General features: G+C 38.4%; 52 protein-coding genes and 1 riboswitch. Of the genes, 34 read left to right on the forward strand and 18 right to left on the reverse strand.

What is annotated here, in order from left to right:
* Positions 1-307 precede the first annotated feature (307 nt).
* Entirely contained in the window at positions 308-1,096 is a 789-nt protein-coding gene (locus AC106K_RS16940; protein WP_482446645.1) for a C-type lectin domain-containing protein, read from the forward strand.
* 10 nt (positions 1,097-1,106) lie between these two features.
* Positions 1,107-1,901 (forward strand): C-type lectin domain-containing protein, encoded by a 795-nt coding sequence (locus AC106K_RS16945; RefSeq protein WP_482446646.1) that lies wholly within the window; start codon positions 1,107-1,109, stop codon positions 1,899-1,901.
* Positions 1,902-1,970: 69 nt separating this feature from the next.
* Here AC106K_RS16945 and AC106K_RS16950 read toward each other — a convergent pair whose 3' ends face one another.
* The 4 genes from AC106K_RS16950 to AC106K_RS16965 all read right to left on the reverse strand — a co-directional run bounded on the left by AC106K_RS16950 (position 1,971) and on the right by AC106K_RS16965 (position 5,408).
* Entirely contained in the window at positions 1,971-3,032 is a 1,062-nt protein-coding gene (locus tag AC106K_RS16950; RefSeq protein ID WP_482446647.1) for an NAD(P)H-dependent flavin oxidoreductase, read from the reverse strand.
* A 149-nt stretch (positions 3,033-3,181) separates the two neighbouring features.
* Positions 3,182-3,670, reverse strand: a complete 489-nt coding sequence (locus tag AC106K_RS16955; protein ID WP_482446648.1) for a hypothetical protein — start codon at positions 3,668-3,670, stop codon at positions 3,182-3,184.
* 6 nt (positions 3,671-3,676) lie between these two features.
* Positions 3,677-4,552, reverse strand: coding sequence for an aldo/keto reductase (locus AC106K_RS16960; RefSeq protein WP_482446649.1), 876 nt, complete (start codon positions 4,550-4,552; stop codon positions 3,677-3,679).
* Positions 4,553-5,027: 475 nt separating this feature from the next.
* Positions 5,028-5,408, reverse strand: a complete 381-nt coding sequence (locus AC106K_RS16965) for a winged helix-turn-helix transcriptional regulator (protein ID WP_047098504.1) — start codon at positions 5,406-5,408, stop codon at positions 5,028-5,030.
* Between the two features lie 171 nt (positions 5,409-5,579).
* On the opposite strand from AC106K_RS16965, the gene AC106K_RS16970 reads away from it, so the two are divergent.
* Positions 5,580-6,569 (forward strand): quinone oxidoreductase family protein, encoded by a 990-nt coding sequence (locus AC106K_RS16970; RefSeq protein WP_482446650.1) that lies wholly within the window; start codon positions 5,580-5,582, stop codon positions 6,567-6,569.
* A gap of 3 nt (positions 6,570-6,572) precedes the next feature.
* Positions 6,573-7,043: a cupin domain-containing protein gene (locus tag AC106K_RS16975; RefSeq protein ID WP_482446651.1), complete on the forward strand. Its 471-nt coding sequence runs from the start codon at positions 6,573-6,575 to the stop codon at positions 7,041-7,043.
* A gap of 225 nt (positions 7,044-7,268) precedes the next feature.
* Here AC106K_RS16975 and AC106K_RS16980 read toward each other — a convergent pair whose 3' ends face one another.
* Both AC106K_RS16980 and AC106K_RS16985 read right to left on the reverse strand, forming a co-directional pair.
* Positions 7,269-7,730, reverse strand: coding sequence for a thioredoxin family protein (locus AC106K_RS16980; protein WP_482446652.1), 462 nt, complete (start codon positions 7,728-7,730; stop codon positions 7,269-7,271).
* Entirely contained in the window at positions 7,727-9,796 is a 2,070-nt protein-coding gene (locus AC106K_RS16985; protein WP_482446653.1) for a TonB-dependent receptor plug domain-containing protein, read from the reverse strand. The genes AC106K_RS16980 and AC106K_RS16985 overlap by 4 nt, the downstream gene beginning before the upstream one ends.
* Positions 9,797-9,917: 121 nt before the next feature.
* Between AC106K_RS16985 and AC106K_RS16990 the strand changes: the two genes are divergently transcribed.
* From AC106K_RS16990 to AC106K_RS17025, 8 genes are all read left to right on the forward strand, one after another.
* Positions 9,918-11,069 (forward strand): homogentisate 1,2-dioxygenase, encoded by a 1,152-nt coding sequence (locus AC106K_RS16990; protein ID WP_047098482.1) that lies wholly within the window; start codon positions 9,918-9,920, stop codon positions 11,067-11,069.
* 303 nt (positions 11,070-11,372) lie between these two features.
* Positions 11,373-12,884: a succinate CoA transferase gene (locus AC106K_RS16995; protein WP_482446654.1), complete on the forward strand. Its 1,512-nt coding sequence runs from the start codon at positions 11,373-11,375 to the stop codon at positions 12,882-12,884.
* Positions 12,885-13,098: 214 nt separating this feature from the next.
* Complete coding sequence (locus AC106K_RS17000; RefSeq protein ID WP_482446655.1) at positions 13,099-14,373, forward strand: acetyl-CoA hydrolase/transferase family protein; 1,275 nt, start codon at positions 13,099-13,101, stop codon at positions 14,371-14,373.
* Positions 14,374-14,513: 140 nt separating this feature from the next.
* On the forward strand, positions 14,514-15,308 hold the full coding sequence (locus tag AC106K_RS17005) for a hypothetical protein (RefSeq protein ID WP_482446656.1): 795 nt from the start codon (positions 14,514-14,516) through the stop codon (positions 15,306-15,308).
* 235 nt (positions 15,309-15,543) lie between these two features.
* A complete protein-coding gene (gene hppD / locus AC106K_RS17010; protein ID WP_482446657.1) occupies positions 15,544-16,674 on the forward strand; it encodes a 4-hydroxyphenylpyruvate dioxygenase in 1,131 nt (376 codons plus the stop codon).
* A 73-nt stretch (positions 16,675-16,747) separates the two neighbouring features.
* Positions 16,748-17,209, forward strand: a complete 462-nt coding sequence (locus tag AC106K_RS17015; RefSeq protein ID WP_047098477.1) for a hypothetical protein — start codon at positions 16,748-16,750, stop codon at positions 17,207-17,209.
* Between the two features lie 56 nt (positions 17,210-17,265).
* On the forward strand, positions 17,266-18,513 hold the full coding sequence (gene fahA, locus AC106K_RS17020) for a fumarylacetoacetase (RefSeq protein ID WP_482446658.1): 1,248 nt from the start codon (positions 17,266-17,268) through the stop codon (positions 18,511-18,513).
* A gap of 166 nt (positions 18,514-18,679) precedes the next feature.
* The gene (locus tag AC106K_RS17025) at positions 18,680-19,504 is read left to right on the forward strand and encodes a flavin reductase family protein (RefSeq protein WP_482446659.1); all 825 of its coding nucleotides are present in this window, start codon (positions 18,680-18,682) and stop codon (positions 19,502-19,504) included.
* A 123-nt stretch (positions 19,505-19,627) separates the two neighbouring features.
* Here the strand turns inward: AC106K_RS17025 and AC106K_RS17030 are convergent, their stop codons facing one another.
* Both AC106K_RS17030 and AC106K_RS17035 read right to left on the reverse strand, forming a co-directional pair.
* Positions 19,628-20,140: a hypothetical protein gene (locus AC106K_RS17030; protein ID WP_482446660.1), complete on the reverse strand. Its 513-nt coding sequence runs from the start codon at positions 20,138-20,140 to the stop codon at positions 19,628-19,630.
* 49 nt (positions 20,141-20,189) lie between these two features.
* Positions 20,190-21,032 (reverse strand): alpha/beta hydrolase family protein, encoded by an 843-nt coding sequence (locus tag AC106K_RS17035; RefSeq protein WP_482446661.1) that lies wholly within the window; start codon positions 21,030-21,032, stop codon positions 20,190-20,192.
* Between the two features lie 61 nt (positions 21,033-21,093).
* On the opposite strand from AC106K_RS17035, the gene AC106K_RS17040 reads away from it, so the two are divergent.
* The 9 genes from AC106K_RS17040 (at position 21,094) to tenA (ending at position 29,718) form a co-directional block, all read left to right on the forward strand.
* Positions 21,094-22,347: a PKD domain-containing protein gene (locus AC106K_RS17040; RefSeq protein ID WP_482446662.1), complete on the forward strand. Its 1,254-nt coding sequence runs from the start codon at positions 21,094-21,096 to the stop codon at positions 22,345-22,347.
* Positions 22,348-22,362: 15 nt separating this feature from the next.
* Positions 22,363-23,136, forward strand: a complete 774-nt coding sequence (locus tag AC106K_RS17045; protein ID WP_482446663.1) for a HipA family kinase — start codon at positions 22,363-22,365, stop codon at positions 23,134-23,136.
* A complete protein-coding gene (locus tag AC106K_RS17050) occupies positions 23,123-23,506 on the forward strand; it encodes a DUF3037 domain-containing protein (RefSeq protein ID WP_047098470.1) in 384 nt (127 codons plus the stop codon). Before AC106K_RS17045 ends, AC106K_RS17050 begins: the two co-directional genes overlap by 14 nt.
* Positions 23,507-23,529: 23 nt before the next feature.
* The gene (locus AC106K_RS17055; RefSeq protein ID WP_482446664.1) at positions 23,530-24,564 is read left to right on the forward strand and encodes an alpha/beta hydrolase fold domain-containing protein; all 1,035 of its coding nucleotides are present in this window, start codon (positions 23,530-23,532) and stop codon (positions 24,562-24,564) included.
* 201 nt (positions 24,565-24,765) lie between these two features.
* A complete protein-coding gene (locus tag AC106K_RS17060; protein WP_185289306.1) occupies positions 24,766-26,607 on the forward strand; it encodes a carbon starvation CstA family protein in 1,842 nt (613 codons plus the stop codon).
* A gap of 59 nt (positions 26,608-26,666) precedes the next feature.
* Positions 26,667-26,759: riboswitch (TPP riboswitch) on the forward strand.
* Between the two features lie 62 nt (positions 26,760-26,821).
* Positions 26,822-27,619 carry a hydroxyethylthiazole kinase gene (gene thiM, locus AC106K_RS17065; protein ID WP_482446665.1) on the forward strand — a complete coding sequence of 266 codons (798 nt, stop codon included), beginning with the start codon at positions 26,822-26,824 and terminating at the stop codon, positions 27,617-27,619.
* Positions 27,616-28,251, forward strand: coding sequence for a thiamine phosphate synthase (thiE, locus tag AC106K_RS17070; RefSeq protein ID WP_482446666.1), 636 nt, complete (start codon positions 27,616-27,618; stop codon positions 28,249-28,251). Before thiM ends, thiE begins: the two co-directional genes overlap by 4 nt.
* A complete protein-coding gene (thiD, locus tag AC106K_RS17075; protein WP_482446667.1) occupies positions 28,248-29,081 on the forward strand; it encodes a bifunctional hydroxymethylpyrimidine kinase/phosphomethylpyrimidine kinase in 834 nt (277 codons plus the stop codon). The genes thiE and thiD overlap by 4 nt, the downstream gene beginning before the upstream one ends.
* A complete protein-coding gene (gene tenA, locus AC106K_RS17080) occupies positions 29,068-29,718 on the forward strand; it encodes a thiaminase II (RefSeq protein WP_482446668.1) in 651 nt (216 codons plus the stop codon). The genes thiD and tenA overlap by 14 nt, the downstream gene beginning before the upstream one ends.
* A gap of 93 nt (positions 29,719-29,811) precedes the next feature.
* On the opposite strand, the gene AC106K_RS17085 is transcribed toward tenA, so the two are convergent.
* Both AC106K_RS17085 and AC106K_RS17090 read right to left on the reverse strand, forming a co-directional pair.
* Positions 29,812-32,598 (reverse strand): TonB-dependent receptor plug domain-containing protein, encoded by a 2,787-nt coding sequence (locus AC106K_RS17085; protein ID WP_482446669.1) that lies wholly within the window; start codon positions 32,596-32,598, stop codon positions 29,812-29,814.
* Between the two features lie 255 nt (positions 32,599-32,853).
* The gene (locus AC106K_RS17090) at positions 32,854-35,184 is read right to left on the reverse strand and encodes an ATP-dependent helicase (RefSeq protein WP_482446670.1); all 2,331 of its coding nucleotides are present in this window, start codon (positions 35,182-35,184) and stop codon (positions 32,854-32,856) included.
* 268 nt (positions 35,185-35,452) lie between these two features.
* Between AC106K_RS17090 and AC106K_RS17095 the strand changes: the two genes are divergently transcribed.
* The 3 genes from AC106K_RS17095 (at position 35,453) to secG (ending at position 39,384) form a co-directional block, all read left to right on the forward strand.
* The gene (locus AC106K_RS17095; RefSeq protein WP_047098461.1) at positions 35,453-36,766 is read left to right on the forward strand and encodes a M16 family metallopeptidase; all 1,314 of its coding nucleotides are present in this window, start codon (positions 35,453-35,455) and stop codon (positions 36,764-36,766) included.
* 7 nt (positions 36,767-36,773) lie between these two features.
* Entirely contained in the window at positions 36,774-38,804 is a 2,031-nt protein-coding gene (locus tag AC106K_RS17100; protein WP_482446671.1) for a M16 family metallopeptidase, read from the forward strand.
* Positions 38,805-39,030: 226 nt separating this feature from the next.
* Positions 39,031-39,384, forward strand: a complete 354-nt coding sequence (gene secG / locus AC106K_RS17105) for a preprotein translocase subunit SecG (protein WP_185289298.1) — start codon at positions 39,031-39,033, stop codon at positions 39,382-39,384.
* 51 nt (positions 39,385-39,435) lie between these two features.
* On the opposite strand, the gene AC106K_RS17110 is transcribed toward secG, so the two are convergent.
* Together AC106K_RS17110 and recR are read right to left on the reverse strand one after the other, a co-directional pair.
* Positions 39,436-40,275: a glycosyltransferase family 2 protein gene (locus AC106K_RS17110; protein ID WP_482446972.1), complete on the reverse strand. Its 840-nt coding sequence runs from the start codon at positions 40,273-40,275 to the stop codon at positions 39,436-39,438.
* A complete protein-coding gene (recR, locus tag AC106K_RS17115) occupies positions 40,271-40,882 on the reverse strand; it encodes a recombination mediator RecR (RefSeq protein ID WP_185289297.1) in 612 nt (203 codons plus the stop codon). The genes AC106K_RS17110 and recR overlap by 5 nt, the downstream gene beginning before the upstream one ends.
* Positions 40,883-41,254: 372 nt before the next feature.
* Between recR and AC106K_RS17120 the strand changes: the two genes are divergently transcribed.
* The 5 genes from AC106K_RS17120 to AC106K_RS17140 all read left to right on the forward strand — a co-directional run bounded on the left by AC106K_RS17120 (position 41,255) and on the right by AC106K_RS17140 (position 45,157).
* Complete coding sequence (locus AC106K_RS17120; RefSeq protein WP_482446672.1) at positions 41,255-41,860, forward strand: LURP-one-related family protein; 606 nt, start codon at positions 41,255-41,257, stop codon at positions 41,858-41,860.
* A gap of 22 nt (positions 41,861-41,882) precedes the next feature.
* Positions 41,883-42,374, forward strand: a complete 492-nt coding sequence (locus tag AC106K_RS17125) for a hypothetical protein (protein ID WP_482446673.1) — start codon at positions 41,883-41,885, stop codon at positions 42,372-42,374.
* A 171-nt stretch (positions 42,375-42,545) separates the two neighbouring features.
* Positions 42,546-43,988, forward strand: a complete 1,443-nt coding sequence (locus AC106K_RS17130) for an aminoacyl-histidine dipeptidase (protein WP_482446674.1) — start codon at positions 42,546-42,548, stop codon at positions 43,986-43,988.
* A 203-nt stretch (positions 43,989-44,191) separates the two neighbouring features.
* Entirely contained in the window at positions 44,192-44,773 is a 582-nt protein-coding gene (locus AC106K_RS17135) for an LOG family protein (RefSeq protein WP_482446675.1), read from the forward strand.
* An 18-nt stretch (positions 44,774-44,791) separates the two neighbouring features.
* Complete coding sequence (locus tag AC106K_RS17140) at positions 44,792-45,157, forward strand: hypothetical protein (protein WP_482446676.1); 366 nt, start codon at positions 44,792-44,794, stop codon at positions 45,155-45,157.
* A 72-nt stretch (positions 45,158-45,229) separates the two neighbouring features.
* Here AC106K_RS17140 and AC106K_RS17145 read toward each other — a convergent pair whose 3' ends face one another.
* Positions 45,230-45,559, reverse strand: coding sequence for a 2Fe-2S iron-sulfur cluster-binding family protein (locus AC106K_RS17145; RefSeq protein ID WP_185289292.1), 330 nt, complete (start codon positions 45,557-45,559; stop codon positions 45,230-45,232).
* A gap of 12 nt (positions 45,560-45,571) precedes the next feature.
* Positions 45,572-46,627, reverse strand: a complete 1,056-nt coding sequence (locus AC106K_RS17150; RefSeq protein WP_482446677.1) for an NAD(P)/FAD-dependent oxidoreductase — start codon at positions 46,625-46,627, stop codon at positions 45,572-45,574.
* A gap of 151 nt (positions 46,628-46,778) precedes the next feature.
* Between AC106K_RS17150 and AC106K_RS17155 the strand changes: the two genes are divergently transcribed.
* Positions 46,779-47,549: a DUF3108 domain-containing protein gene (locus AC106K_RS17155; RefSeq protein WP_482446678.1), complete on the forward strand. Its 771-nt coding sequence runs from the start codon at positions 46,779-46,781 to the stop codon at positions 47,547-47,549.
* A 281-nt stretch (positions 47,550-47,830) separates the two neighbouring features.
* On the opposite strand, the gene pheS is transcribed toward AC106K_RS17155, so the two are convergent.
* Together pheS and AC106K_RS17165 are read right to left on the reverse strand one after the other, a co-directional pair.
* On the reverse strand, positions 47,831-48,841 hold the full coding sequence (pheS, locus tag AC106K_RS17160; protein WP_482446679.1) for a phenylalanine--tRNA ligase subunit alpha: 1,011 nt from the start codon (positions 48,839-48,841) through the stop codon (positions 47,831-47,833).
* Positions 48,842-48,970: 129 nt separating this feature from the next.
* Positions 48,971-49,630, reverse strand: coding sequence for a YceI family protein (locus AC106K_RS17165; protein ID WP_482446680.1), 660 nt, complete (start codon positions 49,628-49,630; stop codon positions 48,971-48,973).
* A gap of 75 nt (positions 49,631-49,705) precedes the next feature.
* Between AC106K_RS17165 and AC106K_RS17170 the strand changes: the two genes are divergently transcribed.
* A complete protein-coding gene (locus AC106K_RS17170; protein WP_482446681.1) occupies positions 49,706-50,641 on the forward strand; it encodes a sulfate/molybdate ABC transporter ATP-binding protein in 936 nt (311 codons plus the stop codon).
* Positions 50,642-50,865: 224 nt separating this feature from the next.
* On the opposite strand, the gene AC106K_RS17175 is transcribed toward AC106K_RS17170, so the two are convergent.
* Both AC106K_RS17175 and AC106K_RS17180 read right to left on the reverse strand, forming a co-directional pair.
* Positions 50,866-51,042 (reverse strand): hypothetical protein, encoded by a 177-nt coding sequence (locus tag AC106K_RS17175; protein WP_482446682.1) that lies wholly within the window; start codon positions 51,040-51,042, stop codon positions 50,866-50,868.
* Between the two features lie 260 nt (positions 51,043-51,302).
* Entirely contained in the window at positions 51,303-51,647 is a 345-nt protein-coding gene (locus AC106K_RS17180; protein ID WP_482446683.1) for a zinc ribbon domain-containing protein YjdM, read from the reverse strand.
* Between the two features lie 663 nt (positions 51,648-52,310).
* Here AC106K_RS17180 and AC106K_RS17185 point away from each other — a divergent pair.
* The 3 genes from AC106K_RS17185 (at position 52,311) to asnB (ending at position 57,442) form a co-directional block, all read left to right on the forward strand.
* Positions 52,311-53,516 carry an RsmB/NOP family class I SAM-dependent RNA methyltransferase gene (locus tag AC106K_RS17185; protein WP_482446684.1) on the forward strand — a complete coding sequence of 402 codons (1,206 nt, stop codon included), beginning with the start codon at positions 52,311-52,313 and terminating at the stop codon, positions 53,514-53,516.
* A 270-nt stretch (positions 53,517-53,786) separates the two neighbouring features.
* Positions 53,787-55,454 carry a GLPGLI family protein gene (locus AC106K_RS17190; protein ID WP_482446685.1) on the forward strand — a complete coding sequence of 556 codons (1,668 nt, stop codon included), beginning with the start codon at positions 53,787-53,789 and terminating at the stop codon, positions 55,452-55,454.
* A gap of 320 nt (positions 55,455-55,774) precedes the next feature.
* Complete coding sequence (gene asnB, locus AC106K_RS17195; RefSeq protein ID WP_482446686.1) at positions 55,775-57,442, forward strand: asparagine synthase B; 1,668 nt, start codon at positions 55,775-55,777, stop codon at positions 57,440-57,442.
* Positions 57,443-57,671 lie beyond the last annotated feature (229 nt).

Genomic DNA, 57,671 nt, shown 5'->3' on the forward strand with positions numbered 1-57,671 from the left:
GATATTGCAAATGGACTGATTTAATAAATTTTCAAAATCAAGTCCGGAAAAATTCCTGATAAAACAGAAACTCCTTTCGATTGAAAGGAGTTTTTTATTTTTTCAACAAATATTTCTGTTATACATAATCCGAATATATTTTATTTATATCACAATAAAACACTTATGTATAAAAAATATTTACAAATAAATAAATATAGATATTTTTTAATTCTAAAAACAAGACTTCAAAATACTGTAAATCAATTAATTAACATATATCCGATACATATTTTTAATATATTTGATCCAACAAACAAAACATGAAATGAAAAAAGCTATTTTATTCATTATTTTACCTTATGCTTTAAATGCACAGGTTGGCATTAATACAACCACTCCTACAAAATCACTTGACATCAATGGAGAATTACGAATCCGTACCTTACCTGCGGGAGTTGCTGCTGATGACATTCTCTCTACTGATGCGAATGGAAATGTCAGAAAGGTTTCCAGAAGTGATCTTAGTGGTGGCACATCATCGGGGTTTAATAACACTATATTAGGCTATGATCCCAAACCGGTAGCGACCAGACCTCAGCCGCCCGGCTCCGCACCGGGAGGAGGAACTGCAAATGAGTTGGGCTGCAAAAAATGGGCAGGAAATAATCACACGTACTGTGCTTATCAGATTTCACAGCCTATTAATTGGTTTAATGCTTTCAGTTTCGGAAAACAAATGGGGGGCTATCTGGTAACGATGACCAATGATGCTGAAAGAGCGTGGGTGAATACCAATATCGTCAATTCAGGAACAGGATACAATCTGGCTAATAACGTATGGATTGGTTTCAATAAAATAAAGAGACCTGGAAACCCGGATCAACTTCAATGGATTACCGGAGAAGAGTTCAAAATCAACTGGTCTACCAACCCGGCGACCACCGAAAACTGGTTTAATTCCGGCGAGCCTAATAACTCCGGAGGGGTTGAAGGAGCTACTCACATATTTGCAAGCTCCACCAATGCAGAAAGAAGATGGAATGATCTTGACGGCACTCTGACCTCCAATTCCAACGTTTCCATGAATCAGCTTATTATTGAATTTAATGAATAAAAAGAAACTCATGAAGAAATCAATTTTAGCATTCATTATCTTACCTTATTTCATCATTGCCCAGCAGGTGGGTATCAATACTCAGGCTCCGACAAAATCTCTTGACGTCAACGGAGAACTGAGGATCCGTACGCTACCTGTAGGGGCAGCGGCTGATGACATTCTCTCTGCGGATGCGAACGGGAATGTGAGAAAGATCTCCAGAACTGACCTTAATAGCGGATCATCCTCAGGATTCAATAATTCGATACTGGGCTATGATCCCAAACCGGTAGCAACAAGGCCTCAGCCACCCGGTGCAGTGCCGGGAGGAGGAACTGCGAATGAGCTGGGCTGCAAGAAATGGACAGGAAATAATCATACTTATTGTGCTTATCAGCTTTCACAGGGTATTAACTGGTTCAATGCATTCACTTTCGGGAAGCAAATGGGAGGTTATCTGGTAACCATGCCCAATGATGCTGAAAGACTTTGGGTGGCTACCAATATCGTAGCCTCAGGAACGGGCTATAATCTGGGGAATAATATCTGGATCGGTTTTAATAAGATTCAAAGGCCCGGCAACCCGGACAGGCTGCAATGGATCACCGGAGAAGAATTTAGAATGAACTGGTCTACCAATCCTGCGACCACAGAAAACTGGTTTGCAACGGGAGAACCTAATAACTCCGGAGGAAACGAAGGCTCCACCCATATCTATAGTACAAATGGAAATGCAGAGAGAAGATGGAATGATTTAAGTGGGTCTACCACAGTTTTTAACAGTTCAGACATGAATCAGCTTATTATTGAATTCAACGAATAAATACCTCAATAAAAAACTCCTTTCGGTTTGAAAAGGAGTTTTTTGTTTTCTCAGTTCTGTTGATTGGTCCTAAAAACGTTCTGTATCTCCAATCAGGTTTTTCAGAATATCTGTTGTGGAAAGTTCGCTATACTCATGAATAGACTGCCCTACCCAAAGACCTACAAAATCCGGATTCTGTACTGACTTTGCAGCCGCCCGTAATGCATTGGTCAGTTTATTCTGATAAGGGTATGGCAAAATATACCCGGAATTCTCAACAGCGTCAATATATTTATTCCTGATCCCTCTGGCATATCGTCCTGAAAAGCTTCTCGTCAGCATAATCTCTTCTTCTTTTACTTTTTTCAGTCTTTCCTTTTCAAAAGGTTTCAATGCACTTTCCCTGGATGCCAGCAATAAACTTCCCATCTGAAAACCTTGTGCTCCAAGATCTTTTGCAGCATGTATTGTCTTAGCATTGTAAATGCCTCCTGCATAGATCAGCGGAACCTTTACGTGATCATATACCTGTGACAATAAAGATAAACCTCCGATCTGCGGAACATGATCTGCATTGAATGCTCCCCTATGCCCGCCTGCTTCAATTCCCTGTACACAAATCATATCTACCCCAGACTGTTCCAGAATCAAAGCCTCTTCTACTGAAGTACAGGTTCCGATTAAAGTTATTCCATTGGCTTTTAATTTCTGAATACTCTGATCATCCAGGCTTCCGAATATAAAGCTTAAGATTTTACAGTTTTCATCAATGATAGGGTCAATAAGATCATGATAGCTTTTCACTTTAATGGCATCAAGATCCGGAAGTTTTACATCTATATTATTTTCTTTTGCCAACTGCTCTATAAACTGTTTGGTCCTGATAAATTTTTCCCGCAAAGCATCTGTTATCTCAGGAATGCGATGGGCAAAAATATTCACGGCAAAAGGCTGATCTGTAAGTTTCCTGGTTTCTCTGATAAGTTCAACAGACTGATCTGCAGAAAGATCTGCCAGAGCCAATGATCCCAGGCAGCCTGCTTTTCCAGCTGCAGCAACCATTTCCGGTGTACTCATTCCAAACATAGGAGCCTGAACAACAGGATATTTTATTCCTAATTTTTTACTGATGGTATCTGGCCAAAACATAGAATTTATTTTAATTAAAAAGGTACAAAAAATAAGAACATCTCATTTTCAACAAGATATGACATTACTCATTCCTGAGCAGAAAATAAGATTCCCACAGATATTATATGATCTGTGGGAATTTTATTTATAATTAAACTGATACTGCTTTATAGAATCCAGGTCTGGTATTTCTCTTCCATCCAGTTTTTCAGATATTCATTAAAGTCATACAAAAACATTTCAACATCTGTTGTGAAATAATAGTCCAAAGGAAGACCATCATCGATACTAATCTCAATACCATCATACAGATTAATAAGAAACCGTTGTGACCCAATGTCTGAAATATCAAAATTACTGTAACTATATCTTCGCTTTAAACTTTTAAGATCCGCATCCAACAGTATTTCAAGATAATCAAATATTTTTTCGGGCAACTTCCCTTTTTCCTGAAACATTTTGGGAAAATCCTTTGTCTTATTTTCATGCTCAAAAACACTCATCTGAAGAATGTAGTTGAAGTCATTGTCAATTAATAACTCAGTATATAACAGTTTATAGCTAAATCCCTCATATGTTGAAAATGAAAAAGCATACTCATTGTTCAAAATGATTTTTCCTTCCTTCTTATCAAATCTTGCAGAATGAGTCCACATTTGCAATTAAATATCTGCTACAGATTTCAGCATTTTCTGTTCCCATTCAGGATCTTTCGGATCAAAGAATAATCTGATTCCTGTATCTAGAGAACGAACAGTATTCATTTCATCTTCTGTCAGTTCAAAGTCAAATACGTTAAAGTTTTCTTCAATTCTTGAAGGGGTTACAGATTTTGGAATCACTACAAAGCCTTCCTGTAAATGCCATCTTAAAATAACCTGAGCAACCGTTTTACCATATTTTTCAGCAATAGCTTTCAGATCTGCATTATTCAGAAGATTTGCATTTCCGTTACCAAGCGGGCTCCAAGGCTGTGTTACAATATTATTTTCTCTGTCGTAAACCTGCAATTCTTTCTGCTGAAATACCGGATGCAGCTCAATCTGATTGATTACCGGAAGAGTACTTGAATGAGCCTTTAATTCCTCCAGTTTTTCAATGGTAAAATTACATACTCCTATTGCTTTGATCTTTCCTTCCTGATAAAGCTCCTCCAAAGCCTTCCATGTCCCAAGGAAATCACCATATGGCCAGTGAATAAGGTACATATCCAGATAATCCATCTGCAATCTGTCTAATGTTCTCTGGAAAGCACTCTTCGCCTTTTCATACCCATGATCCTGAACCCATACTTTGGAAGTAATGAATAAGTCATCTCTATTCACACCACTGTTTTTCACAGCAGCTCCTACTGCCGTTTCATTCTGATAAATCGCTGCAGTATCAATCATTCTGTATCCTGTCTGGATTGCCTTGATCACAGCACTTTCACATTCTTTCAGATCTTCCATCTGCCATACTCCAAATCCTAATGCCGGAATGTCTACTTCGTTATTTAAAGTTACTACAGGTTGACCTGCATAAATTTTCTTTTGCATAAATCTTTATTTTAATTATTAATATAAAGTGATTAAACAAATTTGCGACAAAAAATTGGGATTCTGGCTTACCAATTTTACTGTTTTTATTAAAAAATTGTTATTTAATGACTGTTTGGAAACAGATTGAAAAACTCATGGATGCAAAAGGTTTCATATTATGAAGAGTAAGAATTTTATTGGGGTAAACTAAATCATTTTCATCTTTATAGAGCTGTTTGTTGGAAGACGCAAAGACGCAAATTTTATACTTCCAATACGTTGATAAGGCGCAAGGATTTTATCTGCGATAAAATTGAATCCCGTTTTTTTCTTGCTACGAATGCACGAATAAAAATACACTAATAAAAGGATTCGTGTATTCCTGGCAAGAAAAACAGCTGAAAATTTTTGATTTTCCTACACTCAAAGAATTTTAGCATCATCATAATATTTACAACTTTCTGTTTTTTACACAAAGGAATCATTGGATTCCTTAGAAATTCATTGACTGTTTAATTTTCTCCCTATGCAGCAATCCCCAGTTCACAAGCGTTTCTGTTACCGGGAACACAGATTTTCCGTATTCAGTAACCGCATAGGTTACTGTAATTGGCTTCGTGTCCTGAATCGTTCTTGTGATCAGAAGATTGGTTTCCAATTCCTTCAGCTCCTTACTCAGCATTTTTGCAGAAATCCCTTCAATCCCACGTTCCAGCTTTTTAAAATGAATAGTCTGATCCGGCCTGTTAGTCAGGTATCTCAGGATCATCAGTTTCCATTTTCCACCCAGAACATCCAGGCTGTCACGCATTGCGAACAGTTCTTCCGTGCAGGTGGCTTCTCTTTCTATCCCGTTTTCAATGATTTTTGCCATAATAGTTTCATTAAGGTAACTAGTTACCATTAGTTAACTAGTAGCAAATATAAACTATTCTGTCTCTACATTTGTGTATCAAACTGACAATATGAAAGCTCTTTCGTTTTCCAAATACAATGTTGATAAAGAGAATACAATTATATATGACCTTCGAAAAAATATATCCTTATGAAAACAGTCATTTTAAATAAAGATTTTCAACTTGAAGATGGCATAGTAGAAAAACCAGTGCCCAAGACTAATGAGGTATTAATCCACATTAAAGCCAGCGGCTTCAACCCTATCGATTACCAAATGCTGGAAAATGAGCTGGAACGAAAACTGATCAGCTCTCCCATATTGGGCCGTGAATTATCAGGAGTTATTATAGAAAAAGGATGCGACGTTACTCAATTCAGTATTGGAGACGAGGTTTTCTGTGGAAGTGGCTCCATGGGAAGCAATGGGACTTATGCAGAATATATTTCCGTTCCCGAGAACATTGTAGCACTCAAACCGAAAAATATTTCTTTTGAGGAAGCAGCAGCCATTCCATCGGCAGGGCTCACAGCGCTTCAGATCTTTAATCGGTTAAAATTACAGCCCGGGCAGACCATTCTCATAACAGGAGCTGCAGGAGGTGTAGGATCTTTTTTAGTTAAAATCTTACTGGCCCATCATATTCAGCATTTCACCGTAACGGTAGGAAGTGAAGAAAACAAACAGATGCTTATTAATTTACGAGTAGAAGCGCATCAGATCGTCAACTACAGAGAGGAAAATCTCATTGACAATCTTTTAAAGGCCAACAGTGATCAGCCGTTTGATATAGGAGTTGATCTGGTGGGCAATACAATGGCTGAAGTCACTGCTGAAGTTTTAAAAATCAACGGAACTTATGTGGATGTAACAGCCTTACTGACCAAAAATGCCCGTGAAGTGCTCTTCAACAAAGGAAGTCTCATCATGAATATATCCAATTATGCGTACAGTATGACCGGAAAACATGACTATTATCAAAACAGCCTGATTGCCATCAAAACATTGCTGGAAACCGAAGCTATTGCTCCACCTCAGCATAAAGTTATAGGCGATCTCTCACTAGCGACCGTACTACAGGCACACTCCATTTTAAAAAACAACCAGACTCAAGGTCACAAACTCGTTATGAAACATTAATCTATGAATAAAATCCCAAGACGTATTGTAACAGGAATTAAAGACGGAAAATCAACCATTGTAGAAGACCAACAGGTAGAAAATGCTGTGGAACACTTTCCGGGACTTATTATTTCGGATATATGGAATACCCAAAAGACTCCTGCAAGCTTAGATTTCGAAACCATGATTCCTAATACCGGATTTCCACAGACACCCCAGAACGGAACTTATTTCCGGTATGTAGTTGTACCGCCTGATAAAGATCTCGGTATTGAGTTCAAAAAAGGAGAACCTCATCCAATGATGCATGAGACATCAACATTGGATTATATCATTATTCTCTCAGGTGAGCTGCATCTGATCATGGAAGAAGGAGAAACCCTCCTCAAACCGGGAGACATTGTGATCCAGAGAGGAACCAATCATGCCTGGAGCAACCGTTCTGATGAACCATGTATACAGCTGGCAGTTTTAATTGGTGCGGAAACCTAGGACCAAAGGATTTTAGAAATTGAAAGTTGTAGTGTTGGAAAACGCAAATATGATTATGACACCGAAGTTTTTAAGGTGCAAGAAAATCAAAGATTTTTAGCTATTTTTTTTGCCACGAATACAAGAATCCTTTCATTAGTGTATTCGTGGCAAAAAATCAACAGTATTCAATTTTATTGCAGATAAAATTTTGCGTCCTTACGTGTTCCAACAAAACTATAAAATTCACAAAGCAGAAACTTCCTTCAATTTCTGTTTCATTTTCTCAGCAGTAAACTGCCCTTCATGATAGTAAACTAAATTCTGATTCTTATCCAGAATAATCCATACCGGATAAACAGGCTGGCTTTTATTCTTCGAAAGTGCCAGCGCCAGTTCATGAATTCCCGTACTTCCGTTAGACAGATAACCGAATTCCCGGTTTTGAAAACGAATTTTTTCTTTCGTCTTCTCAGCCTCAAAATTGATCAGATAAAAATGATCATTTATAGTCTTTACCAACTCTTTATCCTTATTCAACTGATAAGACTCAATTTTACAGACTGCACACCAATCTGTATACAGGTGGATAACTACCGGCTTTGTGTTTTCTCTTTGCAAGGCCTCTATTTCAGAAAAAGTGCCTGTCTTCATCTGAGACAGATAAAAACAAGGCACTAACATTAAAAATAAAGCTATTTTTTTCATTTTAAAGTATATTTTACTCCCAGAAACCCTCTGATACGCTGCATGGGGGCATAGCCGTAAGCTGTATCGAAAGTATAATGGTTAGGATTGCTGACAGGATCATCAGCATGTTTATCAAATGGATCAAACGGCCTCATCAGAGGATCTTTGGGCGTAAAATTGAATAAATTTTTCACCCCGCAATACACTTCAAACCCGGATTTGAAACTCTTTGAAACCTGAATATTGGCCAGAGAATAAAACGGAGAATATTCCGGACGGTAATCGTTGGGCAAAACAGGAAGCCTCATCGGGCCATAAAACTGCCCGGTAAAATCTATGGTCAGATTATTCGGAAATTTATAGGTCAGATTATAAGTTCCACTCCATTTGGGGGCATGCAGCTGCTGTGTCTTTTGATTTTCATCATCATATTTCTGATAAACATCAAGATAAGTCACTCCCAGATTGACACTCAAAGGAAACTGAAACGTAAAATCTACATTCAGGGAAGCTCCTCTCGAAATTCCGTATCCGTGAAGGTTGTCATAGATGATCTTATTGGGATCAGAATCAAAGTCACCTACAATTTTATTACTGAAATAGGTGTAAAATGCGGAGGCATCCAGGCTTAGCATTCGGGTTCCCACAGGAATTTTCCAGATATAATTCAAATTACCATTCACTGATCTTTCCGGCTGGAGATCTGATTTCACCACCACTTCTCTTGATCCGGTCAAAGCAGCATGATCTTCTGTAAACAGGTTGACCACTCTGAATCCTGTTCCAAAGTTGAAGCGTAAAGTATGATAAGGATTGGGAGAAAACTTCCACGCCAGTCTTGGAGAATGTACCGAGTGATGAACTTTATCATAGTCATATCTGTACCCCAGTAATAAAGTATTTTTATCATTGATCCCCCATTGATCCTGGATAAAGACTCCCCAGATCGGAGATTTCATCGGTGCATTGGTGATCCCGTCAGAGGCTAGAGTTCCCGGGGTATTGTCATCATAAAAAGTTCTTTTAAAAGTAAGCCCTGCTGTAATATCATGTTTCCCGAAACTTCTGTCCCAATAGGTCTGTACAAAAGCAACTTTCTGAAGGGCATTGAACGGGTTTGCTCCGTAAAAAGAATTCTGATCATGGTAATTATAAGAAAACTGAGTAACGATATGCTCTTTCATAGGCCATTCATACAATCCGAAAACTTCCGCTCTGTTGGTATAAATGCTTTCGCCATATACTTCATCACTTCCCCGGAAAGATTTATTCCATTGCATTTCTCCTCCAAAACGGTCTTCGTACAGGTATCTCATAGCAAAACTTGCCTGCCTGTTTTCCTTTCTTTTAAAATTCCATTTGTTGAAAACAGAAATTCTGCTCTGTAAAGTAGTATCTGTGAAATTATCTCTATTCTGGTCTATTCGTTCTTTAAAACTGAAATAATTTAAGCTCAATAATGAAGCGGCATTCTTTCCAAGATTAAATTTTGTAGAAAGATCCAGGTTGTTTTCGCTCCATGTGCTGGTCATCATATCGACACTTAGTTTAGGAGCAGTTAGCGCATTTTTTGTGATAATATTGATCACTCCTCCCATTGCTTCCGAACCATAGATAGAAGAAGCCGGTCCCTTTACCACTTCTATTCTGTCTACCAGACTGTTGGGAATCCCACTCAATCCGTATACTGTAGAAAGTGAACTTACAATCGGCATTCCGTCGATCAGGATCATGGTATAAGGCCCCTCAAGCCCATTGATGTGAATATCTCCGGTGTTACAAACTGAACAGTTCAGCTGAGGTTTCACTCCATTCACCATGGCGATGGCTTCAAAAATACTCGGTGTGGGATTTTTCTGAAAAAATTTCTGACTATAGATCTCAACAGCTACAGGGCTTTTCGATCTGCTCATCGGTTTTATGGTTCCGGTAACCACTACATCCTCTATATTACTCGTCTTGATTTCTCTTTTGGTAATGTTGGCAGAATCCAGTTTTTTGTTGGTCTGCAGACTTAAACTGTCTGTTTCCTGCGCAAAACAGTATGATGATAAAAAAGTAATAGAAAATAATATTCGCTTCATGAAATTAAAATTGTTAGACAAATCTAACAATAATTTTTCAAATACAAAACATCAAGAAAAATATAGGTAGAGTCAATTCATGAAAAATGATTAAATTTGAGAAACTACATATGAAAGTAAAATGAGATATCATCTAGCGGGAAATATCCCACAAAAAAGACACACTATCTTTAAGTCTCCTGAAGATAAATTTTACTATGAACAGCTTTTCGGAACAGAAGGTTTTCATGGTATTTCTTCACTGCTCTACCATATCCACCGTCCTACACAGATCAAATCGATCGGTGAGCCTAAGGATGTAACCCCTAAAATTGCGGTTGAAAAAAATGTTGCTCCAAGAATGTTCAAAGGAATGAATGTCACTCCTGAAGATGATTTTATGGACAGCAGAAAGATTCTTTTGATGAATAATGACCTGAAAATGGGATTGGCCAAGCCAAGAAAATCGATGGATTATTTTTACAAAAATGCAGAATGTGACGAACTTCTGTACGTTCACCAAGGGAACGGAATCTTAAAAACCTTTGTAGGAGACCTGGAATTTGTGACCGGTGACTATCTTATTATTCCAAGAGGTACCATCTATCAGGTAGAACTGAAATCTGATGATACCGTATTTTTTGTATTGGAAAGCCACTCTCCTATCTACACTCCCAAAAGATACAGAAATGAATTCGGACAGCTTTTGGAACATTCTCCTTTCTGCGAAAGAGATATGATTGCTCCTACTTTCAAAGAACCTGTAGATGAAAAGGGAGAATTCCTGATCAAAGTAAAAAAGGAAAATCAGATTACAGATTTCATCTATGCTACCCATCCGTTTGATGTCGTAGGCTGGGATGGCTATTTCTATCCTTATAAATTCAATATCAAAAATTTTGAACCGATCACGGGAAGAATTCACCAACCGCCACCGGTTCACCAAAACTTTGAAGGGCACAACTTTGTGGTATGTTCGTTCTGTGCAAGAATGTATGATTACCATCCATTGGCAATTCCGGCCCCGTATAATCATTCCAATATCGATTCTGATGAAGTTCTTTTCTACACGGAAGGTGACTTTATGAGCCGTAACCACATCGACCTGATGGATTTTACACTTCATCCGGGAGGAATCGTACACGGACCTCACCCTGGTGCTATGGAAAGAAGTATCGGTAAGAAATTCACTGAAGAATATGCCGTAATGGTAGACCCTTTCCGTCCGTTGAAAATTACGGAAGAAGCTTTAAAAGTGGAAGATCCGTCCTACAAAACTTCATGGCTGGAATAATTTCTTTTAAAACTGAAACAGTGATAGTTTAAATCTGAACACTTAAGTTCTACAAACTGCTGAGCTAAAGTGGTTAAAATAAAAGCTTTTGTGGTTAAAAACATAGTAGATTTATTTAAAACTAAAGGGTTTACACAGTTTGATCCAAAACTGTTACTGAATACATACAAAAGACGCTTTAAATCCTTTATTTAAAGCGTCTTTTTTCGTAAATTTGTGAGGCATGGTTAGCTCCATTTTAACCATCATTATTTTTCATGACGCATCCTAAGTAATGGTGGTTTAATACAAAATCAATATTACATGTTAGAAAGAATCAGATTAGAAAGCTTACATCAAAAAGTAACAACGGCTGAAAATGCTGTGAAAATCATTAAAGACGGCATGACCATAGGGTCCAGCGGCTTTACAAAAGCGGGTGACAGCAAAGCCATTTTGCCGGCATTAGCAGAAAGAGGAAAAACAGAAAACCTTAAAGTCACTTTAATGACCGGAGCTTCACTGGGGCACGGTACCGACGGAAAATTGGCAGAAGCTGATGTGATTAAAAAAAGGATGCCGTTTCAGGTAGATCCTATTTTAAGAAACAGGATCAATAAAGGTGAAATTCTGTTCATCGATCAGCATTTAAGTGAAAGTGCAGAGCTTCTTCACACTAAAAACCTTCAGAGCATTGACGTGGCAGTTATCGAGGCTGCTTATATTGAAAGAGACGGAAGTATTGTTCCTACTACCTCTGTTGGGAACTCAGTAACTTTTGCTGCTTTGGCTAAAAAGATCATTATTGAGATCAATACGGAAGTTCCTGAAGAAGTATATGGAATTCACGATATATACCAGGCTGAAGATTACCCTTACAGAAACGTTATTCCTATTGTCGCTCCCTGGAACAAAATCGGAAGAAAAAGTATTCCGGTTGATCCTGAAAAAATAGAAGCCATTGTTTTTACCAACCTTAAAGACAGCCCTGCTGATATTGCAGAGCCGGACGAAAAGACAACAGCCATTGCCGGACATCTTCTCGATTTCTTTGAAAATGAAGTTCGTTTAGGACGTCTTACAGACAGGCTTCTTCCCCTTCAGGCCGGTATCGGTAAAGTAGCCAATGCTGTTCTTACAGGATTTAAGGATAGTAATTTCTATGACCTTACCATGTTTTCCGAAGTGCTTCAGGACAGTACTTTTGATTTGATAGATTCAGGTAAACTGAGCTTTGCATCAGCATCATCCATTACCGTTTCTAAAGAATGCTATGAAAGAGTTTTAGGAAACCTCTCCAAATACAAAGAAAAATTTGTTTTAAGACCTCAGAATATTTCCAATACACCTGGTCTGATCAGAAGATTGGGAGTGATTGCCATCAATACAGCAATTGAATTTGATATTTACGGAAATGTAAATTCTACCCATATTGGAGGGACAAAGATCATGAACGGAATAGGAGGTTCCGGTGACTTTGCAAGAAATGCCTACTTAAGTATTTTCGTAACCCAGGCCGCATCCAAAGGAAACAATATTTCACACGTTCTTCCAATGGTTTCTCATACAGACCATACGGAACATGATGTGGATATTCTGGTGACCGATATAGGACTGGCTGACCTTAGAGGTCTGGCACCGAGAGAAAGAGCGCAAAAAATCATCGATAACTGTGTTCACCCTGACTATAAAGAAGAATTACAATCTTATTTTGACAGAGCCTGTGAAAGAGGCGGACATACTCCTCACCTGCTGGAAGAAGCTTTTAGCTGGCATTTAAGATTTTCTGAAACAGGAAGTATGAAACAGACTACAGAAACGCAGGTTTCTAATTAAAAAAAAACTTCTGAATATAATACTAAAAGGCTGAATGCATTGCATTTGGCCTTTTATTTTTCAGCACTTGTAATGCTATCCTCAATATGATAAAAGTCCTTTTCAATATCATTAAAATAATTAGAAAAAGTAAAAATATAAGACTATCTTTGAAAGAAGAGAGGTAATTTTATGAGGTGAGAACACGATTAACACCCTATTAAAAAAATAAAATATGCATAATTACATAAGCGCAGAAGAGGCAATATATACGGTAAAAAGTGGCAACCGTGTATTTTTTCACGGGAGTGCATGTACTCCGAACTACCTGATTGATGAACTGGCAAGACAGGCACACCGGTTGGATCATGTAGAGATGGTTTCTATTACCCAACAGGGAAATATAGAAATTGCCAAACCTGAATATAAAGATAAATTCTTCATCAATTCATTATTCGTATCCACACCGGTTCGTGATGCCGTCAACTCAGACAGAGGTGATTTTGTTCCTGTATTTTTAAGTGAAATTCCTATTCTGTTCAGAAAAAATATACTTCCGCTGGATGTAGCTCTGGTAACAGTTTCTCCGCCGGATAAACATGGTTTCTGTACTTTAGGAACTTCAGTGGACATAGCAAGATCAGCGGTAGATACTGCTAAAACCATTGTTGCTATTGTCAACCCAAGAATGCCAAGAACCCATGGTGACGGAATGATCCATATCAGCAGAATCCATAAACTGGTTTGGCATGAAGAAGAGCTTCATACGGTAGATTATGGTTCGAAAGTAGGTCCTGAAGAAATGCTTGTAGGAAAAAACGTAGCAGAACTGATTGAAGACAGATCTACCCTTCAGATGGGAATCGGGACTATTCCGGATGCCGTTTTAAAATGTCTGAACAATCATAAAGACCTTGGAATTCACACAGAAATGCTGAGTGACGGAGTAATCGACCTTATCCAGAATGATGTGATCAACAATAAATACAAAGGCTACAACGAAAATAAAACCATTACCAGCTTCTGTTTTGGGACCAGAAAGCTCTATGATTATGTGGATGACAATACGGTCTTTGCCTTCAGAGATGTAAGTGAAGTCAATTTCCCGATCAACATTATGAAAAACAAAAAGATGGTAGCCATTAACTCCGCTATTGAAATAGACCTTACCGGACAGGTATGTGCCGATTCTATCGGAACTCTGCAATACAGCGGCATCGGAGGGCAAATGGACTTCATGCGTGGGGCTGCGTTGGGTGAAGATGGGAAACCTATCATTGCCATCACCTCAAGAACGAAAAAAGGGATCTCCAGGATCGTACCTTATCTTAAACAGGGCGCCGGTGTGGTGACGACAAGGGGACATATTCATTATGTCGTTACCGAATACGGAACAGCCTATCTGTATGGGAAAAACCTTCGCCAGAGGGCCCAGGAGCTGATCAGCATTGCTCATCCTGATGACAGGGAAATGTTGGAAAGAGCGGCATTCGAAAGATTTAAACACTGATAATCAGCAGATAAAAACTTTTTAATGTTTATTTTTTAATAAGACTTTATCAATATATTTTTATTACTGCCATATAAACTATAAAAAAGCTTAAAACCTTTGGCAGTATTTTTGATAAAATTCTTTCAAAAACAAGGAAATTGAAGACTATATATAATTCGATACGAGAAGAAGTTGTAGAACATTCTAAAGTAAGGAATTCTGTTTTGGGGAATGTGAATGAATGGAAAAGAAGCCATTATATTATTCTTTCCGAAATTATCAAAGATGAACTCTCTGAAGCAGAAGAACTGAAAGGAGGAAAAAAATTCGAAATCGGGAGCACCATCTCCCACGTTACGCTACAGCGTTTTTTTGAAAACGATTACCAGGACAAAACCCACAGTGATTTAAGATTCTTAAAAACACTTGATAAAATATGCATTTTTCTGGGGTATAAAGACCTTAATGATTATATCCTTTCTATGAGGCATAAAAAGAAAGACCAGAACGAAGCGGATGACGCGTCTTTTATGTCCAGGTTGGTATATGACTATTGTGCAAAAGCTTTTGAATTCTGCAAACAGTTTCCCAAGCATAATACCGAGCTTTTCAAGGAGTTGGTATTCGATGATTCTCCGTTTTTAGAAAGAATTTCACAGTTCAGTAAAGAACTTTGTGACAAAGACTTTCAGCTGGTAACCAAAAACAACCGTTCCAACTATGAAGTTTTTGACATCCATGTAGTGACAGATGACCCGGAAAAGAAAATACTGGAAACCCAGGAATTCTGGAACCTGCTATTCAAAGTAGGGGAAACCGGAGAAGAGCATTTTGTCAACCAGTTGAGTACACAAATCTATTTCTTCAAAAAAATAGATAATACCTGGAAGATCTGGGACAATTACAATCCGGATGCAGGAATGCTCAACAGAAAAATAGAAACTACCCCATAAAATAAGAAAGCCGCAGAGAATCTCTGTGGCTTTCATGTACGAAATATTTTTTTCTCACTTGTTTTTTGTATTACAAATGTAAGCGGTTGATTTCAAACAAATGGAACTTAAATATACTTAAATAAACTTTTCTTTAACGTTATGTTAAATAAATTCAAGGATTAGTAGGGAATATTTTTCCTATATCCAAGTTTTTTGTAATTTGCATACCAATAAAATAAAAGTAAAAAAGAATATGTCAACACTTACATTTGCCGAGAAAATTGCTCAAGCAGAAAATTTCTTACCAATCAACGGTACAGATTATATTGAGTTTTATGTAGGAAATGCAAAACAGGCTGCCCATTATTACAAAACCGCTTTCGGTTTTCAGTCTGTAGCTTATGCGGGTCCTGAAACAGGAGTAAGAGACCGTGCATCTTATGTGCTTCAACAGGGAAAGATCAGATTGGTATTAACTACCGGATTGAAGTCTGATTCTCCTATCAGCGAACATGTAAAAAAACACGGTGACGGAGTAAAGATTTTGGCACTTTGGGTAGATGACGCTTATGCAGCTTTCGAAGAAACTACCAAAAGAGGTGGAAAACCATATTTAGAGCCCGTAACTTTAACTGATGAGCATGGTGAAGTAAGAATGTCCGGAATTTATACCTACGGAGAAACAGTTCACATGTTTGTAGAAAGAAAAAATTATGAAGGGGCTTTCATGCCAGGATATGAAAAATGGGAAAGTACCTACAATCCTGAAGAAGCAGGTCTATTGTATGTAGACCACTGTGTAGGAAACGTAGACTGGAACAGAATGATTCCTACCGTAGAATGGTATGAAAAAGTAATGGGATTTGTAAATATCCTTTCTTTCGACGACAAGCAGATCAACACAGAATATTCTGCACTGATGTCTAAAGTAATGTCAAACGGAAACGGATATGCAAAATTCCCGATCAACGAGCCTGCAGAAGGTAAAAAGAAATCTCAGGTAGAAGAATATCTTGATTTCTACGAAGGTGAAGGAGTACAGCACATTGCAGTAGCTACCAAAGATATTATCCACACGGTAACTGAGCTTAAAAAACGTGGTGTAGAATTCCTTTCAGCTCCGCCGGAAGCATATTATGACATGGTTCCTGAAAGAGTGGGCCATATTGATGAAGATCTTAAAAAACTTCAGGAGTTAGGTATACTTATTGATCATGATGAAGAAGGGTACTTACTTCAGATCTTTACCAAGCCTGTAGAAGACCGCCCTACTCTATTCTTCGAAATCATTGAAAGACACGGTGCACAGAGTTTTGGTGCCGGAAACTTCAAAGCTTTATTCGAAGCTCTGGAAAGAGAGCAGGAAAGAAGAGGTAATCTTTAATTTTACGTTAAAAAATATTAAGTTTTGTCAGGATTCAGTATTCTGGCAAAACTTTTTTATAAAACACAGCATAATGAGAAAACTTTTAATAGGAATTTTATTCTTTGGAACCCTGGGTGTAAAGGCACAATACGGTTCCTTAAATGCAATCCTCGACAGACTTGAAGCAAGAAGAGGCATCAATCAGAATCTTGAAAAGGTAAATATTGACAACAAAAAGTTTGTCTTCATTAAAGATGAAGCAGACCATACGGAAAGAGATTTTATCGTAATCAAAGGGAACAATGCTACGTATGTAGAAGTTTTTGATGATAAAGCTACAGGAGAAAGCAGCTCTAATGTTTTCACAGGCGATATTGTCAGAAAAAAGAACATCGTTTCTCTGCGGGCAGATGTATTGGAAGGTAAAAAAATCCCGATCGCAGTCACCAAAACACTATTGCTTACCCAGCAGGACAATATTCTCTACCTCATCGATGTCAATACCAAAGACCGATGGATTGATGAGCAATCTTATACCAAAAAGGCAAAATAAACATCCCAAAGACTATTTCTCAGGGTGATATTTTAATCTAAATTAAATCTAAACTTATGAAATCATTTGTAGACTATTCCTCAGACTCGGATTTTTCTATACATAATATTCCTTTCGGAGTAGCAGTTTTTAACAAAGAATACATCGGATGCTGTACAAGGATCGGAGATCAGGTTATTGATCTAGCCACTTTGTATGATCTTGGTTATTTTGAAGACATTGAAGGCTTGGACGACAATGTTTTTGAAGCGTATACCATCAACGAATTCATCGAACTGGGTAAATCGGTTACCAATGCCGTACGTACCAAAATCCAGACTTTATTGCAGGAAGGATCAATATTATCTAAAGATCAGAAAACCATTGAAGAAGCGTTCTACGATCTTGACAAGGTAAAGATGATGATGCCTGTGCACATCCCGAATTATACAGACTTCTACAGCAGCATCGAACATGCAACCAATGTAGGGAAAATGTTCCGTGACCCTGCCAATGCTTTATTACCCAACTGGAAGCATTTACCGGTAGGCTACCACGGAAGGGCCTCTTCTATTGTTGTTTCAGGAACGGAAATCAACCGCCCGAAAGGACAAATGAAACCTGCTGATGCAGATCAACCTGTTTTTGGACCTTGCAAACAGCTGGATTTCGAACTGGAAATGGCTTTCATCATCAACAAAAATACAGAGATGGGCGAAAGTATATCTACAAAAGATGCAGAAGATGCGATCTTCGGAATGGTGGTATTCAACGACTGGTCTGCAAGAGATATTCAGTCTTGGGAGTATGTTCCGCTAGGCCCATTCCTTGCAAAAAACTTCGGATCATCTATCTCTCCATGGGTAGTTACTCTGGAAGCATTGGAACCATTCAGAACAGCTTCTCCTACGCAAGATCCTGAAGTTCTGGATTACCTGAAATTTGAAGGTGACAAAAATTACGATATTAATCTTGAAGTATATATCCAGCCGGAAAACGGTGATCAAAACCTGATCTGCGAAAGCAACTACAAACATATGTACTGGAATATGACCCAGCAATTGGCTCACCACACTGTAAACGGATGTAACGTAGAAGTGGGTGATCTGTATGCCAGCGGTACCATTTCCGGAAGCGATCCAAAATCTTTCGGCTCTATGCTTGAGCTTACATGGAGAGGACAAAATCCTTTATCATTAAGCAACGGTGAAGAAAGAAAGTTCATTGAAGACAACGATACCGTTACCATGAAAGCATGGGCAGAAAAAGACGGTGTGAGAGTAGGTTTCGGTGAAGTTTCAGGTAAAATTATCCCGACACTTTAAAAATTAAGATTTAAACGATAAGATGCTTCGATTTCGCTCAACATGACATCGCTGAAAATAGACTATAAACAGTTAGTATCAGATGTGTCAAGCTGAGCGGAGTCGAAGCTTATTTTTAATATAATTTGAATACTTAAACCTGGTTAAGTGTTAAAATCAAAAAAAAATGAAAACAGTAATCCCCTCTGAAATAACCTCTGTACAACTTCAGACCATCATGCAAACCGCCGTTTCACCACGTCCTATTGCATTGGCCTCTACGGTGGATAAAGATGGTAATAACAATTTATCTCCATTCAGTTTTTTTAATATGTTCAGTACGGTTCCTCCCATTCTGATCTTTTCACCATCAAGGAGAGTGCGTGATAATACCACAAAACATACCCTGGAAAACGTTCTGGAAGTACCGGAAGTAGTGATTGGAACTGTGAACTTTCCTATCGTACAGCAAATTTCTTTAGCTTCTACAGAATATGAAACCGGAGTGAATGAATTCATCAAGTCCGGTCTGACCATGAAAGATGCTGAGCTTGTACAGCCCAAACTGATTGAAGAATGTCCTGTCAACTTCGAATGCAAAGTTTTGGAAGTAAAATCTCTTGGCGAGCAGGGCGGAGCAGGAAATCTGGTGATCTGTGAAGTTCAGAAAATTCACATCAGAGAAGAATACCTGAATGAAGCCGGAAATCTGGATCAGAAAAAACTGGATATGGTTGCCCGTTTAGGCGGTAACTGGTATTCCAGAAGTAATGAAAACAGCCTTTTTGAAGTTCCAAAACCTCTGGTAACAAAAGGAATCGGGTTTGACCTGTTGCCGGATGCGATCAAATACAGCAAAATATTTACAGGAAATGATCTTGGTATGCTTGCCAATACGGAAGTACTGCCTGACGGCGAATTCCACGCTGATGAAAACATTCATCTTGATGCTCAGAAGCTGCTTCTTGAAAGCAAGATTGAAGAAGCATGGAATGTACTTATCATGAAGTAGACCAATTCATTATATTGTCAGATACAAAAGAGGCGCCTGAAATTTCAGGCGCCTCTTATTATTATATTTCAGGCCAGAGAAGTAGATCGGAATACGAAAACCACTTGTCTCCAGCTTCTGTCTTTATTTCGATTTCAAAGATTCTGATACCGTTATTTTCTTCTTTTCACTAAAGTCTGTCAGTTTCCCGTTCTGATCTATCATAACGTTCAGGTTATCATCCTTAGCATCATAATAAATGTCTGTTGAATATCCCGGACAGTCGTGTTGTTTGCACCCTGTTAATTTATAAATTCCGTTTTCAGAGGTGATCGGGCTTTCTACATTAAAATATTTTATCATATCATTATATTGAGCTCCAACAAGCTTTTTCAATCGGTCTGTGATGCTTTTATCTTCAAACAGTTTGATCTCATGTGGATATTTTCCGACATTTTTGGTAATGATATTTTCTGTTGCAGCAGAAGGAGAAGCAGTAGCTGCAGAATCAGATTTCGGCTCTGTTGCAGAATCTTTAGGCATTGTTGTCGCCAGTGAATCTGTACCTGCAGAAGTTGAGGTTTTCGCTTCTTTCTTACAGGAAATAACTGCTGTACATAAGGATAGCGCTAATGCGCCTGTAATAAGTTTTTTCATAATGATATTGTATAAAGTGTTAATGTAATATAACGGAATCGGAAAGGCTTTATTTCAATTTTTCTTTGATAAACTCAATACACTTTTCCGTGACAGTATTGAGATCTTCCGGAAGTTTTTTTGCTGTCCAGGGTTCTTTTGCTCCGAAGGTATGATTGGCATTTTCAATCAGGAATAGTTCAGAATTCGGATGGAGAAGGTGAAGATGTTCTGCCTGTCCGGCGTTTACAGCTTCGTCCTGAGTTCCATGAATGATCAGCATATGAGCTTTGGCCATCTCTGTTGCTCTTTCCACATCAAAACGATGAACGTCCTTCTCATAATCTTCATAAAACTGATAATAATGTGGCATTTCCTGTTTTGTACGGCCATTTAAGGCAAAATAGACTCCTGCTCTTTTCCAGTTTTCAAAAGCTTCGCCTGTAGGAAATCTTTCTAAAGTATCTACACTGGCCAGGGTAATCAGACCGTTGACCCTTTCATCTTCAAAGGTTTTGATGATAGAAATTCCACCTCCTCTGCTGTGACCGATCAGAATAACCTTTTCACGATCCACATGAGGATTCTCTATAAAATGATCAATAACGAATCCTAAATCTGAAAGCTCTTTAGAGTAATTATTATTTCCGAAAGCCTCCAGATCTGCAAAGTGATGGGGATCTTCTACAGTGGTCCCATTATGGGAAAAATTAAACTTCACAAAGAAAAAGCCTGCTTCAGCAAACTTTTCAGCCATCAGATCCCATGCCCCCCAATCTTTATAGCCCTTATATCCATGTATAAAGATGACCAGCGGCAGTTTCTTTTCGGTGTCGCTGTAAAAAATATCAGCAAGAAAACCTTTTGTTTCTTTATTTTCTAAATATATATTCTTTTCACTAATCAAATTCATAATATATATAAGTTTTGTTTAATATTCTTTATATTTATAATGCTAATTTAAATTGAAATTTATGAAAAAAACTCTACTTTTTTTACTTTTAATCACTTTTTCTTTTACAATCAGTCAAACCTCCAAGAGAGTCTTCTTTATCGGGAACAGCTATACCTACGTAAATGATTTACCCAATTTAATCAAAAATGTGGCTGCCTCTACCAACGATATTGTAGATTTCCAGAGCCAGGCCATAGGAGGAGCAACCCTTCAGGATCATGTCAACAGTACTACGGTAAACATCCTCAACCAGGGAAACTGGGATTACGTGGTATTGCAGGAACAGAGCCAGCTTCCGTCTTTTCCGGATCAGGTAGTTCAAAGCCAGGTCTACCCTTATGCTGCCCAACTTTCTGATCTTATAAAATCTACCAATGCCTGTGGCAATGTTATTTTCTATATGACCTGGGGGCGCAAAAACGGAGATAATACCCGTTGTAACGCTCAGCCTGAAGTATGTACGTATGAAGGAATGGATAACCTTATTTATCAACGGTATGTTGAAATGGCCCAGACCAACGAAGCTCTTTTATCTCCGGTGGGTAAAGTATGGCGAGCCATCAGACAGCAGGATCCCTCTCTGGAACTTTATGATCAGGATCAGTCCCATCCGAGCTATATAGGTTCTATGGCAGCGGCCTATACTTTTTATACGATTATATTCAAAAAAGATCCAACTCTGGCTGCTTATAAAGGAAATCTTACTCCTTCACAGGCCCAGTTTATTAAAAATATTGTCAAAACAGAAGTTTACAATACTCTGGATACCTGGAATGCAGTCTCCAATGATGTTCACAGCAGATTTATTCATCAGTTTACCAATGCCACCACCATTCAGTTTACCAATAAGACCCAAAATGCCACGACTTATCTATGGAACTTTGGAGATGGTAATACTTCCACCCTGCAAAATCCTGTACATACTTATGCTGCATCGGGAGATTATAATGTAAGCCTTACCACTGATGCATGCAGTGCCAATACCACCAAAACCAAGCGCATCACTGTAAACACTCTTGGCATCAAAGAATCTCCTATTGAAGACCAAATACAGATCTATCCCAACCCGGCACAAAACCTTGTGAACATTACAGCACAAAAGAAAATTGAAATTCTTTCCCTTACAGATTTCAGCGGAAGAACCGTTGTATACAGCCTGAACAAAACGGACTCGGGATATGTGATTCCTTTGCATCATTTATCACCGGGCGTTTATCTTTTACACTATAAAACGGGAGAAAAGGAATTCATCAAAAAAATTATTAAAAAATAAGCTTATTTTTGCTTCATGCAGAATTTAAGAACTGTAACCGTGATGCGTTACATTCTGCCGTTGAGAGAAGGAGGATCTCTTCCTGCTCTGGCAGAAGCTGATGATGACTTTAAATATGTTTTAAAATTCCGTGGTGCGGGCCATGGGGTAAAAATGCTGATCTCCGAACTTCTGGGTGGAAAAATTACGGAAGCCTTGGGATTGAAAATTCCCGAACTGGTTTTTATCAATCTCGATGCTGACTTTGGAAGAACGGAAGCCGACGAAGAAATACAGGATCTGCTGAAACACTCAGAAGGTCTGAATCTCGGGCTGCATTATCTCTCCGGTTCTATCACTTACGATCCGGGAATAAGCGTTGACCCGCTTCTGGCTTCGAAGATTGTATGGCTGGATGCTTTCATCACCAATATTGACCGTACTTTTAGGAATACGAATATGCTGATGTGGCATAAAGAACTCTGGATCATTGATAATGGAGCTTCATTCTACTTTCACCACTCGTGGCAAAACTTCGATGCAGCAGCGAAAACTCCTTTCAAATACGTGAAAGATCATGTGTTGCTTCCCAAAGCTAAAATGCTGGACGAGGCGGATAAGTTTGCCCATGAAGTACTGAACGATACCCTGTTCAGAGATATTGTCAATTCAATTCCTGAAGACTGGTTGCAATGGAATGATGCTGACGAAACTCCAGATGAAATCCGTGAGATCTATTTTCAGTTTTTGAAAACCAGATTCGAAAATTCTCAAATCTTTGTAAACGAAGCGAAAAATGCAAGAGGATAAAATATATGAATACGCGGTAATACGCCTGGTACCCAAAGTTGAAAGAGAAGAATTTTTCAATATCGGATTGGTGATGTTTTCCAAGAAGGAAAAATTCATCAGAGTAGAATTTTATCTGTGTCCTGATAAATTCAAACTGATGCACAGCAAACTGGATTATGAAGACATCATCCAAAATCTGGAAAGCTTTCAGAAAATTGCCAATGGAGATAAAAACGGCGGCCCTATTGCTCTGCTGGACATTCCTGAGCGATTTCGCTGGCTGACGGCTGTAAGAAGCGCTGTGGTTCAGACTTCAAGACCTCATCCCGGAAAATCCAAAGATCTGAACATTACTTTTGGTAAGCTTTTTGAGGAGTTAGTAAAATAACACATTCCTAAAAAAAGTTTATTATGAATTCATCTACATACAACATATCAAATTACAGGTTTATTTCAAACCTGTTTTTTATTTTATTTTTAAGCTTTTCCAATTTATTTTTTTCACAGTCTTTTTCACAGAGTCCTGCTCCGGCACCACGGGTGAAAAGTACACTTCTTCCGGAAATCGCGACAGTTTCTGAAGATATTGTATACAAAACCAACAGAAAAGGGAATCCACTTCTCCTGGATCTTTATAGGCCTAAAAATCTACCGGCAGAAAAACTTCCGGTACTGATCTATGTGCATGGCGGAGGTTGGATAGAAGGCAATAAAGAGATTCATGCTGATGATTATGTTGAAAATACCATCAAAAAATTGCTGCCAAAACATTACGCTGTGATCAGCATCAATTATACCCTTCTGAATGACACGACTCATTTTCCTTTACCTTTGGAAGATACTAAGGACGCTGTAAGATGGGTAAGACAAAATGCTGAAAAATATAACTTTGACACGAATAATATCGGGCTTTTCGGAGCTTCGGCGGGAGCTCACCTTTCTTTAATGGCTGCCTATACTCCGGATGATACGTTTATCGGCAGTACCGGACTTTCATCTTATTCTTCAAAAGTGAATTATGTAATCGATCATTATGGCCCTGCCGATCTGAATAAACTTTTCCATACCGGATTGGGAACAATTCCGGTTTCTATGATCAGAATGGTTTCGAAGAAGATTGTTGATTTACAGCAAGGACTTGTAAAGGGAATGTCCGGCTATGATTTAAATAAGGACCAACAAAAAGCAATTGAGTATTTAAAAACCATATCACCCGTTAATTTTGTTTCGGGAGCTGTTCCTACTCTTATTGTACAGGGGAATAAAGATAAAATAGTTCCTTTAAACCAGGCAAAAAAGCTTCACCGCAAATTAAAGAGAGCCAAAGTTCAGACGGACCTGATCATCATTGAAAATGGGGTTCACGGTTTTTCCACTACAGATAAAAGTGATTTGGATAAAATGACCGATCAAATGGTGGATTTTATTATTTTACAGAAGAAATAACAAAAAAAATATACACAGTAATAAAAAATCAATATTAAAAATATAATAATCAACACATTATATTTCAATCTATTACAATATTGCTAATTTAATATACATATCCATTATTTTTATATACAAAATAATTAACTTGGCTTTTATTTAAATTATTTACAATAAAAAAGTCAATACTTTCAATTATTAACCAATAAAAATTAAGATATGGAGATACTGGATAATATAAATGCCCTTACTTTAATATTTGTATCAATACTTATTTTTGCGATTGCTTATCGTATTTACGGTATTTTCATGGCTAATAAAGTATTACGGCTTAATGACAACAATACAACTCCCGCCATTGAATTTGCAGATGGGAAGGACTATGTTGCTACCAATAAAAATGTACTCTTTGGGCATCATTTTGCGGCTATTGCAGCAGCCGGCCCACTGGTAGGACCTGTTCTGGCAGCACAGTTCGGCTATCTTCCCGGAGCTTTATGGATCTTAATAGGATGTGTATTGGGCGGAGGCGTACATGATATGGTTGTTTTATTTGCTTCGGTAAGACACAAAGGTCAGAGTCTTGCGACCATTGCTTCAAAGGAAATTGGTAAAACGACAGGAACGGTAGCAGGTTTTGCCATTTTATTCATTCTTATTCTTACCCTGGCAGGTTTATCGCTCGCTTGTATCAATGCAATGCATGAGGCTTCATGGTCTCTTTTTACCGTGGTCATCACAATGCCAATTGCGGTGATTATGGGATTGATCATGCGTTATAAAAAGAACAGTGTTCTCTTTGCCAGTATTCTGGGGGGCATCCTTTTGATTGCAGGTATTATTGGTGGGCACGATCTTATGCAGAACCCTGCCATAAACCATTTATTCTCCTGGGATATTAAAACCATTTCGATCGCGATTCCGCTATATGGCTTTCTGGCTTCCGTTCTTCCGGTATGGCTGCTTTTAGTTCCGAGAGATTATCTTTCCACTTACCTAAAGATCGGAACCATTATTATGCTGGCTGTAGGAGTTATTGTGATTCATCCAACGGTACAGATGCCGGCCCTTACTGCATTCATCAATGGTGGAGGTCCCGTTATAGGAGGTCCTGTACTTCCTTTTATTTTTATCGTGATCGCCTGTGGCGCTATTTCAGGGTTCCACGCTGTCATTGCTACAGGGACTACTCCTAAAATGCTCAACAGAGAAAGAGAAATTCTTTTTGTAGGCTACGGTGCGATGCTTGTTGAAGGCTTTGTAGCTCTGATGGCCCTGATTGCCGCTTGTACTCTGATGCCTGGAGATTATTTTGCCATCAATACTCCTAAAGAATCCTACGATGCTTTTCTGGCCGCCCATCCTGCCCTTCACGGAGTAGATATTGACTATTATTCCCAAAAGATTGGCATTGATCTGCATGGAAGAACTGGTGGAGCAGTTTCATTGGCTGTAGGAATGGCTCATATTTTTAACAAAATCCCTTATATGGATCAGCTAACGGCTTACTGGTATAATTTTGCGATCATGTTTGAAGCTGTATTTATCCTCACCGCCATTGATGCAGGAACACGAGTAGGACGTTTCTTTTTACAGGAAATGCTGGGCTCTGTGATCCCTAAATTCAATGATAAAAACTGGATTCCGGGAATTATCATCAGCAGCTTACTTTTCACTTTTGCCTGGGGCTACCTGGTATACACCGGAAATGTAAGCAGCATATGGCCTTTATTTGGAATCAGTAACCAGTTGCTGGCAGCCTGCGGACTTATTGTCTGTACCACAATGCTGATCAGGATGAACAGAGGGAAATATGCATTGTGCTCAGCTATTCCGGGAGTCTTTATGGCGATTATTACCTTCTGGGCAGGGTATCTTCAGGTCGCCACCATCTATATCCCCAAAGAACAGTATCTGTTGGCAACCTTAGCGGTTACCGCAATGATCCTGATGCTTATTGTCTTTATCGGAGCATTCAGAAAATGGTATGAGCTGCTGAAGATTACAACCACAAAAACCGATTTTTACGGAGAGCAGGTGAAAGAACTGGTAGAAAGATAAAAAACTTCTTCTTCAGATATTTTACAGGTTTTGCCTGCTCTGATAATTTTTATACATTTGTCTTGCTTTAGGGGTATTCTGAAAAGAATTGAGAGAGTCCCTTTGAACCTGATACGGCTGACACCGACGTAGGGAAAAGCAAGACTACATGGCCAGACCCATGTACTTTTGTTTTGGATTTTTCCTGAAGCTATTTTTATTTTAATGATAAACAATGGAAAAAGTACTCTGGCAACAAGTTCAGCTTGTAAAACAAACGTCTCCGCTGGTTCACAATATCACCAATTATGTAGTGATGAACAATACAGCCAATGCTCTTTTGGCTGCAGGAGCCTCTCCTATCATGGCCCATGCCAAATCTGAGATCAGGGAAATGATCAATATTGCTCATTCAGTGGTCATTAATATTGGTACTCTTGACGAATACTGGTCTGAATCTATGATTATGGCAGCCGAAACAGCTAATGAGATTCACAAACCATGGGTTTTGGATCCTGTGGGGGCTGGTGCTACTTCTTTTCGGGATCAGATTCTCCATCAGCTGCTGGAATATCGTCCAACCGTTATCAGAGGGAACGCTTCTGAAATTATTGCCCTGGCTAAGATCAATACAACCGTGACTAAAGGAGTAGACAGTACAGCTGCCAGCAATGATGCTGTAGGTGCTGCTCAGATTCTGGTCAACCAATACAATTCGACCGTCTGTATTTCCGGTGAAACGGATATTATTATAAGTCCTAAACAAAACTTCTTTATAAGAAATGGCCATCCGCTTATGACAAAAGTAACAGGATTAGGATGTTCAGCCACCGCATTGACGGGAGCATTTATAGGATGTTCGGAAAACAAAACCCTGGGTGTTGCAGCGGCAATGGCATTACTTGGCATAGCAGGAGAAATTGTTGCCCACGAAAGCAAAGGTCCCGGAAGCCTGCAGGTTAACCTGATCGATAAGCTATACAATATTACAGAAGAGGAATTCAACAGTCATTTAAAAATCAGTCAGAAATGAGTTTATATACTTTTCCTTATCAGTTGTATCTGGTAATTTCTGAGGCGGACTGTAAGGGGAAAAACTTTCTGAAAGTAGCGGAACAGGCTATTCTTGGCGGAGTAGATATTATCCAGTTGCGTGAAAAAAATGATAGTACAGAACTTTTCCTTCAAAAAGCAAGACAGCTTATTGAAATTACGGAGAAATATAATGTTCCTCTCATCATCAATGACCACATTGAAGTCGCTGAAAAAGTAAACTCAGCAGGCATCCACGTTGGGAACAGTGATACACCGCCCACTCAGCTGAGACAGCATCCTTTTATCAAAAATAAGATGATCGGCTATTCTATTGAACATTTATCACAGCTTGACAACGAACAAACTGCTGTATCTGATTATCTGGGAATAAGCCCCGTATTTAAAACAGATACAAAGACAGATACCGTTACAGAATGGGGTCTTGAAGGAGTTTCCAAAATCAGGCAGCTTACAGAAAAACCTCTTGTAGCGATTGGCAATATTCATCTTGGAAATGCAAAAGCGGTTATCAATGCAGGAGCCGACTGCCTTGCTGTAGTTTCTGCAATATGCGGTGCAGATGATCCTCAGAAAGCAGCCTATGAATTAAAAAATGAAATTTTAAAATGAAAAAATACAAATACCCGTCAGTACTTACCATTGCAGGTTTTGACGGAAGTGGCGGAGCAGGCATCCAGGCTGATATTAAAACAGCTTCAGCATTAGGTTGCTTTTCCACATCGGTTTTAACAGCTTTACCTGTACAGAACACGCAGGGCGTACGGGCTATCTACCCGATTCCTGTAGAAGCAGTAGCTGATCAGATCCGGGCTATCCTGGAGGATATTGTTCCGGATGCTATTAAAATCGGGATGGTGCATACTCCGCAATTGGTGGAGACCATTGTTTCCACTTTAGCACAATATAAAAAAATACCAATCGTATTCGATCCCGTTATGGTAGCAACCAGCGGGCACCGACTGATCGAAGAAGAAACGATCACAGCTATTACGGATCAACTCTTCCCTATTGCGGATGTCATCACGCCCAATATGGATGAAGCAGCCATTTTAGCCGATATGAAAGTAGAAACACTGGAAGACCTATATACGGCTGGAGAAAGAATAAAAAAACTGGGCTGTAAAACGATTCTTCTGAAAGGAGGTCATCAGGAAACCTCAACAATCACTTCCCTATTCTATGATGAAAATGAGGTTTTTCATTCTTTTGAAACGGCTAAGTTTGACACCCATAACACGCATGGTTCCGGCTGTACACTGTCTTCTGCAATAGCAGCTTATATCGCTCAGGGGAAAACCTTGTATGAAGCTGTCTCTTTGGGCCAGGAATATATTTACCAGGCCATCAAAAACGGAATCGATGTACAAACAGGACACGGAAACGGTCCGCTTAATCACTTTTTTAACCCTCAAAAACTGATCAAAAATGAAATGGTCTGAACACACCTGGCAAACAATAGAAGAACTCTATGAGTCTATTCTCAAAATGCCTTTTATAAAAGAATTATCGGAAGGTTCTTTACCACAGGAGAAATTCCGTTTTTATATGGCTCAGGATTCTTTATATCTGGAACACTTCGGAAGAACCCTTTCCCTGATTGCAGCAAAGATTACTGATCTTCAGGATGTGCTTGCCTTTATGCGTTTTGCTGAAAATGCAATTGTTGTGGAAAATGCTTTGCATGAATCCTATTTTAAAGATTTCGGACTTAATGATAAAGGTGTTTTACAGCCTGCCTGTCATCATTATATTCACTTCCTGAGAAGCACTGCAGCATTGGAATCAGTAGAAATTGCTGTTGCGGCTGTACTTCCTTGCTTTTGGATCTACAGAGAAGTAGGAGATTATATTTACCGTACCCAGAATACCGTCGACAACCCGTATGAGAAATGGATTGCCACCTATGCCGGAGAGGAATTTGCAGCAGCCGTAGATCAGGCTATCGCAATCTGTGATAAAATAGCAGAAAACAGTACTGCAGCAACCAGACAGAAGATGACGGAAGCATTTATCATGGCCTCAAGAATGGAGTTTCACTTCTGGGAAGCGGCTTATGAACTGAAAAAATGGAAATAGCTTTTGATTTAGGAGTGATGAAATATCACATATTAAAACTATAAAAAACGGTTCCAAAATTATGGAACCGTTTTTTTAAAAGTATAAGATCAATTAAAAATTGAAATTAAGTCTGCTGAAAACATATCTTCCGTTCTGTCCGAACTGAGAAGTCGAACGGGAATAGATAAACTGATCATTATTGCTTGAAGCAGGAAGATTTCTGGTAGGATAAATATCAAACAGGTTATTGACCCCCAGCGTTAATCCTATATTTTTGGTAAACTGATAAGCTACGGAAATATCGGTAATAATCTTATCTCCTATTTTCTGATGCTCATTGAATTCTATGATACCGTCTCCATTCGCATCCAAAACGTCTGCTCCTGTTACTTTTCCGAAATAGGTATTTCTCAAATAGAAACTTGCGTTCTTCCATGCAAGGGTATGAGAAAGACTTGCTTTTACTCTAGGCACTGCCTCTTCCAGATATACTCTGGATTTTTCAGAGAAGTATACTTTTTCCAGTTCCGGTGCCTGCAAAAGTCCGGAAGAATGAATAGCCCCCACCTGTTTGGTCTGGTTGAGGTTGATCGCGAAGTTGTTATCCAGTTTTATGCCGGAAAATCTTGCATTATGAGAAATAACCACATCCAGCCCTTTTGTTTCCGTATCAATGGCATTGGTAAAGAACTGTGCTGCATTCACTCCCAGTTTTTCATAAACCTGTTTAGCTTCATCTGATACAGCTGATTTTAAGAATTGGTCGGTAAGAAGAATTCTGTTATCAATTCTTGTAAAATATCCATCAGCGGTAAATGTTAAATTAACGGATGGTATTTTATAGGTAAACCCTACACTGGCAGATTTTGAAGTCTCCTGTTTCAATTTTGGTATTCCCAGCAATCCGGCGATCTGTGAATCATTGCTGAAGGTTCCCACCTCCAGAAGCTGTCCGTTTGGAAGCTGAGGGGATGTTACAAACAAGGTAGAGGTCACATTATAATAAATCTGGTGAATTGATGGGGCCCTGAACCCTGTAGAACCTGCCAGTCTTACATTAAAATCAGGAGCAACCTTGATTCTTGAAGCCAGTTTATAATTGAAAGTAGAACCGAAATCTGAATAATTTTCATATCTCGCTGCTGCATCTACCAAAAGCCAGTTGGTGAAATTAAATTCAACATCTGCATAAGCGGCTACAGACTGTCTATTTTTATTCACGGCATTTTCAGGTTTGAACCCACTGAACACCTGAGAACCACCCGGAAGCGCTGCTCCAAAGAAATCTGTAGGTCTTTGAGAATTTCCGTTCCATACATTTCCAAAAACATCGTAGGTTGCATAGGAAGCTTCCTCTCCTGCGGTCATTTTGAAGTTTTCAAAACGGTGCTCTCCTCCGAAAGCAACATTCAATCCTTCCCAGACATCGTATTTTTTAGAAAAATCTAAATTGATCGTATTTTGAGTAAATCTTAAACCTCCGGCATTAAACTCTCTGGGAGAAGCAAATCGTAATGAGGTATTTCCTGTATTTCCGATATTATACGTAAAAGAGTTCTGCCCAAATGTATTGCTTAAATCAATATGCCAGCCCTCCCATTTTCCTTTGATTCCTGCAGCCAGTGATATATCCTGAATATCGGTACTGATCTGTGGAAGGTACCCATCAGGATATAAGCCTGTAAAAGTTCTGCTTTCGCTAGGTCTTCGGTAGAAACCACCCGAGGTACCATGTCTCAGACTGTATCCACCAAAAGTATATGCTTTCCAGTCGTCACTGATAGGTAATTCAGCATTAATGAAAAGCTGATGATTATTGAGCTTAGACTGTCCTACCTGCATATTAAAGTCTTTTCTGGTCAGTCCTCTGTAAGCCAGTTCCTGATCCGTGAAATAATTAAGCTGATCTCTGGAAAAGTTTCCGGATTTCAGGACATTTTGTAGGGCTGCAATGGTGTTCGCCCCTTGAATATTATTCTGTAAAGTCTGGGAGAAATATCCTACATTCTGAGCATACTGGTGAATATAGCTGACCAGCTGCTGGGCATTGGAAGTATTTCCGATGTTATTAAAAAGTGAAGAAAGATTCACTCCGTCATTCAGTGCACGCCTTTCAATGGCGTTATAAGGATTGTAAATAGGAGCACTTTCCGTTCCCGCTCTATAAGTAGGATTTCTGAATTGTGAAGACCAGGTGACATTAAAAAAACCACCCTTTGTCCCGATTTTACTTCCATAGTTCAGATCCAGCTGAATATTCTGGCCGTCAAAATCCCCAGTATGATCATTGGCTGCAGGGGTTAAGTTTCCACCATAGCTGATCTGCCCCGCCAGTTTGCCTGTATCTCTTTTAAGTTCAAGGTTCATAACTCCGGCAATGGCATCAGAACCATATTGTGCTGCGGCTCCGTCTCTCAATACTTCAATTCGGTTTAAAGCAAAAGCAGGAATGGCATTAAGGTCGGTTCCTACGGTTCCACGTCCCGGTGTTCCGTTCACATTCACCAATGCTGAGGTATGTCTTCTCTTTCCGTTCACCAAAACCAATACCTGATCCGGTCCTAATCCTCTCAACTGGGCAGGATCCAAATGGTCTGTCCCGTCTGAATTCGTCTGAATGGTAGAAGTAAAAGAAGGTGCTATAGCGTTCAGAATCTGCCCGATATTATTCTGTGGCAAAATGACTGACGATTCCTTGATGTTGAATACATCTACAGGTACCGGACTGTCTACTTTAGACCTTGCCCCTCCTCTTGATCCCAGGATGACCACTTCTTCTACATTATTCGTCTTTACACTGTCTTTTTTTATTTTGATGCTGTCCTTTTCCTGTCCGTAAGCAGAAACTCCAAGGAAAAACAGAACAGAGGCTGAAACAATAGTTTTTTTATTTCTCATATAGTTTAGAATTTGATTAAACATTTATGTTTTTGCAAGGTGCAAATGTAAAACATATTTAATAGTCCACAAAATAAGTAGACTTTGTTTTTCTAAAAAATAACTATAGTTTGTTTCTATCCCTTATTAAAGATACATCTTTTAAAGCAATTTCTACGAACCGTGTCAAGGTTTAAAACCTTGACGCGGTTCGTAGAAATAAAAAAACGGACTCAATATTGAATCCGTTTTGTATTTATTGTAATATTTTCCGTTTTAAATCTTGGTCAGCTTAGCATATTTAAGGATCAGATTTTTCTCGCCTTCATGCATGAACACCACTTTAGCTTTGATATTCTGAGGGTCAGTACCATCCAGGAAGGTAACTTCTCCTATTCCGAAACGGTCATGTCTCACTTTATCACCTACCTCAATATCCTGCGAAGAAGCTCCGCTCGGATTGATGATTTTGGCGGTACTCACCGGTTTAAGTTTCCTAACTTCCGGAGCCGGTTTTGATTGATCTTCTCTGTTGAGGCTTTTTTTCTCAACTTTTTTAAAGCTTCTTACTTCGGAAGGATGTTCGTCAAAAATATTGGACTTTACTCCGGAATTATTGATAAATCTCTTTTCCAATGCAGGATTAAGGAATTCAATATATTCATCATCAATCTCACTTAAGAACCTCGAAGGTTCTGCATCGGTGATTTTTCCCCATTGGAAACGGGAAATGGCATAAGAGAAAAACGCTTGCTTTTCTGCTCTGGTAAGGGCAACATAGAAAAGTCTTCTCTCTTCTTCAAGATCTTCTCTGGTTGCCGAACTCATAAAACTTGGGAAGAGATTTTCTTCAAGCCCCACCAAATGAACTACCGGGAATTCCAATCCTTTTGAAAGGTGAATAGTCATCAGAGAAACCATATCGTCTTCCAGATCTTTATCCTGAGTATCTGCAGAAAGGGCAATATTTTCAAGGAAATTGGAAAGACTAGGATCTCCATCTTCCAGCTGCATCTGCTCTTCGATGAATCCCTGCATCGAGTTCATCAATTCCTGAACGTTCTCCACTCTTGAAATTCCTTCAGGAGTCTGGTCATCTTTCAGAAATTTGATCAGTCCGCTTCGTTTGGCGACTTCCATCGCCACACTGTAAGCTGTTTCTGTTTTCAGTAATACCTGAAAAGCTTTTATCATCGACCAGAAATCATTCAGCTTATTCAGTACACCGTTATTCAATCCTAACTGAGGAGCATACATCGGAAGATTATCGAGCACTTTCGACAAAGAAACATTATGAGCGTCTGCAAAAACGATCAGTTTATTTTGAGTGGTTTCCCCAATTCCTCTTGCCGGATAATTGATGATTCTCATCAAAGCTTCAGAATCGTTTTCGTTGATCAGAACACGCAGGTAACCGATCAGATCTTTTACCTCTTTTCTCTGGTAGAACGAAAGTCCGCCGTATACTTTGTACGGAATATTTTTACGTCTTAGCGCATCTTCAAACGCTCTGGTCTGAGAGTTGGTTCTGTATAAAATAGCAAAATCGCTGTATTTTCTCTGGTCACGGTTTCTAAGCTCCCAGATATTTCCTGCTACGAAATTGGCTTCATCAGCATCAGAAAGTGAACGGTAAATCTTGATCTTATCCCCTTCTTCATTGTCACTGAAAACATTTTTCTTAAACTGCTGTAAGTTTTTCGCGATCACCACATTTGCTGCGTTTACAATATTCTGAGTAGAACGGTAATTCTGCTCCAGAGATACTGTGATGGCATCCGGATAATCTTTTTTAAAGTTTAAGATATTATAAATATTCGCCCCACGGAACGAGTAAATTGACTGTGCATCGTCTCCTACCACACAGATATTTTCAAATTTGGAAGCTAAAGCTTTCACGATCAGGTACTGAGAATGGTTGGTATCCTGGTACTCATCTACCATGATGTATCTGAATCTATCCTGATATTTTGCCAATACCTCAGGAAAACGGGTCAGCAATTCGTTCGTTTTCAGCAAAAGGTCATCAAAGTCCATAGAACCGTTTTTGAAACATTGTTCTACATATCTCTGATAGATCTGCCCAATAAATTTCATATTCGCCTTTTCATCAGCTTCCATCAGTTCCGGATTGTTGAAATAGGCTTTTACCGTAATCAGGTTATTTTTATAGGTTGAAATTCTTGCCTGAACTTTTTTGGGTTTATAAAGATCGGCATCAATGTTCATATCCTTCAATACTTTTTTGATCACATTCAGTGCATCCTGCTGATCATAAATGGTAAAATTGGAAGGATAGCCCAGATAATGCGCTTCAATTCTTAAAATTCTTGCAAAAACCGAGTGAAAGGTACCCATCCAAAGGCTTCTGGCATTGCTGTCTCCCACTACTTTTGCAATACGTTCTTTCATTTCCTTTGCTGCCTTATTGGTAAAGGTAAGAGCCAGAATATTGAAAGGGTCTATTCCGTTATGTATTAAATGGGCAATACGCATTGTAAGCACACGTGTTTTCCCGGAACCAGCTCCGGCAAGTACCATCAGAGGGCCTTGTAAAGAGGTAACGGCTTCATATTGTGATTCATTGAGTCCTTTCAGATAATCCATACAGCAAAAAAATTTTGGGATCACAAAATTAAGATATTCAGAGGAGAATTCAAATTTTGATTCAAGAAGTTAGAAATTAGAAGTTGATTAGCAGCCCTTATGTTGAAATAAGGGCTTTCAGTAACCGAAATTTTTCCAATAAAAGAAAACATCCACTTATTTAAATTTCATTTTTTAAATTTTAATTACCGATTACAGCTTTTAATTTCAAATATCTGTAACATTTAATTCACTTTTCCTACTAATAAGCAAAACAATTTCTAACTTTATGAAAAAGCGATTTCTTTCTGCTGCTGCCGTAGCTTTCTTCGGGCTTATGCTGAATGCACAGCAAATCAAATTCGAAGAGTATGATCTTCCTAATGGCCTCCATGTCATTCTTCATCAGGATAATTCGGCTCCGGTAGTCACTACAGGAGTAATGTACCATGTTGGTTCTAAGGATGAAGTAAAAGGAAGAACAGGCTTCGCGCACTTCTTTGAACATCTTTTATTTGAAGGAACTCCAAACATCAAGAGAGGCGAATGGTTTAAGATCGTTTCGTCAAACGGAGGGCAAAATAATGCCAATACCAGTAATGACAGAACGTATTACTACGAAACATTCCCTTCTAATAACGAACAGCTTGGACTTTGGATGGAAGCTGAAAGAATGCGTCATGCGGAAATCAACCAGATTGGGGTAGATACCCAGAGAGAGGTAGTAAAAGAAGAAAAAAGACTGAGAATGGATAACCAGCCTTATGGAAACCTGTTCCCAACTATTCAGAAAAACCTTTTTACCAACCACCCTTACAACTGGCCTACCATAGGCTCTATGGAAGACCTTAATTCTGCTAAGCTTGAAGAATTCCAGGCTTTCTATAAAAAATACTATGTTCCAAACAATGCTACTTTGGTAGTAGCCGGGGACATTAAACCTGAGCAAACCAAAAAATGGATCGAGGAATATTACGGAGGGATCCCAAAAGGAACCGTTTATCCGAAAGACTTCCCGAAAGATGCTCCTATCACTCAGGAAAAAGAAGTAACAGCAACAGATCCTAACATCCAGCTTCCTGCGTATATTTTTGCTTACAGAACACCTGCCAACAAGGAAAAAGATGCTTACGTACTGGATATGCTTTCTTCTTATTTAAGTAACGGTAAATCATCTGTTCTTTATAAAAAATTAGTAGATCAGGACAAGAAGGCTCTTCAGGTAGCTGCGTTCAATCAGGGGCTTGAAGATTACAGTATTTTCGCATTTTTTGCTATTCCGATGGGACAGACTACGAAGCAGACCTTACAGGCTGATATTGATGCGGAGATCAAAAAACTACAGACGACCCTGATCTCTGAGGAAGATTATCAGAAGATCCAGAACCAGTTTGAAAATCAGTTTGTCAATCAGAATTCAAGCATTCAGGGGATTGCCGCGTCATTGGCCAGCAATCACGTATTGATGGGAAATACCAATCTGATCAATAAAGAGATCGACATCTACAGATCTATCACCAGACAGGATATTCAGAATGCTGCTAAAAAGTATCTGAACTCCAACCAAAGAATCATCATCAACTACGTTCCTGAGAAAAAATAATTTATCCATGAAAAAGCAATTTACCTATATAGCCGCGGCATTTTTATTTGCAGGAATGCTTTCTGCCCAAAAAATAGACCTTAATGCGATGCCGAAACCAGGGCCTACTCCTGCGATCAACATTGCCCAGCCAAAGACCTTCCAGCTAAGTAACGGACTTACTGTAATGGTGGTTGAAAATAACAAACTGCCGAGAGTAAACGCTACTCTTTCTATGGACAGACCTCCTTACTACGAAGGAAATATCGTTGGGGTAAGTTCTCTGATGGCTGAGCAACTTGACAACGGAACAGCTAATCTTACTAAAGATGAGTTTAATAAAAAAGTGGATTTCCTTGGAGCAAACCTGAGTTTCAGTTCTAATGGAGCTGCTTCCAATTCACTTTCAAAATATTTCCCTGAAGTATTGGGATTAATGGCAGATGCCATCGTTAACCCTAAATTCTCAGCTCAAGAAATTCAAAATGCTAAAGAAAGAATCATTGAAGGACTGAAAGCTGATGAAAAAAATGCTTCTTCCATTGCTGAAAGAGTCTCTAATGCCCTGATGTACGGAAAAAATACTTCGAGAGGAGAATTTGAAACCATAGAATCGATCAACAAAATTCAATTGGCGGATGTTCAGAATGTTTACAATAAATATTACGCTCCGGACAATGCTTATCTGGTCATTGTTGGAGATGTAAAATTTGACAAAGTAAAACCATTGGTTGAAAAAGCTTTCGGAGGCTGGAAAAAATCCAATACGAAGTTTGCTGCCTTAGAACCGGCATCCAATGTAGCCAAAACTGAGATCAATGTGGTAGACGTACCTTCTGCAGTGCAGTCTGTATTGTCTGTAAGCAACCTGAACAATCTCAAAATGAAAGATCCGAACTATTTCTCTGCTACAATCGCCAATTATATTCTAGGTGGCGGTGGTGAAGCAAGACTTTTCATGAATCTTAGAGAAAAGAACGGATTTACCTATGGAGCTTATTCCAGCATCAATGCCGACAAATATAATTCAGGATTCGCTGCTGAAACCAGCGTAAGAAATGAGGTTACGGACAAAGCGGTGAAGGAAATGATGAATGAGCTTAATGGCATTTCAACCATAAAACCTGAAGAACTGGCTAATGCTAAGGCAAAATTGAAAGGTTCTTTCATCATGTCTCTGGAGAAACCTGAAACCATCGCAAGATTTGCATTAAATCAAAAAGTACAGGACCTTCCGTCTGATTTTTATACCAATTACTTAAAATCTATTGATAAAGTAACTGCAGCAGATGTTGCCAGTGCAGTAAAAACCACGATTCTTCCTAACCAAAGCAGAATTTTCATTGCCGGTAAAGCATCTGATATTTCTGAAGGACTTGAAAAACTGGGATATTCTGTAAAATATTTCGATAAGGAAGCCAATCCGGTAACAAAGCCGACGGCACAAAAAGTGGATGCCAGTGTAAGTCTTGGCTCTATAGCAGATAAATACATCAATGCGATCGGAGGTCCTGCAGCAGTTCAGAAAGTAACTTCTATTGCAATGGATGCTACTACTAAGGTGCAGGGAATGGATATGGCGATGAAACTGATCCAGGCAAAAGGCGGAAAGATGATGATGGAAATGAAAATGATGGGCAACACGCTTCAGAAGATCGTTTTTGATGGTAAAGACGGATATGCTGAAGGACAGGGACAAAAAATGCCTTTGAATGACAAGCAAAAAGCTTCTATGACAGAGCCGGAGCTTTTCCCGGAACTTACTTTTGCCAAGTCAACAGAAGTAAAACTGGCAGGAATCGAAAAATATAACAATGAAGATTCTTATGTAGTAAAAGGTCCTAAAACCACTTATTATTACAGTGTAAAAACCGGCTTAAAAACAGGTGAGGTTAAAACCGGAGAAGGAGGTTCCATCCCTACAAGCTATGCTGATTACAGAGACGTTTCCGGAGTAAAGCTTCCATTCACCATTATCCAGAATATGGGCGGAATGGACATTAACATGGCAGTACAGTCTTATCAGATCAACCAGGCTAAGGATTCAGATTTTAAATAAAAACAATTCTTTTTACTGAATACAGCTGTCCCATTTTTGGGACAGCTTTTTTTATGACTTAGTAAATGGCCAAAATCTTCATTTTTTATTTTTCAAACCCTATTTTAGGCAGAAATCTATTGTCTGATTCTTAAAATTTCACAGTTGATTCATATTTACCGACATCTTTTTTTGTTGTTCAGTAAAAAAAGATTAAATTTGCCCATTCAAAAAGATATCAGAATTAATGGATACTATATTTACACTATTGATGGTTCTTATTATGATTGCCAGTGTTTTATTGGTGATTATCGTTATGGCTCAAAACCCAAAAGGTGGAGGTCTTTCCAGTACTTTTGGAGGGGCGTCATCTGCTCAGTTTGGAGTACAGAGAACCAATGACTTCATGGAAAAAGCAACATGGACTCTAGGCGGAACTATCATCGTTCTTATCCTTTTAAGCGTTGTGATCACGGGTAAACCTTCACAAGTGACATCAACTCAACAACCAGCGAAGAAAGAAGCTCCTGCAAAACAGTCGGCTCCTGCTTCTTCCAAAACAACAACTCCGGCACAGGCACCTGCTACTCCGGCTAAATAAGAAGATTATTATCTTACATACAATAAAAGCAACTCAATTTGAGTTGCTTTTTTATTTTAACCTGATCTTTTCAATCTGATGGCGGAGTTTCAGCCCAGCCTTTAGAAATGAATACTGCATCGGTTTTGTTTCTTTATAATACTTATCAATAAAGATCTGCATGGCACCATAAAACCTCTCCAGGTATACTTCATTTTTGATCGTACTTTCCCCTTTGTGATGAAGAATGGAAGCTTTACCATAATAAAAGTTCTTATAACCATTCCTTAAAAAAGTATAACAGAGATCAATATCCTCACCATACATAAAGTACGCTTCATCCAAACCGCCAATTTTTTGGTAAACCTCTTTTTTAGCCAATAAAAACGCTCCTGTAATCACTTCCACTTCTGCTACAGCATTTTCCTCAATATCGTTCCGGTAATAAGATTTTGAATTATTCTTTCTGAAACTGGTAAACAGCTTTTCAAAGGAGTTGAACATATCCGGAACTGAACGTTTACTTTCAGGCAGGAATTTGCATTCCGCATCATGCATCCGCACACCCAGACATCCGAAATCCTGTTGGGAATCTGCAAAATCCAAAAGATCTTTCATATAGAATCCCTCCAGTTCTGTATCGGGGTTCAAAAGCAGCAGGTACTCTCCTTTTGCTGTTTGTATCGCCTGATTATTGGCCTTTGAAAATCCACCATTCGTTTCAGAAGATATAAAACGAACTGTAGGAAACTCCGGGATAAGCTCACTCCAGGAATTGTCTGTAGAAGCATTATCAATGACCACAACCTCGTAGTCTACCCCCTTTATATAATTCTGAATAGAAAAAAGACAGTTTCTGAGTAACCGGGTTACATTATAATTAACAATAATAACGGACAGCTTCATATTAATCCTTTTCGTTGTACGGCAATCTGTTGATAATGGATCTTCCTAGAGAAATCTCATCTGCATATTCCAATTCGTCTCCTACCGAAATTCCTCTTGCGATACTGGAAAAGTTGACCTTAAAGTTCTTGAACTTCTTATAAATATAGTAAGCCGTAGTATCTCCTTCCATCGTTGCACTCAAGGCAAAGATCAGTTCCTTTACTTTCCCTTCATTCAGTTTTTTCTCGATGCTTGGAATGTTCAGCTGGCTAGGTCCCACCCCTTCCATAGGTGATATTTTCCCACCCAGAATCAGGTATCGGCCAGTGTATTTACCGGTATTTTCTATGGCAATAACGTCCCGTACATCTTCAACGATGCAGATGAGCTCACCATTTCTTTTTTCATTGCTGCAGATCTCACAGATGTCAAAATCAGAAAAATTATGACATTCTTTGCAGTATTTTATCTCGTTGACAAGATTGATCAGGGAATTTCCAAGGCTTACGGCTCTGGAATTAGGCTGTTTCAATAAGTGTAATGCCAGTCTCAAAGCTGTTTTCCTCCCAATACCAGGTAATCCGGAAATTTCATCAACCGCCTTAGCCAAAACTTTACTTGGGTAATCCATAGAGCAAAAATAAGGATTATTTAAGGAAAATGATCTATCGTAAAGTCTAGTTTTTAAGTTTTGAAATCATGAAAAAAAAGGATTAAAAGTGAATAGCCAATGGTCAATTCACCGCGCGTCAGTCCATTTTTATGAACTGCAAGAATTCATTATCCATTTAACAGGTAAAATTCATTATTGAGCTACACTCCTACTCTCGTCTATTATCTATCCGTCTATCATCTGCTATTCATCATTTATCAACTCCGCTATTCAACACAAATAATGTCTCATTTTGATATTTTAAAATTTCTTCACCTTTCCCATACTGTGCAACTCTAAAAAAACTTCTATATTTGCGGCTTAAATTAAATATGAAAAAAATTAACGAACATGGTACTTAACAACCTTAATTATCCTCTGGATTTCAAATTCAAAATCACTACCTTAGCAAGCGACTTCAACATTACGGACAAAAATGGGAATTACGTGGCGTATGTACGTCAGAAAATGTTCAAGTTGAAAGAAGATGTGATTGTTTTCAATGATGAGAGCAAATCGAAGGAGCTTTTCAGAATCAGAGCCAACCAATGGATCGATTTCAATGCATCTTACTCTTTAAATGATCTTATTGACAATAAAAACTTCGGAAGACTCGCCAGAAAAGGAATGCGTTCTATCTGGAAAGCAAGCTATGATATTCTTGATGCCCAAGATCAGCCGAAATTTAAAATCCAGGAAGACAGTGCATGGGTAAGATTCTGGGACAGCTTTGTAGGTGAACTTCCTATCATCGGAATGTTTACAGGATATTTCCTGAATCCGTCTTATACCGTGACAGGAATTGATGGGAAAGCTTATTTTAAACTGAAAAAAATGCCTTCATTCTTCGGAAGAAGATTCCAGCTGGACAGACTGATCGACATTGACGATGAAGAAGAAAGCTTAGTGATTCTTTCTTTATTGATGATGACTTTACTGGAAAGAGCGAGAGGCTAAAAAATATTTAAACCACAAACACATGAAATACCTAATCATTTTATTTTCTGCATTTCTACTGGTAGCCTGTAAAAAGGAGAAAGAAACTGTTTCTGCTTCCCCTTCTGCCGATTCTTCAAAAGTTGTAAAAGATTCTGCAGCAACGCATACTTCATCCGGAGATATTCTGGTGGGCACAATTCCGTTTCCAAAAGAAATCAAAGAATGTTCATGCTATTTTGCCAAAAGCAAAGCGGATTTTGAATCTGAAAGATACATCTATGCAGATGATGCCGGAAAAACAGCTTATATGATGCTGGATGGTAAAAGACTGGCAATGAATCTTATCTCATCCAGTGATATGGAGGTAGATGAAGAGCTTACCAAAGAAATAGAAAATGGTGATTATAAGATTTCTGTGAAAGGTAAAAAAATAAAAGGCGAAGAAGCTTTGCTGTTCGAAGGTACTCTTACCATTGAAAAACCGGATGGTAAGACTTTCACTACTCCTATTTATGGAGAGTGTGGATGTTAATATGCTAAGAAAGCCGAAAGGTAAAGAAGGCAAAGAAAGCTGATAAGTAAAATTCATCTTTAATCTTCTTAGCCCTCTTAGCTTTCTTTGCCTTCATACTACTCATAAAAAATGCTTCTGTATCCCACGGAAGCATTTTTTATTTCGTAAATTTGAGAAAAATAAATTTCAATGGAATTATCTAACATAGAACCGCAAATAATCTGGAAGAATTTCTCCAAATTGAATGCAGTTCCAAGACCATCAAAAAAAGAGGAAAAAGTAATTGCTTTCATCAAAGGATTTGGTGAAGATTTAGGGCTTGAAACTACTGTAGATGAAGTAGGAAATGTAATTATTAAAAAACCTGCTACTGCAGGGATGGAAAACCGTAAATCTATCGTGCTTCAGTCACACCTGGATATGGTTTGCCAAAAAAACAATGATGTTAATTTTGATTTTGAAACAGAAGGGATCAAAATGGAAATTGATGGGGATTGGGTAAAAGCAAAAGGAACAACTTTAGGTGCTGACAACGGTTTAGGAGTTGCTACCATTATGTCTATCCTTGAAAGTTCAGACATCCCTCACCCTGCTCTTGAAGCGTTATTCACAATTGATGAAGAAACAGGAATGACAGGGGCGTTAGGTTTAAAACCGGGACAGCTTACAGGTGATATTCTATTGAATCTGGATACAGAAGAAGACGATGAAATCGATATTGGCTGTGCAGGAGGTGTAGACGTTACCATCACTCAAAACTACGCAACAGAAGCTCCGAAAGGGCAAATTGTAAGAATTGAAGTAAAAGGTCTTCAGGGAGGACACTCCGGAATGGATATTCACAAAGGTTTCGGAAATGCAAACATCATCCTGGGAAGACTTCTTTATAAAGGACTGGAAAATCAAAATGTAGAACTGGTTTCTATTGATGGTGGTGGATTGAGAAATGCGATTCCAAGAGAAGGAAATGCAATCATTTCGGTGAGAAATGCTCAGGAATTCATTGAAGCTGCAACTGCTCTTAAAAAAGAAATTCTGGAAGAATTTGCTTCTGTAGAACCCAATATTCAAATCAATATTGAAAACTCTACATCATCTGACAAAGCAATTTCTGAAGCTGATTCTAAAAAGGTAATTCTTACTTTGAAAGCTCTTCACAACGGGGTTTACAGAATGAGCCCGGATGTAGCCAATCTTGTGGAAGCATCCAACAACGTGGCAAGAGTAGAGCTAAAAGGTGGAGAACTTAAGATTCTTAACCTTACGAGATCTTCTGTAGATTCATCCAAATACTCTACCGCAGAGCAATTGAAGTCTGTAGCAGAATTAGCAGGAATGGAGGTAGTATTCAGTGGTTCTTACCCTGGATGGAAGCCAAAGCCTGGTTCTGAGATCGTACAGATCATGGAGAAAATCTATACGGAAAAGTTCAATAAAAAACCTCATGTAGTAGCTTGTCACGCAGGTTTAGAATGTGGTATCATCGGAGCCAACTATCCGGAAATGGAAATGGTAAGCTTTGGACCAACGATCAGAGGAGCTCACTCTCCTGATGAGAAGGCCAATATCCCATCTGCTCAAAAATTCTGGAGCTTCCTGAAAGATATTTTAGCGAATATTCCTCAGAAATAAAATAGCAAAATAACTATATTCAATATCCAAAGTCTTTTGATTTTGGATATTTTTAATTTAAACTATTAAAGTATTGTAAGCAGTTAAGGTTATTCAAAATCCACAAGCAGATTAAAAGCATCCTGTTTAAAAATATTCTGTATATTTTCTTAACTTTCCTTAATCACTTAAGACACCTTAATGGTTCCAAAAACATTTAAAATATGAAAAATATAACCGTATTCTGTGGCTCAAGTTTCGGCACAGATAAAATCTATGAAGAGCAGGCATTTTTGCTTGGCCAGACTTTGGCAAAACAAAATATACAATTAATTTACGGTGGCTCTGAAACCGGTTTAATGGGAACTATTGCCAACGGAGTATTAAGCGAAAACGGCAAGGTAACAGGAGTTCTCCCCCATTTTCTACAAGCTAAAGAAATTGCTCATAAAAGCCTTACCGAACTGGTCCTCGTGGAAACAATGCATGAGAGAAAAACCAAAATGAATGAACTTTGTGATGGAGTGATCGTTCTTCCCGGCGGCTACGGAACTTTAGAAGAATTTTTCGAAATGATCACCTGGGCACAACTTGGGCTTCACAAAAAACCAATCGCCATCTTAAATATTGACGGATTTTATGATGACCTGATCAATCTGGTTCAGAATATGGTGGATAAAGGATTTCTAAAGCAGGTCAACAGAGATATGCTGCTGATCAGTGATACAATTGATGATCTTCTGGAAAAGATGAGAAATTACGAGGCTCCAACGGTTGGGAAATGGATTTCTAAAGGTGAAGTGTAAACTTTCCAAAATCTTTATATGAACTACAACGTTAATAAAGAAATGCTTGGAATTGCAATAACATTTCTAACGATATTCGGTATTGTACCCGCTCTTTCTTCTTATTTTAGTGATGACTGCAAAACAATAATGGAAAGAATCAAAAAACAGAAATGTCGGATTAAAGTAGAAAATATTGAAGGTACAAAGTCTCTTACCTTAACAGGTACTACTCCTTATACCTTTATGCCCTGTCAATGCTCTGAAAACAGCCAATGGTGGAGTTGGTATAAAGATGAAATAGAACAGGGAGATTATTTTATAAAAAATGAAGGAGAAAATTATTTCGAAATCATCAAAGAAGATACCGTCATCAGACACGAATATATCTGTTCTCCAAAATAAAACAGTTGCTATAAAAACAAAACCCGTCCGGAAGATCCGAACGGGTTTCTTATTAAGATTAAAAAATATTTTCTAAGGATAAGGAGCAATTTCCACCTCAAGTCCCTCCATTTCGTCCATAATGTGTAGCTGGCACCCTAATCGGCTGTTATCTTTCACGTGGAAAGCTTCAGCAAGCATGGCATCTTCTTCATCTCCCATTGGTTCAAGACCTGGGTCATTGATTACATATACCTGGCAAGAAGCGCACATCGCCATTCCGCCACATACCCCAATAGTACCTTCTTCTGCCAATTCATAGGAACGGATAATTTCCATTAGATTCATGGACATATCCGTAGGCGCTACGACATCATGGGTTACCCCTTCTCTGTCGGTGATTTTAATATTAATATCTGACATAATTCTGCAAAATTAGTCAATTTTTTTCACAACAGCCTTCTCTGCTTCTTTACGGCTTCCGTCGAATCCGTCTACCCCACTTACTGTTGTATATTTTAATACGAATTTTTTACCAGGATTCAGTCTGTTATACACACTCTGACACATCAAAGTAGCTTCGTGGAAACCACAAAGAATCAACTTCAGTTTTCCAGGATAAGTGTTGATGTCACCAATGGCATAGATACCGTCGATGTTGGTTTGATAATCAAGCGCATTGTTTACCACAATCGCATTTTTCTCGATATTCAGTCCCCAGTTTCCAATCTCCCCCAACTTCGGAGTCAATCCGAATAAAGGAATAAAGTAATCTGTTTCAATATCGTAAGCTTCTTCTCCTTCTTTTTCTACAGTGATCGCTTCTACTTTTCCATCTCCTTTGATACCGGTAACTTCAGCAGGTGTAATCAATTTGATTTTCCCCTGGTTTTTAAGATCCTGAACTTTCTCTACAGAATCCAAAGCCCCTCTGAACTCATTTCTTCTGTGGATCAAAGTAACTTCGCTTGCTACATTAGAAAGGAAAATACTCCAGTCAAGAGCAGAATCTCCACCTCCGGCGATTACTACTTTTTTGTTTCTGAAATGTTCAGGTTCTTTCACGAAATATTCCAGTCCTTTTTCCTCATAATCCGCTACATTTTCAAAAGTAGGTTTTCTAGGTTCAAAAGTTCCCAATCCACCTGCAATAGCAATCGCTTTACATCTGTGAACCGTTCCTTTGTTGGTAATTACCTCAAACCACTCATCATCAACCTTAGTATAAGAAACTGCTGTTTCTCCTAAAGTAAATCCAGGCTGGAACTGCTTAATCTGCTCCATTAAATTATCCACCAATTCTCCAGCGTTCACTGAAGGATACCCCGGAATATCGAAAATAGGTTTTTTAGGATAAAGTTCAGCCAGCTGCCCTCCCGGCTGTGGAAGCGCATCAATAATGTGACACTTCATTTTCAATAAACCAGCTTCAAAAACTGCAAAAAGTCCTGTAGGCCCCGCACCTATGATCAATATATCAGTGGTTATCATAATTTAAGATAATTTAATTATACATGTAAGTGCAAATTTACTAATTTTAATGCGAAGCATATTTAATTGATTCTAAATAAAAACCTGAGATTTGTCAAATATCTATCAATGAAGATTTTAAATTTGGCAACGTTTTTGTAAATGTCTTGATATGAAGAAAATTTTAAACCTTTTTGCAGTACTTATATTCTTTTTAGGTTCGGCTCAGATTGACAATGTTGCAGATGGTGAATCTATTACGCTTAGAATTCACTACGGCTTTCTGAATGCGGGAACAGCTAATCTTACTACCCAAAAGACCAACTATAAAGGAGTACCTCATTTGTACGTAAAAGGGACCGGGCAAACTACAGGTGCCGTAAAAGCCTTTTTTAAAGTAGAAGACCTATATGAAAGTTTCATCAATACTGAAACGGGTTTACCCAGCTTCTATGTAAGAAATGTAAGAGAAGGAAGCTATCGCCAGCATCTTGAAACGGTCTTCAATCATGATAACAATACTTTGATTTTAACCGATAAAAAAACACCTGCCAATGGTTCTAAGGTACTGAAATCTGTGAAAGGAGTTCAGGATATGCTGTCATGCTTTTATTACCTGAGAAGCAAAAGCCCGGATGAGCTGAAAGTAGGAACCATTATCAATATGAATGTATGGATTGATGATGAAATGTTTCCTTTCCAGCTAAAAGTAGTAGGAACAGAAAACCTGAAGACCAAATTCGGGACGATCAACTGTCTGAAAATTATTCCTTCAGTAAAAAGCGGAAGAGTGTTTAAAGAAAAAGAAGGGGTAACAATGTGGGTTTCCAACGATGCCAATCACATCCCTATGCTTTTAAAAGCAGAACTGGCCGTAGGTTCTTTGAAAGCCACTATTGATGACTATAAGAATGTAAAATATCCTTTAAAGTTTACTAAGTAAACCGATAATTAGTTTTTTTTAATCTAGATGTCTGTAAATTTTTTACAGGCATTTTTTATTTTCAATGTAATAGTTCCCAAGTATCGGTTGTCTTTATTATAGAGCAGTATATCAGATACAGCATGTCAATACTTCATCGGGTACCTAGCGGATTCGAACCGGAGTATAGACATAAGAAACAGACACGTGTAAATTTTTCAATAAGATCAGTTTTTAATTACGTTTTGTTTCTTAGGTCAGTAATTAAAAACAAAACCTCCGGAGCTCCGGAGGTCTATTTTTTATAAAGTTTTGAACTGTTCTAGTGTTCTGATGTCGTTTTCAAAGAACATTCTGATGTCACTCATTTGGTACAGTAACATAGTAATTCTTTCAATTCCCATTCCGAATGCATACCCTGAATATTTCTCAGCATCGATATTCACATTCTTCAATACGGCAGGATCTACCATTCCACAGCCCATAATTTCCAGCCATCCCGTACCTTTGGTGATTCTGTAATCAGTTTCAGAATTCAGTCCCCAGTACACATCAATCTCAGCACTTGGCTCTGTGAACGGGAAGAATGAAGGTCTCATTCTGATCTTAGACTTTCCGAAAAGCTCAGTTGTAAAGAACTGGATGGTTTGCTTCAGGTCTGCAAAGCTTACATTTTCATCAATATATAATCCTTCAATCTGGTGGAAGATACAGTGAGAACGTGAAGAAATAGCTTCATTTCTGAAAACTCTTCCCGGAGATAAGATTCTGATCGGCGGTTGGTTTTCTTCCATATAGCGGGTCTGAACAGAAGAAGTATGTGTTCTCAAAAGAATATCCGGATTCTGCTCTATGAAGAACGTATCCTGCATATCTCTTGCCGGGTGGTATTCCGGAAGGTTCAGCGCTGTAAAGTTGTGCCAGTCATCTTCAATCTCTGGTCCGTCTGCTACTGCAAAACCAATGGATTTAAAGATTTCAATAATTCTGTTTTTAACCAGGTTGATCGGGTGTCTTGAACCCAATTCCAATGGAAAGGCAGGTCTTGTAAGATCTTCTTTTTCCAGGACAATAGAAGATGCAGAAGCATTTTTCAAATCTTCTAATTTTACGGCAACTGCCTGCTTCAAAGTATTGATCTTCTGTCCGAAATCTTTCTTCTGGTCGTTAGGAACTTCTTTTAATGTTTCGTAAAAATCATTCAGAACTCCTTTTTTACCGTTGTACTTAATACGGAAGTTCTCTATCTCTTCCTTAGAGGTAGCATTGAAGCCGTTTACTTCGATCAGTAGTTCTTCTATCTTTTCTATCATTATTTTACCCTTTCAAAAATGTTTTGCAAAAATACGACTTTTAAGTTTAATAATTAATTGACTCATAAAAAAATCTGCCTCTTTTTCGGGAGGCAGACTTCAATCACTTATTTCACTTAAATAAAAAAATTATTTCTTTTCTAAAGCTTTTACGTTGATCTGAAGAGTTACCTCGTCTTTGATCACTCCGTTTTCAGCTGGAGCCTGGAATTTTACGCCAAACTCTTCTCTCTTAATATCCTTCGGCTCAGTCGCTACACTCACCTCTCCTTCTTTTACAGAAACATTCGCTTTGAACTGAACAGGTTTTGTAATTCCTTTAATGGTAAGATTACCATCCAGAAGGGTATTGTAATCTCCTTCTGTAGCAGGAGTTACTTTTGTAATTTCATAAGAAGCAGTAGGGAATTTTTCCACTTCAAAGAAGTCACCGCTCTTAAGGTGTCCATTCAATTTTCCCATATCTTCCGGGCTGTCTTTCAGATCCACAGAAGTCAATGAGTTCATATCAGCAACAAATTTACCGCTTTCCAGTTTTCCGTCTTTCACCGTCACGTCACCGCTTTCAAACTTGATGGTTCCAAAGTGGCTTGTATTTTCAGATTTAAATACTTTATATCCTTTCCATTCAACCTTACTGTTTAGCGTATCCAAAGTGTACTGGCTACCATCTTTGGTAGTCGTCACCTCATTACTCTCACTGGTAAGCGGTTTGTCTTTTTTACAAGAAACCATTACAGCAGCAACGAATAAAGCAGGAATAGCCAACGAAAACAGTTTTTTTCTCATTTTTGATTTATTTTTATTACTTCCGCTAATATAATAAAAAAAATTGTGTTTTCATAAAAACCTTACATTTGTAATATGCTATTAGAAATAAACAATTTATTTTTCTCTCACAATCCGGAAAAACCCCTGTTTCAGAACCTTAATCTACAGTTTGAGGAAAACAGAATCATTGCTCTGGCGGGAGAAAGCGGATGCGGAAAATCAACGCTGCTCAGCCTGATCTACGGTCTTCTTGACTGGCAAAGCGGTGAGATTATTTTTAACGGAACGCGCCTTTTAGGACCTAAAGGAAATCTGGTACCCGGAGAGGCAGAAATGAAATTCGTAGCACAGAATTTTGACCTCATGCCTTATGCAACCGTTGCCGAAAATGTGGGGAAATTTATTTCAAATATCAACCTAACTCAAAAAAGAGAAACTGTCATGGAACTTCTTGAAGTAGTAGGACTTCAGGAGTTTGCTAATGTGCTTCCAAAATATCTGAGTGGCGGCCAGCAACAGCGTGTAGCCATTGCAAGAGCTCTTTCAGTATTGCCCAAACTGCTTATTCTGGACGAGCCGTTCAGTAATCTGGATTTCCCCAGAAAAATTGAACTCAGAGAAAGGCTTTTCCGATATGTAAAGCAACGCAAAATCTCTCTGATCATTTCTACTCACGAGCTTCAGGACATTATGCCGTGGCTTGACCAGATTGTCATCCTTCAGAACGGAAGACTGATTCAGAACGACAACCCGGAAGAGACCTACAAGCAACCTTACAATTCCTACGTCGCCAAACTATTCGGAGAAGTGAATATCTTTAATGAAACCGAAGCGGCAGACTTTAACCTTCCGAAATTCTCTTATTACCCCAAAGAAATAAAGATCACAGAAAATGGGCAGGAAGCCGAAGTACTGGAAAGCAGATTTGCAGGAAACTACTATTGGAATAAGATTCGTGTGAAAGAAAAAGAGCTTGTGGTGTATACGGATGGGAGGTTAGATGGGAAGGTTAATATTTCGTTTGGTTAGGGGAAAAGGGCGAAATCGTGAAATCGCAAAATTGTAAAATTGTAAAATTGTTAAAAGGCAAAGAAAGCAAAGATAGCTAATAAGCTTTATTAGTAAAAGGAGATTTTATAGATCTTGTTTTTGCTTTTTAATCTAAATAATCATTAAATAAAAAAGGTGATTTTGTGAGGTTACAAAATCGCCTTTTTATTATTTATTTCTTCGTTGTATTGCTCTATCAAGCTCTATTCACCATCTTCATTTTCGCCTTTCCTCCCTTTTGCCATTTCGCCCTCTCCACCGTCATTCGTTTTCTTCATCTTCTTTGCCTTTCTGCTTTCTTCGCCTTCTTTGCCATTTAAATCCCTCAGTCTCCATTTTTGCCCTTCCTCCTTTTTGCCATTTCGCCCTCTCCAGCCCATAACTTCTACATTCCCTTACACTTATCAATAAAAAAACACAAACATAAGAACCTGTTACGAAACTTTTTCTTACATTTGTATTTCCACAGCATAAGGAAATTTTTGGTTAATTCTCTTTCTGCCTTCCAGAAGGACATTAGCAATCTTGCAATTAAGTCTTTTGAAAGATTACACTGTCCAATTTTTTCCTTTTTTTATGGGCTTATGACAAACCAAGCAGACATTTACAGTCAAATCAGTTGCTAAAAGCCAACTGTATTTTAGGCCTTCTTCACGAACTCAGACTTTAAAGCCATCGCTCCGAAACCATCAATTTTACAGTCAATATTATGATCGCTTCCAGGTCTTAAACGGATATTTTTCACTTTAGTACCTGCTTTTACCGGCTTTGGAGCTCCTTTTACCGGAAGATCTTTTACTACCACTACGGAATCTCCATCCTGAAGTTCATTTCCGTTAGAGTCGAATATTTTTCCTTCGCTAGCCGCTTCAGAGGCTGCTTCTTCAGGATTCCACTCATAGAAACACTGAGAACATACCATCATATTATCGCTCGGGTAAGTAAACTCAGAGCTGCATTTCGGACAAAGTACTGTATCACTCATATTTTAATTTTTTGCAAAGGTAGGGCTTTTTGAAGGTTGAAGTCAAGAGATAAAAGTCAGTATAGTAGACGATAAGCAGTCTTAATATTATCACCACCAAATGAATTAATACAAACTAACTAAGGTAAATGTAAAGAAAATAAGGTATATTGATAAACGTGCATATTTTGTTTGTCATTTTTTTTCATTTAAGCAAAAAAGGAGTTCAATCATCTCTGAATGAAAAGCTACGATTGCCGAATAAAAAAAGTAAATCTTCTGAAAAAATCTTTAAAAATTCAGTGAAATTTATTTCTATCATTTAAAATGTTATGTATAATTCGTCTTCAATCGATACCATTAAGTTTCAAACGCTAATGTTCGCAAAGTAGGGATATTCATATCATATATTATTTGTTCGCGAAGGCGTTTCACTCAGCCAAGGTAAATGGGTAACCCTTCGCTGAGTGAAACGCCCTTGCGAGCTTAAAATTAAAATACCCTGCAAATATCCTTGTGGACTCTGCGTTGAAATTTATGAATGTCACAAAAAGCGGATACAAAATCCTCTGTTTACCAGCATTCATCAACTCTCCCCCCTCCTCTTCTCAAACTCTCCCACTCAAATCCACAACTCTCAACTTTAATTCGTATTTTTGCAGATTCAAACAGCGAAGCAAATTTATGGAACTTATTCACAGAAACTTGGCTATCGGGATTCACGATGCCTTACAGGAAACATTTTTTGAAAAAAACAAGTATGCCGATAAAGTTATTGAAAGACTTTTAAAGGCAAACAAAAAATGGGGAAGCCAGGACAGAGCCGTTGTTTCTGAGATTTTCTACAATATCATCCGTTGGAAAAAACGCCTTGAATATTATATGGGCGAAGGGGTGAAGCCCAACAATATTTATAAATTAATCATTGCTTATCTTCTTTGGAGCAAGACCAATTATAAAAAATTTGAAGAATTTGACGGGATCAAGATCGCAGACATCCTTACCAAACTTAAAAAGAACACAGTTCCTACAAAAGCGATAGAACATTCTATCCCGGACTGGCTGGCAGAAACTCTTGAAAAAGAACTGGGAGCTAAGTGGGAAAGAGAAATGACCGCTTTGAATGAGCAGGCTCCTACGGTTTTAAGAGCCAATTCTCTTAGAACAACTACTAAAGAACTTATTTCTGATCTTTCAGACGAAGGAGTTGTTTCTTTCCCTATTAAAAATTATCCTGATGCTGTTCAACTGGAGGAAAAAAAGAATGTTTTCCTTACAACGGCATTTAAAGAAGGTTTATTTGAAGTTCAGGATGCTTCTTCTCAGAAGATCGGATATTTCCTTGACGTAAAAGAAGGTCAGAGAGTCGTGGATGCCTGTGCCGGTGCCGGTGGAAAAACACTTCACCTTGCGGCATTGATGAAAAACAAAGGACAGATCGTTGCTTTGGATATTTTCGACTGGAAACTTGCAGAATTGAAACGTCGTGCTAAAAGAGCCGGAGCTCACAACATCGAAACGCGTATGATTTCTGATAATAAAGTAATCAAGCGTCTTCATGAAAAGGCTGACCGATTATTGATTGATGCCCCATGTTCAGGTCTTGGAGTTTTAAAAAGAAACCCGGACAGTAAATGGAAAATTGATCAGGACTTCATTGACAGAATTAAAAAAGAACAACAGCAGATCCTTCAGGATTATTCTAAAATGCTGAAGAAAGGAGGAAAAATGGTGTATGCTACCTGTTCTATCCTTCCTTCTGAAAATAATCTTCAGGTAGAAGAATTTATCAAAAACAATCCAGGGTTCAAAATGATCAAGGATGAAAAAGTAATGCCTAGTGAAGGGTATGACGGATTCTATATGGCTTTGATTGAGAGAGTTTCTTAATCTAAACCCAACAAATAAATACAAAAACTACTCTATTTCGGGGTAGTTTTTTATTTTTAATAATAATTTAAATAGGTTTGAAACTAAGAGCCGAAGGAACTTCCAGCCTCCTTCTTCTTGCTTCCAGCATTTTCACCCCAAAATCAAAATCTTCACAAAATTGTAACATCTTTTGTAACATTTAGCTTATATTGTCTACATATTATATAGATTAACCCGTTTTGATGCTGTAAAAAGTTTAGAATACCTTTGCAGTAAACTCATTTATATATGCATACAAGAATTGTTTTCAATTTTCTGACTGTCTTTCTATATTGTCTGTTTTCTGCACAGACCTATGAAATTCAGTATACCAGCTCTTATAACGGAAAAACATCCACAGATCAGCCTTCTACCATCGTTTGGGCCAATGAAAAAGAAAATTTCATTCTCAATACAATCATTAAAGAACAAAAAAGCAGTTATCCTTTTGAGATCACCAAGGTAGAAAAGCCTTCTAATACAATTGTTTCCTATGCCTTTTTAAAACCGGAATCGGTTATCTCTGCCTCAGATAAAGAATCTGTAGGGAAACAAAATTTTGAGCTTACCAACGAGACAAAGAAAATTTTAGGATACACCTGTAAAAAAGCGGTTACTAAAATCAATTCAAATACGATTGAGATCTGGTATACCAATGATCTGAAACTTCAGGGAGGTCCATCAGTATTGGGACAAAATCTGGGACTTGTTTTGGAAGTAGAAAGGAATAAAAATTCTCTGGTTACTGCCAAATCGATCAAAAAAATTAAAAATACAGGAATTGAGAACATCATAAAAGGATCTGTTCAAGCCACTGATCAGCTAAGCTACAAAGATCTTCTGTGGAAAAGCAGATTTACAACATTGAATGTTTTCGAAAATGAAACAATCAACTTTTCTGATGCTTCAAAATCTGATGATCAGATAAAAAGATATGCCAACGGAACGATCATCCTAAAAAAGGTAAAATTTCCTGCCATTGCAGAGGGTGAAAATATTTTTGTAGAGCTGAAACAACAGTCGAACGGAGATGCTTACGACAGAACCGGAACTGTATTTTTCATTCCGCAGGATAAAGAACAGTCTTTCTTTGATGGACTGGAAAAAGGAGCAAAGACCCTTCCTGTTTTCGAGAATGGGAACGGAAAACAATACTTTGGCATCACTGCTACAGAAAATTATAGTCCCGCAACGGAAATGATGCGGTTCTTTACCGCTTTCGGAATCCAGAAGTTTAATCATATTCAGCTTAAAGGAAAGGATTGGCAGACTATCAGCCCTTACCGACAGGACATTACAGAATTAAAGCCTTCTTTATCAGGAAAAGAGCTTTGGGTAGGTACCTTTATTGGTAATTACGATAAAGGAGGTCATAAAGTAAGCCTCGATATTACGATTCACAAAAGCGATCAGAATACCTATAAAAATAATGTGGCTATCCCTTTGTTTAATACGTTGAACATTATGGAAATGGCCGGACAGGACTACTCTACGATGTTCAACCAGGAGAAAGGTCTTTTTATGGAATTTACTTTAGCGAAAGATTTGAAGAACGCTCAGCTGAGATATACCACTACCGGACATGGAGGCTGGGAAAACGGAGACGAGTTTGTTCCTAAAACCAATTCTATATTTATCGATGGCAAACCGGTATTTTCTTTTACACCTTGGAGAACCGACTGCGGCTCATACCGTCTATATAATCCGGCTTCCGGAAATTTTCAGGATGGACTTTCATCATCAGACCTCAGCAGATCCAACTGGTGTCCGGGAACAGTAACCAACCCCAACTTCATTTCACTAGGTGATCTGAAAGCAGGAAAACATACCGTTCAGGTAAAGATACCGCAGGGCCCTACAGAAGGTACAAGCTTCAGTTCATGGAATGTTTCTGGGGTTTTACTAGGGGTACAATAAAAACAAAACCTTCTTGCATGAGAATTGCAAGAAGGTAAAAACACAAATGATGAAAAAAAATTATTTCGAGCCACAAAGTAAGGGTTAAAATTCATATAATAAATTACCATATATTAATAAATATGTCATTTTTATTTCGTATAGAAAATATAATTAATTTAGGCTCAACGAAAAAAATCAATCAAAAACACGTCAATTCAAATAAATAGTTAAAAATTTTAACTTAAAAATATTATTTGATTTATAAAATTCACATTTAATCTTTTTTTATTGTTATTTATAAACATCACCTCTACTTTTGTTCTATAAATAATAAAATTATGTGTGGAATTGTATGTTTATTTGACGCCAAGCAGAAAACCGAAATATTAAGACCTCAGGTTTTGGAAATGTCAAAAAAGATCCGTCACAGAGGACCGGATTGGAGTGGGGTTTTTCAGGATGAAAAAGTAGTATTCTCCCACGAGAGGCTGGCTATTGTTGATCCTACATCAGGAAAGCAGCCTTTATTTACAAAAGACGGAAAAGTAGTATTAGCCGTAAACGGTGAAATCTATAACCATAGAGAATTAAAAGAAGAATTTCCGGATTATGAATTTCAGACCCAGTCTGATTGTGAAGTAATCCTGGCATTATACAGAAAATACGGAAAAGACTTCGTTGAAAAACTGAACGGAATCTTTGCATTTGCTTTATATGACACTGAAAATGAGGTCTACCTCATCGCCCGTGACCATATGGGAATCTGCCCACTATATCAGGGATGGGACAAAAACGGGAACTATTATGTAGCTTCTGAATTAAAAGCTCTTGAAGGAGTATGCAAAACCATTGAATCTTTTTTACCGGGACATTTCGTATACAGTAAAGACGGTGCGGAACTTCAGCAATGGTACAAAAGAGACTGGGAAAGCTTTGATCATGTAAAAGAAAACGAAACGGATATTGCCCAATTGCGAAAAGGTCTTGAAGATGCCGTTCACAGACAACTCATGAGTGATGTTCCTTACGGGGTTTTACTTTCCGGCGGTCTGGATTCTTCCGTCATTTCAGCAATTACTGCAAAATTTGCAAGACAGAGAATTGAAAGCGGCGATACCCAGGAAGCATGGTACCCAAGACTTCACAGTTTTGCGGTAGGCCTTGTAGGATCTCCAGATCTGGCAGCAGCACAAAAAGCAGCCGAACATATCGGATCTGTTCACCATGAGGTCAACTTTACCGTTCAGGAAGGACTGGATGCTGTACGCGACGTCATTTATCATCTTGAAACCTATGATGTAACCACGATCAGAGCTTCTACTCCCATGTATCTTCTTGCCAGAGTAATCAAATCGATGGGGATCAAAATGGTTCTTTCCGGCGAAGGCTCGGATGAATTATTCGGTGGATATTTATATTTCCACAAAGCTCCGAACGCACAGGAATTCCATGATGAAACGGTAAGAAAGCTCGGGAAACTGCACCTTTACGATTGTTTAAGAGCCAACAAAGCTTTGATGAGCTGGGGAATAGAAGGCAGGATTCCTTTCCTTGACAAAGAATTTATGGATATTGCCATGACCCTTAACCCAAAAGACAAAATGATCAACACCGCAGAAGGCAAGATCGAAAAATGGGTATTGAGAAAAGCATTTGAAGACCTTCTTCCGGAATCTATCGCATGGAGACAGAAAGAACAGTTTTCAGATGGAGTGGGTTATTCATGGATCGATACTTTAAAAGAAGTGGCCGAAAAAGAAGTGACTGACGAAATGATGGCTAATGCAAGATTCAGATTCCCGCTAAACACCCCTCAAAATAAAGAAGAATACCGTTACCGAACTATTTTTGAAGAGCATTTCCCAAGCGAAACAGCGGCTGCTACAGTTCCTTCTGTACCATCCGTAGCATGTTCCACTCCTATTGCCCTGGAATGGGATGAAGCTTTCAAAAAAATGAATGATCCAAGTGGAAGAGCGGTGAAGGTACATGAGACTTCTTATTAATTGAGTTTGAGGTTTAAGGTTTGAGGTTCAATATCTAAGGTTATAAGCTTCTGAGATTCAGTCTATTTTTCTATCTCTCCGAATTTCTCATTTTGTTTCCAATTACTGGCTTCCACCTCAATAATTTATCAATCCTGTAGCAATACAGGATTCTTTTTTGAATTAACGATAATAATATAGCATAATTTAACTGACAATCCAAAATAATATCTAATAAATAATTATATTT

It is taken from the genome of Chryseobacterium sp. FR048, from assembly GCF_056844665.1.

Coding starts and splice junctions, on each gene's coding strand:
- thiE (WP_482446666.1), top strand. CDS start 27,616: ATGAGTTTATATACTTTTCCTTATCAGTTGTATCTGGTAATTTCTGAG.
- thiD (WP_482446667.1), top strand. CDS start 28,248: ATGAAAAAATACAAATACCCGTCAGTACTTACCATTGCAGGTTTTGAC.
- AC106K_RS17180 (WP_482446683.1), bottom strand. CDS start 51,647: ATGAGTGATACAGTACTTTGTCCGAAATGCAGCTCTGAGTTTACTTAC.
- AC106K_RS17025 (WP_482446659.1), top strand. CDS start 18,680: ATGAAAACAGTAATCCCCTCTGAAATAACCTCTGTACAACTTCAGACC.
- AC106K_RS17085 (WP_482446669.1), bottom strand. CDS start 32,598: ATGAGAAATAAAAAAACTATTGTTTCAGCCTCTGTTCTGTTTTTCCTT.
- AC106K_RS16965 (WP_047098504.1), bottom strand. CDS start 5,408: ATGGCAAAAATCATTGAAAACGGGATAGAAAGAGAAGCCACCTGCACG.
- AC106K_RS17060 (WP_185289306.1), top strand. CDS start 24,766: ATGGAGATACTGGATAATATAAATGCCCTTACTTTAATATTTGTATCA.
- AC106K_RS16975 (WP_482446651.1), top strand. CDS start 6,573: ATGAATAAAATCCCAAGACGTATTGTAACAGGAATTAAAGACGGAAAA.
- AC106K_RS16960 (WP_482446649.1), bottom strand. CDS start 4,552: ATGCAAAAGAAAATTTATGCAGGTCAACCTGTAGTAACTTTAAATAAC.
- AC106K_RS17140 (WP_482446676.1), top strand. CDS start 44,792: ATGAACTACAACGTTAATAAAGAAATGCTTGGAATTGCAATAACATTT.
- AC106K_RS17130 (WP_482446674.1), top strand. CDS start 42,546: ATGGAATTATCTAACATAGAACCGCAAATAATCTGGAAGAATTTCTCC.
- AC106K_RS17050 (WP_047098470.1), top strand. CDS start 23,123: ATGCAAGAGGATAAAATATATGAATACGCGGTAATACGCCTGGTACCC.
- AC106K_RS16940 (WP_482446645.1), top strand. CDS start 308: ATGAAAAAAGCTATTTTATTCATTATTTTACCTTATGCTTTAAATGCA.
- AC106K_RS17040 (WP_482446662.1), top strand. CDS start 21,094: ATGAAAAAAACTCTACTTTTTTTACTTTTAATCACTTTTTCTTTTACA.
- AC106K_RS17165 (WP_482446680.1), bottom strand. CDS start 49,630: ATGAGAAAAAAACTGTTTTCGTTGGCTATTCCTGCTTTATTCGTTGCT.
- AC106K_RS16950 (WP_482446647.1), bottom strand. CDS start 3,032: ATGTTTTGGCCAGATACCATCAGTAAAAAATTAGGAATAAAATATCCT.
- AC106K_RS17135 (WP_482446675.1), top strand. CDS start 44,192: ATGAAAAATATAACCGTATTCTGTGGCTCAAGTTTCGGCACAGATAAA.
- AC106K_RS17000 (WP_482446655.1), top strand. CDS start 13,099: ATGCATAATTACATAAGCGCAGAAGAGGCAATATATACGGTAAAAAGT.
- AC106K_RS17155 (WP_482446678.1), top strand. CDS start 46,779: ATGAAGAAAATTTTAAACCTTTTTGCAGTACTTATATTCTTTTTAGGT.
- AC106K_RS17030 (WP_482446660.1), bottom strand. CDS start 20,140: ATGAAAAAACTTATTACAGGCGCATTAGCGCTATCCTTATGTACAGCA.
- AC106K_RS17055 (WP_482446664.1), top strand. CDS start 23,530: ATGAATTCATCTACATACAACATATCAAATTACAGGTTTATTTCAAAC.
- tenA (WP_482446668.1), top strand. CDS start 29,068: ATGAAATGGTCTGAACACACCTGGCAAACAATAGAAGAACTCTATGAG.
- AC106K_RS17170 (WP_482446681.1), top strand. CDS start 49,706: ATGCTATTAGAAATAAACAATTTATTTTTCTCTCACAATCCGGAAAAA.
- asnB (WP_482446686.1), top strand. CDS start 55,775: ATGTGTGGAATTGTATGTTTATTTGACGCCAAGCAGAAAACCGAAATA.
- AC106K_RS17045 (WP_482446663.1), top strand. CDS start 22,363: ATGCAGAATTTAAGAACTGTAACCGTGATGCGTTACATTCTGCCGTTG.
- pheS (WP_482446679.1), bottom strand. CDS start 48,841: ATGATAGAAAAGATAGAAGAACTACTGATCGAAGTAAACGGCTTCAAT.
- AC106K_RS17190 (WP_482446685.1), top strand. CDS start 53,787: ATGCATACAAGAATTGTTTTCAATTTTCTGACTGTCTTTCTATATTGT.
- AC106K_RS17175 (WP_482446682.1), bottom strand. CDS start 51,042: ATGGGCTGGAGAGGGCGAAATGGCAAAAAGGAGGAAGGGCAAAAATGG.
- AC106K_RS16970 (WP_482446650.1), top strand. CDS start 5,580: ATGAAAACAGTCATTTTAAATAAAGATTTTCAACTTGAAGATGGCATA.
- AC106K_RS16955 (WP_482446648.1), bottom strand. CDS start 3,670: ATGTGGACTCATTCTGCAAGATTTGATAAGAAGGAAGGAAAAATCATT.
- AC106K_RS17090 (WP_482446670.1), bottom strand. CDS start 35,184: ATGGATTATCTGAAAGGACTCAATGAATCACAATATGAAGCCGTTACC.
- AC106K_RS17120 (WP_482446672.1), top strand. CDS start 41,255: ATGGTACTTAACAACCTTAATTATCCTCTGGATTTCAAATTCAAAATC.
- secG (WP_185289298.1), top strand. CDS start 39,031: ATGGATACTATATTTACACTATTGATGGTTCTTATTATGATTGCCAGT.
- AC106K_RS17095 (WP_047098461.1), top strand. CDS start 35,453: ATGAAAAAGCGATTTCTTTCTGCTGCTGCCGTAGCTTTCTTCGGGCTT.
- AC106K_RS17185 (WP_482446684.1), top strand. CDS start 52,311: ATGGAACTTATTCACAGAAACTTGGCTATCGGGATTCACGATGCCTTA.
- AC106K_RS17015 (WP_047098477.1), top strand. CDS start 16,748: ATGAGAAAACTTTTAATAGGAATTTTATTCTTTGGAACCCTGGGTGTA.
- AC106K_RS17125 (WP_482446673.1), top strand. CDS start 41,883: ATGAAATACCTAATCATTTTATTTTCTGCATTTCTACTGGTAGCCTGT.
- AC106K_RS16995 (WP_482446654.1), top strand. CDS start 11,373: ATGTTAGAAAGAATCAGATTAGAAAGCTTACATCAAAAAGTAACAACG.
- recR (WP_185289297.1), bottom strand. CDS start 40,882: ATGGATTACCCAAGTAAAGTTTTGGCTAAGGCGGTTGATGAAATTTCC.
- AC106K_RS17035 (WP_482446661.1), bottom strand. CDS start 21,032: ATGAATTTGATTAGTGAAAAGAATATATATTTAGAAAATAAAGAAACA.
- AC106K_RS16980 (WP_482446652.1), bottom strand. CDS start 7,730: ATGAAAAAAATAGCTTTATTTTTAATGTTAGTGCCTTGTTTTTATCTG.
- hppD (WP_482446657.1), top strand. CDS start 15,544: ATGTCAACACTTACATTTGCCGAGAAAATTGCTCAAGCAGAAAATTTC.
- AC106K_RS16945 (WP_482446646.1), top strand. CDS start 1,107: ATGAAGAAATCAATTTTAGCATTCATTATCTTACCTTATTTCATCATT.
- AC106K_RS16990 (WP_047098482.1), top strand. CDS start 9,918: ATGAGATATCATCTAGCGGGAAATATCCCACAAAAAAGACACACTATC.
- AC106K_RS17150 (WP_482446677.1), bottom strand. CDS start 46,627: ATGATAACCACTGATATATTGATCATAGGTGCGGGGCCTACAGGACTT.
- thiM (WP_482446665.1), top strand. CDS start 26,822: ATGGAAAAAGTACTCTGGCAACAAGTTCAGCTTGTAAAACAAACGTCT.
- fahA (WP_482446658.1), top strand. CDS start 17,266: ATGAAATCATTTGTAGACTATTCCTCAGACTCGGATTTTTCTATACAT.
- AC106K_RS17145 (WP_185289292.1), bottom strand. CDS start 45,559: ATGTCAGATATTAATATTAAAATCACCGACAGAGAAGGGGTAACCCAT.
- AC106K_RS16985 (WP_482446653.1), bottom strand. CDS start 9,796: ATGAAGCGAATATTATTTTCTATTACTTTTTTATCATCATACTGTTTT.
- AC106K_RS17100 (WP_482446671.1), top strand. CDS start 36,774: ATGAAAAAGCAATTTACCTATATAGCCGCGGCATTTTTATTTGCAGGA.